This window comes from Bifidobacterium porcinum (assembly GCF_055378475.1).
In genome coordinates this window covers 1-57671 of record NZ_AP029603.1, presented here as the reverse complement: position 1 = coordinate 57671, position 57671 = coordinate 1, and the positions used below count along the sequence as shown (strand labels likewise).

Annotated in this window: 39 protein-coding genes, 2 tRNA genes and 1 pseudogene (1 of these 42 running past the window's edge); 14 read left to right on the top strand and 28 right to left on the bottom strand. The window is 59.8% G+C overall.

Annotated elements, in window-relative coordinates:
• Both ACZ41G_RS00210 and ACZ41G_RS00205 read right to left on the bottom strand, forming a co-directional pair.
• Window positions 1-1460, bottom strand: partial view of a glycogen/starch/alpha-glucan phosphorylase gene (locus tag ACZ41G_RS00210; RefSeq protein ID WP_464145288.1) — the 5' portion only. The gene continues 1006 nt to the left of window position 1, outside the view; 1460 of the gene's 2466 nt are visible here — the first part of the coding sequence; the start codon lies at window positions 1458-1460; its stop codon lies beyond the left edge, outside the window.
• A gap of 728 nt (window positions 1461-2188) precedes the next feature.
• Window positions 2189-2413 (bottom strand): hypothetical protein, encoded by a 225-nt coding sequence (locus ACZ41G_RS00205; RefSeq protein ID WP_033506996.1) that lies wholly within the window; start codon window positions 2411-2413, stop codon window positions 2189-2191.
• 160 nt (window positions 2414-2573) lie between these two features.
• Here ACZ41G_RS00205 and ACZ41G_RS00200 point away from each other — a divergent pair, with 160 nt between their 5' ends.
• Window positions 2574-3305: a rhomboid family intramembrane serine protease gene (locus ACZ41G_RS00200; protein WP_464145286.1), complete on the top strand. Its 732-nt coding sequence runs from the start codon at window positions 2574-2576 to the stop codon at window positions 3303-3305.
• Window positions 3306-3967: 662 nt separating this feature from the next.
• Window positions 3968-5221, top strand: a complete 1254-nt coding sequence (locus ACZ41G_RS00195) for a THUMP-like domain-containing protein (RefSeq protein WP_464145284.1) — start codon at window positions 3968-3970, stop codon at window positions 5219-5221.
• A gap of 189 nt (window positions 5222-5410) precedes the next feature.
• Here ACZ41G_RS00195 and crgA read toward each other — a convergent pair whose 3' ends face one another.
• Window positions 5411-5836: a cell division protein CrgA gene (crgA, locus tag ACZ41G_RS00190; protein WP_081966567.1), complete on the bottom strand. Its 426-nt coding sequence runs from the start codon at window positions 5834-5836 to the stop codon at window positions 5411-5413.
• Window positions 5837-5900: 64 nt separating this feature from the next.
• Between crgA and ACZ41G_RS00185 the strand changes: the two are divergent.
• The 3 genes and pseudogenes from ACZ41G_RS00185 to ACZ41G_RS00175 all read left to right on the top strand — a co-directional run.
• Window positions 5901-6632: pseudogene (locus tag ACZ41G_RS00185) on the top strand (DUF881 domain-containing protein); the annotation flags it as partial.
• A gap of 276 nt (window positions 6633-6908) precedes the next feature.
• Entirely contained in the window at window positions 6909-8180 is a 1272-nt protein-coding gene (locus ACZ41G_RS00180; protein ID WP_464145282.1) for a class E sortase, read from the top strand.
• Between the two features lie 114 nt (window positions 8181-8294).
• Complete coding sequence (locus ACZ41G_RS00175; RefSeq protein ID WP_412171265.1) at window positions 8295-8945, top strand: anthranilate synthase component II; 651 nt, start codon at window positions 8295-8297, stop codon at window positions 8943-8945.
• A 1212-nt stretch (window positions 8946-10157) separates the two neighbouring features.
• On the opposite strand, the gene pknB is transcribed toward ACZ41G_RS00175, so the two are convergent.
• The 7 genes from pknB to ACZ41G_RS00140 are packed head-to-tail and all read right to left on the bottom strand — an operon-like array spanning window position 10158 to window position 19423.
• Window positions 10158-12206, bottom strand: coding sequence for a Stk1 family PASTA domain-containing Ser/Thr kinase (gene pknB / locus ACZ41G_RS00170; protein WP_464145280.1), 2049 nt, complete (start codon window positions 12204-12206; stop codon window positions 10158-10160).
• Complete coding sequence (locus tag ACZ41G_RS00165) at window positions 12203-13234, bottom strand: serine/threonine-protein kinase (RefSeq protein WP_033506982.1); 1032 nt, start codon at window positions 13232-13234, stop codon at window positions 12203-12205. The genes pknB and ACZ41G_RS00165 overlap by 4 nt, the downstream gene beginning before the upstream one ends.
• Window positions 13231-14703, bottom strand: a complete 1473-nt coding sequence (locus ACZ41G_RS00160) for a peptidoglycan D,D-transpeptidase FtsI family protein (RefSeq protein WP_412171262.1) — start codon at window positions 14701-14703, stop codon at window positions 13231-13233. Before ACZ41G_RS00160 ends, ACZ41G_RS00165 begins: the two co-directional genes overlap by 4 nt.
• Window positions 14700-16484, bottom strand: coding sequence for an FtsW/RodA/SpoVE family cell cycle protein (locus ACZ41G_RS00155; protein ID WP_464146279.1), 1785 nt, complete (start codon window positions 16482-16484; stop codon window positions 14700-14702). The genes ACZ41G_RS00160 and ACZ41G_RS00155 overlap by 4 nt, the downstream gene beginning before the upstream one ends.
• A complete protein-coding gene (locus ACZ41G_RS00150; protein WP_464145278.1) occupies window positions 16481-18166 on the bottom strand; it encodes a BofC C-terminal domain-containing protein in 1686 nt (561 codons plus the stop codon). Before ACZ41G_RS00150 ends, ACZ41G_RS00155 begins: the two co-directional genes overlap by 4 nt.
• 6 nt (window positions 18167-18172) lie before the next feature.
• Complete coding sequence (locus ACZ41G_RS00145; protein ID WP_029576234.1) at window positions 18173-18697, bottom strand: FHA domain-containing protein FhaB/FipA; 525 nt, start codon at window positions 18695-18697, stop codon at window positions 18173-18175.
• A 24-nt stretch (window positions 18698-18721) separates the two neighbouring features.
• On the bottom strand, window positions 18722-19423 hold the full coding sequence (locus ACZ41G_RS00140; protein ID WP_015449566.1) for an FhaA domain-containing protein: 702 nt from the start codon (window positions 19421-19423) through the stop codon (window positions 18722-18724).
• A gap of 823 nt (window positions 19424-20246) precedes the next feature.
• Here ACZ41G_RS00140 and ACZ41G_RS00135 point away from each other — a divergent pair.
• The 3 genes from ACZ41G_RS00135 (at window position 20247) to ACZ41G_RS00125 (ending at window position 24340) form a co-directional block, all read left to right on the top strand.
• A complete protein-coding gene (locus ACZ41G_RS00135; RefSeq protein ID WP_033506976.1) occupies window positions 20247-20537 on the top strand; it encodes a hypothetical protein in 291 nt (96 codons plus the stop codon).
• Window positions 20534-23167 (top strand): S9 family peptidase, encoded by a 2634-nt coding sequence (locus ACZ41G_RS00130; RefSeq protein ID WP_464145275.1) that lies wholly within the window; start codon window positions 20534-20536, stop codon window positions 23165-23167. Before ACZ41G_RS00135 ends, ACZ41G_RS00130 begins: the two co-directional genes overlap by 4 nt.
• Window positions 23168-23284: 117 nt before the next feature.
• Window positions 23285-24340, top strand: a complete 1056-nt coding sequence (locus ACZ41G_RS00125; RefSeq protein WP_321046432.1) for an alpha/beta hydrolase — start codon at window positions 23285-23287, stop codon at window positions 24338-24340.
• Between the two features lie 213 nt (window positions 24341-24553).
• On the opposite strand, the gene ACZ41G_RS00120 is transcribed toward ACZ41G_RS00125, so the two are convergent.
• The 4 genes from ACZ41G_RS00120 to ACZ41G_RS00105 all read right to left on the bottom strand — a co-directional run bounded on the left by ACZ41G_RS00120 (window position 24554) and on the right by ACZ41G_RS00105 (window position 29505).
• Entirely contained in the window at window positions 24554-24724 is a 171-nt protein-coding gene (locus ACZ41G_RS00120) for a hypothetical protein (protein ID WP_239646933.1), read from the bottom strand.
• Window positions 24725-24789: 65 nt separating this feature from the next.
• On the bottom strand, window positions 24790-25992 hold the full coding sequence (locus ACZ41G_RS00115) for a MalY/PatB family protein (RefSeq protein WP_033506970.1): 1203 nt from the start codon (window positions 25990-25992) through the stop codon (window positions 24790-24792).
• Window positions 25993-26362: 370 nt separating this feature from the next.
• Window positions 26363-26944, bottom strand: coding sequence for a dCTP deaminase (gene dcd / locus ACZ41G_RS00110; RefSeq protein ID WP_015449560.1), 582 nt, complete (start codon window positions 26942-26944; stop codon window positions 26363-26365).
• Between the two features lie 761 nt (window positions 26945-27705).
• The gene (locus ACZ41G_RS00105; protein WP_412171182.1) at window positions 27706-29505 is read right to left on the bottom strand and encodes a threonine/serine exporter family protein; all 1800 of its coding nucleotides are present in this window, start codon (window positions 29503-29505) and stop codon (window positions 27706-27708) included.
• Between the two features lie 411 nt (window positions 29506-29916).
• Between ACZ41G_RS00105 and ACZ41G_RS00100 the strand changes: the two genes are divergently transcribed.
• Window positions 29917-32673, top strand: a complete 2757-nt coding sequence (locus ACZ41G_RS00100; protein ID WP_464145273.1) for a phosphoenolpyruvate carboxylase — start codon at window positions 29917-29919, stop codon at window positions 32671-32673.
• A gap of 789 nt (window positions 32674-33462) precedes the next feature.
• Here the strand turns inward: ACZ41G_RS00100 and ACZ41G_RS00095 are convergent.
• Entirely contained in the window at window positions 33463-35244 is a 1782-nt protein-coding gene (locus tag ACZ41G_RS00095; protein WP_033506964.1) for an FAD-dependent oxidoreductase, read from the bottom strand.
• A gap of 151 nt (window positions 35245-35395) precedes the next feature.
• Window positions 35396-35959, bottom strand: a complete 564-nt coding sequence (gene ahpC, locus ACZ41G_RS00090; RefSeq protein WP_029576242.1) for an alkyl hydroperoxide reductase subunit C — start codon at window positions 35957-35959, stop codon at window positions 35396-35398.
• Window positions 35960-36250: 291 nt separating this feature from the next.
• On the opposite strand from ahpC, the gene ACZ41G_RS00085 reads away from it, so the two are divergent.
• Window positions 36251-37018 carry a carbonic anhydrase gene (locus ACZ41G_RS00085; RefSeq protein WP_321046429.1) on the top strand — a complete coding sequence of 256 codons (768 nt, stop codon included), beginning with the start codon at window positions 36251-36253 and terminating at the stop codon, window positions 37016-37018.
• A gap of 91 nt (window positions 37019-37109) precedes the next feature.
• Window positions 37110-38489, top strand: a complete 1380-nt coding sequence (locus tag ACZ41G_RS00080; RefSeq protein ID WP_464145272.1) for a hemolysin family protein — start codon at window positions 37110-37112, stop codon at window positions 38487-38489.
• 52 nt (window positions 38490-38541) lie between these two features.
• Here ACZ41G_RS00080 and ACZ41G_RS00075 read toward each other — a convergent pair whose 3' ends face one another.
• Both ACZ41G_RS00075 and ACZ41G_RS00070 read right to left on the bottom strand, forming a co-directional pair.
• The gene (locus ACZ41G_RS00075; RefSeq protein ID WP_338121014.1) at window positions 38542-39297 is read right to left on the bottom strand and encodes a M48 family metallopeptidase; all 756 of its coding nucleotides are present in this window, start codon (window positions 39295-39297) and stop codon (window positions 38542-38544) included.
• 62 nt (window positions 39298-39359) lie between these two features.
• On the bottom strand, window positions 39360-40046 hold the full coding sequence (locus tag ACZ41G_RS00070; protein ID WP_464145270.1) for an SOS response-associated peptidase: 687 nt from the start codon (window positions 40044-40046) through the stop codon (window positions 39360-39362).
• 137 nt (window positions 40047-40183) lie between these two features.
• Here ACZ41G_RS00070 and ACZ41G_RS00065 point away from each other — a divergent pair.
• Together ACZ41G_RS00065 and ACZ41G_RS00060 are read left to right on the top strand one after the other, a co-directional pair.
• Window positions 40184-40257: transfer RNA gene (locus ACZ41G_RS00065), tRNA-Ile, on the top strand.
• A 44-nt stretch (window positions 40258-40301) separates the two neighbouring features.
• Window positions 40302-40374 (top strand) — tRNA-Ala (locus ACZ41G_RS00060).
• Between the two features lie 250 nt (window positions 40375-40624).
• Here the strand turns inward: ACZ41G_RS00060 and mscL are convergent.
• Window positions 40625-41092 carry a large conductance mechanosensitive channel protein MscL gene (gene mscL, locus ACZ41G_RS00055; RefSeq protein WP_321046419.1) on the bottom strand — a complete coding sequence of 156 codons (468 nt, stop codon included), beginning with the start codon at window positions 41090-41092 and terminating at the stop codon, window positions 40625-40627.
• A 371-nt stretch (window positions 41093-41463) separates the two neighbouring features.
• Between mscL and gdhA the strand changes: the two genes are divergently transcribed.
• Window positions 41464-42810: an NADP-specific glutamate dehydrogenase gene (gene gdhA / locus ACZ41G_RS00050; protein WP_464145268.1), complete on the top strand. Its 1347-nt coding sequence runs from the start codon at window positions 41464-41466 to the stop codon at window positions 42808-42810.
• 53 nt (window positions 42811-42863) lie between these two features.
• On the opposite strand, the gene ACZ41G_RS00045 is transcribed toward gdhA, so the two are convergent.
• The 9 genes from ACZ41G_RS00045 to dnaA all read right to left on the bottom strand — a co-directional run bounded on the left by ACZ41G_RS00045 (window position 42864) and on the right by dnaA (window position 57671).
• Entirely contained in the window at window positions 42864-44078 is a 1215-nt protein-coding gene (locus tag ACZ41G_RS00045) for a VanZ family protein (protein WP_464145267.1), read from the bottom strand.
• Between the two features lie 93 nt (window positions 44079-44171).
• On the bottom strand, window positions 44172-45386 hold the full coding sequence (locus ACZ41G_RS00040) for an alpha/beta hydrolase (protein ID WP_464145265.1): 1215 nt from the start codon (window positions 45384-45386) through the stop codon (window positions 44172-44174).
• Window positions 45387-46010: 624 nt separating this feature from the next.
• Window positions 46011-46520 carry a DUF3566 domain-containing protein gene (locus tag ACZ41G_RS00035; protein WP_015449541.1) on the bottom strand — a complete coding sequence of 170 codons (510 nt, stop codon included), beginning with the start codon at window positions 46518-46520 and terminating at the stop codon, window positions 46011-46013.
• Between the two features lie 141 nt (window positions 46521-46661).
• Window positions 46662-49349 carry a DNA gyrase subunit A gene (gyrA, locus tag ACZ41G_RS00030; RefSeq protein WP_464145263.1) on the bottom strand — a complete coding sequence of 896 codons (2688 nt, stop codon included), beginning with the start codon at window positions 49347-49349 and terminating at the stop codon, window positions 46662-46664.
• Between the two features lie 123 nt (window positions 49350-49472).
• Window positions 49473-51512 (bottom strand): DNA topoisomerase (ATP-hydrolyzing) subunit B, encoded by a 2040-nt coding sequence (gene gyrB, locus ACZ41G_RS00025; RefSeq protein ID WP_026650581.1) that lies wholly within the window; start codon window positions 51510-51512, stop codon window positions 49473-49475.
• 307 nt (window positions 51513-51819) lie between these two features.
• On the bottom strand, window positions 51820-52299 hold the full coding sequence (locus ACZ41G_RS00020) for a DciA family protein (protein WP_029576254.1): 480 nt from the start codon (window positions 52297-52299) through the stop codon (window positions 51820-51822).
• Window positions 52296-53789 carry a DNA replication/repair protein RecF gene (locus tag ACZ41G_RS00015; RefSeq protein ID WP_464145261.1) on the bottom strand — a complete coding sequence of 498 codons (1494 nt, stop codon included), beginning with the start codon at window positions 53787-53789 and terminating at the stop codon, window positions 52296-52298. The genes ACZ41G_RS00020 and ACZ41G_RS00015 overlap by 4 nt, the downstream gene beginning before the upstream one ends.
• A 251-nt stretch (window positions 53790-54040) precedes the next feature.
• The gene (dnaN, locus tag ACZ41G_RS00010; protein ID WP_033506952.1) at window positions 54041-55165 is read right to left on the bottom strand and encodes a DNA polymerase III subunit beta; all 1125 of its coding nucleotides are present in this window, start codon (window positions 55163-55165) and stop codon (window positions 54041-54043) included.
• A gap of 583 nt (window positions 55166-55748) precedes the next feature.
• The gene (dnaA, locus tag ACZ41G_RS00005; protein ID WP_321046696.1) at window positions 55749-57671 is read right to left on the bottom strand and encodes a chromosomal replication initiator protein DnaA; all 1923 of its coding nucleotides are present in this window, start codon (window positions 57669-57671) and stop codon (window positions 55749-55751) included.

Here is a 57671-nt window from a genome sequence, read left to right as displayed (position 1 = left end):
GTGATGAGGTCGGACATGCGCGGGTTGGCGAGCTTGATGAAGCGGCGAGGAGTGACGCCGTTGGTGACGTTGGTGAACTTGTCCGGGTACACGGAGGAGAAGTCCTTGAGGGTGACGTCCTTGAGCAGCTCGGAGTGCAGCTCGGCCACACCGTTGACGTAGGAGCCGCCGTAGGTGGCGAGGTACGCCATGCGGACGGAAGCATCCTTGCCGTCGGTGTAGATGCGCATGCGCTCGATTTGGTCGTCGGCAACGCCCTTGGCCTTCAGCTCGGCCATGAACTGCTCGTTGATCTTCTTGATGATCTCAAGGTGACGCGGCAGCAGCTCACCGATCAGGGAGGCCGGCCACACTTCCAGAGCTTCCGGAAGCAGGGTGTGGCAGGTGTAGTTGAAGGTCTTGTTGGTGATGGACCAAGCGGTATCCCAGTCGTAGCCGTACTCGTCGATCAGGACGCGCATGAGCTCCGGGATGCCGATCACCGGGTGGGTGTCGTTGAGCTGGAACACGATCTTGTTCGGCAGCGTGGTCAGGTCAGGGTTCTTCTCGCCCGGGTAGAACACGCGAATCGCGTCGTGGATGGACGCGGAGACGAAGAAGTACTGCTGCTCGAGGCGCAGCTTCTTGCCCTGCGGGGTGGAATCCTCCGGGTAGAGGATCTTGGAGATGTTCTCAGCCTCGACCTTCGGGATCACGGCGTCGAGGTAATCGCTCTTGTTGAAGGTGAGCAGGTCGAACTCGTCGTAGGACTTCGCGGTCCACAGGCGCAGCGTGTTCACACGGCCGGACTTGTAACCCGGAACCATGTAGTCGCACGGGACGGCGCGGACAGCCCACGCCGGCTTCCACACGCGCTTGCCGTTCTCCTCGACGACTTCGCCGCCGAAGTTCACGCGCTGGTCGCGGTTGTAATCGACGTGGCCCCACGGCTCCTCGTTGACGAGCCAGTAGTCAGGGGTCTCAATCTGCTTGCCGTTCTCGTCGAACTCCTGCTTGAAGATGCCGTACTGGTAGCGGATGCCGTAGCCGAAGGCCGGCACGCCGATGGAGGCGAGAGAATCGATGTAGCAGGCGGCGAGACGGCCAAGACCGCCGTTGCCCAGGCCCGGCTCGTACTCGGCGTCGATGACGTCCTTGGTGTCGAAGCCCAGCTCCTTCATGGCGCCTTCGAACTGCTCGGTCAGGCCGGCGTTCAGCAGCGCGTTCTCCAGCTGCTTGCCCATGAGGAACTCAGCGCTCAGGTACCCAACGGCCTTGGTGTCGCCGTTGACCATGTCGTGCTGGGTCTTCATCCAGGAATCCACGAGGTGGCGGCGCACGGCAGCAGCGGTGGCCACATACACATCAGCGGCGGTCGCCTGCTCCGGCGTCACGCCCTGGGTGTACTTGAGCTGCTCGCGAATCTCGTCGGTGAACTCACCGGAAGTAAGCGAAGACTTCGGTGCAGTGATTTCGGTCATTATCTGACTCCCTTTGACGGAACCTATTCCAAGAACCATTATGCCTGAAAGTCTCGGCATTGGCACGGCCTGACAAGCGCGGTGCGCCCCTTTCTGCATACGTTCTCAGAGGTTGATATTAACATCACCCCCTCAACCACGTGCAATCGCCCCGCATCGGGGAGCCGAGCCGTCTTTGTCTTTACTGAATTAATCAATGCATGAAGCCCATGCTCGCGCGGTTCACGCGCAGGACGACAAGATGAAAGCAATCGTTTGCAGAAGCGACACGCCCATCATGTGACCGCCATCGTGCGACCGCGAAGAGCGCCGTTACCGGAGCGCTTTTCTTGATTTTGCCCTCATCGATATATGCAACGACGACAGACAACACGTCATTCTGAGAGGCAGAGATTACTAAGCAAACGATTAATCACCCCACGATACGACTACTCCCGCAATGGCTCAGTCACATCATTAGCACCACGATTTTTCCGATACGTCCTCTTTCTGAAGCCATCGGAAGCAAGTCGGAAGGAAAGTCCCCCAGGAAAGTCCACCGAAACAGTCCTCAATAACGCAAACAGGGGCGCCCCGAACGGGACGTCCCTGTACAGTGCGGCACGCTCAAAGCATGCGGAATCCTTGATGGATGACGGTGACGCTGAGGTTGGATACGTCAATCCGCCAAAATATAGAAGGCGACGAATGCGCCAGACGGATGCCCCGAATGAATGAGCGGCAGCCGATCAGGCCTGCTCAGGCTCGGCGGCGTCATCCGCCTCGCCTTCAGCCTCGTCGTCATCCTTGTTCAGGCCCAAATCAACCGGCGAGGAGCTGTTCTCCCACGGCTCCTCCCACGGATCGTAATCCGGGTTCTGCTGCTTGTAGATGTACATACCCGCAACAGCGGCGAGCAGCGCTCCGAAAAGCAGCGCAAGGAACTTCCAACCGTTAGAAGACTTCTGCTCCATGACGGCTCCTTTCAGGTACCAGGTGACCTGCCCATCCAAGTCAACTCTAGCTACCATAGTACGGCCTCGATTGTGACGATTGAGTGGAAGAGCGGCAAGAGTCCACCTGCCAGGGGCGTATTCCCGCCGACAGCGCGCCGGCGGGCGTTACAGTGGGACCATGCGAATTGGCAGCTTTACCCTCGATCGTCGGTCCGTGACAGCTCAGTGGCGTGGCGGAGGACCTGTCGTCACCGCGGCGATTTGTGTGGTCTGCGTCATCGTGTGGCTGCTGGAGGTCCTGCTTCAGCACGCGTCCCCCAGCTTGTTCACGGCGATGCTGGGACAGGGAATGTTCATGCCCATCGCGGCAGTGGAGCATCCGTGGACTTGGCTGACCTCGATGTTTCTGCATTCCCCATCCATCCTGCATGTTGCGTTCAACATGATGGCGCTGTGGTCAGTAGGGCCGGCATTGGAGCGGATGTTCGGCCATTGGCGGTATCTGGCGTTCTACTTGATCTGCGGATTGGGCGGCGCCACCGCACTCACCCTGTGGTGCCGGGTGACCGGGAATTGGCTGATGGCGGCATACGGGGCATCTGGCGCGATTTTCGGTCTGTTCGCAGCGCTGCTGGTGGTCTTTATGAAAAGTGGCGCCGATCTTCGATCGATGCTGGTGTGCATGGTCATCAACTTCGCGCTGCCGGTGATTATGCCGAATGTCGCATGGCAGGCGCATGTCGGCGGTTTCGTGGTCGGCGGGCTGCTGACGGGGCTGCTGGTGGACGGGGTGCCTGCGATGCGAGGGCAATCCGCCAGTCGTCGGATGTGGATATATGGCTCGGCTGTGACGGTTGTGCTTGTGGTTGCGTTGATCTTGTGCGTGCCGCCGATTGGGAGGGTCGCGTAAACGGTTGCTGGACAGCTGACGGATTCAGGCCGGCGTGATGGCTGGCAGCGGGTGGCAGCTGTCGCATCTCGCCGCAGTGCGTTTTCGCGGCCGCACGCCACGGGATACCACCAACCAGAAGCGTTCAGCGACCGGCACCAAACCGCGGTGCGACAGCTGTGCTGCATACGGGCAGTTGGGCCAATGAAGGAATCCCACCTCCGTCGATTGCTGATTCTCAGGCTTGTACCGCAGCGACGTAACAGTGCGCAATAGTCACAATACGGAATTACAACGGTGTAGTTTTCCACATCTGTGGACAAGGCGGTGGATAACTTGGGTATAAGTGGGGTATAAGTCGTGGAAAACTGTGCAAGTTATCCACATACATATCCACAAATTGTGCATTTCCAAGGATTTTCAGGTGTGGACGATGTGCACAAATAGTTATCCACAATTTCAAAATCTATCGATAGTCGATAGATTTCTCTAGTGGTCCCCCAACGCTAAGACCCCTAGATGTGGTGTTGCCCACAGATTATCCACCGAGTTGTCCACTTATCCACATTTGGTGGATAATCGCCAGCCTTCCCCGACTAATGCCAACCAGCCCACTCAACCAGCCCACCCAACCGTCACCGCCACAACAACCATCCGCCGTGTCACCCACGTATGATGGCGGCATGGATATCAACGAGCAGACACGACGCTTCATCGCCGCCCACCGCACAGAGCAGGTGCGTGATATCGCGCTTCACGCGCATCCCGAGGACGGAACCGACCTCGCCGTCGCGCTCGACTGCATCGAAGGCTGGCAACGTGCGCGCACCAAACTCCCACAATGGGCGGCATGCGAGGACATCATCTATCCCCCGCATCTGGCCATGGAACAATGCTCATCCCAGTCCACCGCGCGATACAAGGCAGACCTCGCGCAACGCCTCTCATCCGGAGCGCCACACCCCACCACGCTGATCGACATCACCGGCGGATTCGGCGTCGACTTCTCATACATGTCCCGCGTATTCGACCGCGCCGTCTACATCGAACGCCAACAGCACCTGTGTGAGCTCGCAGAACACAATATGCACGCGCTCGGCATCGGCAACGCCAAGATCGTGAACGCCGACGCGGCCGCAATCCTAGACGAACTGTCCCCGGCCACGCTCATCATGGCGGATCCCGCCCGCCGGGACGCCCACGGCTCCCGCACCTATGCAATCGCGGATTGCACACCCGACATGCTTGCGATACTGCCGAAACTGGCCGGCATCGCGCCCACCATCATCATCAAACTCTCCCCGATGCTGGATTGGCATCAAGCCGCTCAGGACTGCAATCGCGCGCTCGACGACGCGGCGACGCCAGCCGCGGTATCAGAAATCCACATCGTCTCCGTGCACAACGAGTGCAAGGAGCTGCTGCTCGTCATCACCCGCCACGACGCCGAAGACAGCGAAACCAACACCTTCCCGCTAGTCACCTGCGTCGACGACGACACCGTATTCAGCTTCCACGCCCAAGACACAGCCGGCACAAGGGCCCAGGAACGCAAACAGCTGCGACACAACGCCCAGCAGACGGCCCCGAACCAGCCTGCATACCTCTACGAGCCGAACGCATCGCTGATGAAAGCCGGTTGCTTTGACCTACTCGCGCAGCGTTTCGGCGTCACGCAAATCGACAGCAACAGCCACTTGTTCGTGTCGGACAAGCAGGTTGATGCGTTTCCGGGACGAGCATTCGCCATCAACGCATATGGACCGGTCAAGCACACGCTGCGAGGCATCAAGCAAGCGAATATCGCGGTACGGAATTATCCCGCGAGCGTGGCGCAGGTGCGCAAACGTTATCACATCGCCGATGGGGGAGATACCTTCGTATTTCTGACGACCATGTCAGGGAAGAAAACGGCATTCGTGTGCGTGAAAGCGTAGATAATCTGCCGTAACTGTTGTAGATGATCTCTGAGTTGGCGGTTGTCCCCCGACTGCCCCATCGCACCGCGCCGCCTGTCTACCCACACTCCGGCGCGGGAGGCGGGATTGCGGCGTTCGCCGACCACACATGTCTCTCGGCGGCCACCGCGTAACGCACGGCGGTGGCCGCCGAAAAACCAACAGCGGTCAGTGCCACCCCATGGTCATCAGGAAGCCGATCATAATCAGCGCGCCGCCGACAGCGAGATTCCACATGCCGATGGCGGGAATCGGATACTTGCCGGTCAGGTAGTACACCACCGCCCAAACCAAGCCGATAATCATCAGCGCGCAGAACAGCGGCACGAACCAACGCGGGTTCGACTTGGTGCTCTTGATGCTTTCCTCGACGCGCTTCGTGTTCTCAGCCTGACGCTTCATCATGCGCTGCATCTGCGGAGTCATCGATGATTTGTCGGCGGTGGCATTCAGCACGGCTTCGACTTCATCCATCGGGATGCCGTAATCGTCGTCATTCGCTCCATCATTGGACGCGGTGGCGTCCGACACGTTGTCGACCGACTGCTCGTCGGTTTCGTGCAGCTCTTCGTCAGCCATGTGCATAGTCTCCATTCGAATAGGCTAAAAAGTCATCATAGCGGCTACACTCGAAAGCAGCGAACACGGCGGAGGCGAAATGAGCAGACACACCGGAAAACATGGGGTCAAGCACTCCATGCTGGGCGGCATTGCCGTGTTCGTCGTCGTCGCCCTCACCGGGTTCCTGCTCGCCACCAACATCCGCGTGAACCGCACCGCAACCGTCACCTCCGATACGGCGCAGATGGTTGAACAGCGTGTCGAACAAGCCAACAAGCTGCGCAGTGAAGTCAGCAAACTCAACTCGCAGATCAACACGTTGAACAAACTCGCTGGCACGGGCAGCAGCGACTCCTCCAACAGCGAGGACGCCGGCTCAAGCACCGTCCTTCCCGCCGTTCAGGGGCCGGGCGTCACCGTCACGCTTGACGATTCGCCGTTGTGGAAAACGATGGTGAACAGCTCGGGTTCTGCTTCGAATATCAACGATTATGTGATTCATCAGCAGGATATCGAGGCGGTGGTCAACGCGCTCTGGGCCGGTGGGGCAGAGGCGATGATGATTCAGGATCAGCGCGTGTTGTTCAACTCCGCTGTGATTTGCGTCGGCAATGTCCTGATGTTGCAGGGCAAGCAGTATTCGCCGCCGTACACGATTTCCGCAATCGGGCCGACCGAGGACATGATCGACGCGCTGGCGGACTCCCAGGCCGTGCAGGTGTATCAAGAGTATGTGAGCGCTTTTGGCCTCGGCTGGAATGTCGAAACGAAGGATACGTTAAAATTCCCGGAAACGCCGCTGGTGATGCAGCCGCTGAAATACGCCACAGCGACCGGCAACGGGAATGCCGGGACTGAGAATTCCGGCGGTTCCAGCTCCGGTTCCGAAGGGGCCGGCACCGGCAGTTCCGAAGGCGCATCGGGCGATTCGTCCGATGCCGGAACAAGCGGCAACAACGCAACAGGCAACAATACAAGCAACTCCGGTAATACCGACGCCTCTGGTTCCGCCGGAACGACCACGTCAAACCCATCTTCGGCCAGCACACAAGGGGACTGACCGCATGACACCCAATTCCACCATCACCCATTAGGACAATCAATCATGAGCGACCCGACATCACCGTCATACGAATCCGCACAGCCGCGTCAGCACAACGCCGCGCCGGCGCAAGCCGATGCCGATTACACCGCACAATCAGTGCCTGACGCCGCGCAATCCGGGCAGGCTCTACGCTCCAGGCGTGCCGCGCAATCCGAATCTTCCTCACAATCCAATCGCACCGCTCATTCCGAGCCTGCCAAGCGCCTCGGCATCGGCTGGCAAATCATCGGTATCATCGCCGAACTCCTCATCACCGCGGCGGTTATTTGCGCGCTGTACATCGTATGGCTGTTCTGGTGGACCGGCGTGCAATCAGAACACACCCAGGCTGAAACCCGCGAATCGATCACCAGCACGTGGACACAGCCCGCAACAAACGGATCTGGCACGGCAATCGCCAAAGAACAGGCGGGCGACCCCCCAGTACAGCCGGCCAGCGCAAACGAGGGCGAGCTCGTCGCGGAAGTCTACATTCCGCGGTTCGGCAACCAATGGGTGCGCAACATTGTGCAGGGAACCAGTCTCGAACAGCTCAACAAGCATGGTATGGGGCATTACGACAACAGTCAGATGCCGGGCGCGATCGGCAATTTCGCGTTCGCGGGCCACCGCGCTGGCTACGGATCGCCGCTGGCAGACATCGATAAACTGCAGACGGGCGACGCCATCATCATCCGCACCCAGGATTACTGGTACGTGTACCGGTATACCAGGCATCTTGTCGTACTACCGACCGAAACGCAAGTGGTCGCCGCCAATCCGGACAACCCGGGCAGCGCACCCACCAAGCGCATGCTCACCATGACGACATGCACACCGCGGTATTCCACGCCGACACATCGCTGGATTGCCTACGCCGAATTCGTGTACTGGGCGAAAGTCTCCGACGGCGTCCCCGCAGAACTCGCTTCGGACGCTTCCGGGGCAGTCAGCTTCTCCAGCGCGCCGACACCATCAGCGGCTTCGAAGCTCGATTCCCTCACGCCGGTTGTACAGTGGGCGCTCATCATCTACGCCGTGCTGTTCATCGCAGCCGCCATCGTGTGGCGCTGGCCGGTGCTCAAAGCCATCCACGAGGGACGTCGGCAGCGCCCGGACGCAAGCATTTACGGCACGATTCTTCGGCTTCAGCCGGGCGTGCTGCCGATTCGCATCTTGCTGATGGCATTACTCGCCGTCGCCGCGGCCGCCGCCCTGCTCCAATGGGTGTACCCGTGGGCGGCGTCCACAATCCCGATACTCCAGCAGATGTCGAACTATGTCGCTGTGTAATATGGCTTGCAATACTGGCGGCTTGCTGCTGGCTGATGATACGGCTGATGACGTGCCTTCTGACACAACACAGTCGACACGACACAGTTGACACAGAACGGTAAAGGAGAGGCAATGACGGATTCAGCGCATATCCTGGTCATCGACAACTACGATTCCTTCGTCTACACGATTGTGGGGTATCTGCGCACCTTGGGCGCCACCGTGGATGTCGTGCGCAATGACGCCATCGACCCGTCGACGCCGGGTGTCATCGACGGATACGATGGCGTGCTCATCTCACCTGGGCCGGGGACCCCGTCGGAATCCGGGGCGAGCGAAGGCATGATTCGACTGTGCGCGACCACCAAGAAGCCGATGTTCGGGGTCTGCCTCGGATTGCAAGCACTTGCCGAGACTTTCGGGGCCACCGTAGACCATGCACCGACCATCATGCACGGCAAAACCAGCCAGGTCGAGCATATCGACGATGAAATCTTCGCCGGTGTCGCAAACCCGATGACCGCGACCCGCTACCACTCGCTCGCTATTGAGCCGGATTCGCTGCCGGACGAGCTGGTTGTCACTGCGCGTGCGCTCGACGATCACACGATTCAGGGCATCAAACACCGCGAACTGCCGATGTATGCCGTGCAATTCCATCCCGAATCAGTCATGACGCAGGACGGTTACCGGCTGCTGGCGAACTGGCTCGCCGTGTGCGGACAGACGAACGCCGTGGACAAGGCTCAGGGGCGTCAACCGAAAATCATGAAGACCCGCTGATTTCTTCGTGTACCTATTGGGTCGCGGCGGGCCGCTGCCGGCGCGGTGGGCGCGGTAGTCGCGGTGCATATAGGCGAGTGCGATTCGAGCGTACGTGCGATATGAGACACGCGCAGAAGGGCGAAACGGCAGTTATCAGCGGGCTCACCACAATCCCCACCTCCTCCTCAGCAGGAGACTCGTGAAAAGGGCGAAGTTCAGTTATCAGCCGCAGTCAAGGCAGGCACGCGCCGAGAGAGCCATGCTCCCGCAAACTGGTTACGCTGGTTAAGCTGAGGCGGCTGATCATGCCGGTTACGCTGAGCGCGGTGCCAGTGCGACCAGATTAAGTGGTTGAGAGCGGCGGGAACGACCGTTCCTCAGCGTGTTCTGTTCATTTGAGTTGTTCGGTGTCATCACTTTTTCTGGACAGTTTCGTCGTTCAATCTGGACGGGTTGAGTGGCGGGTTGCTCGAGTATCAATCCAGGGGAGTGGGATTTCGGCGGATGACCGGGCACTCCGGCACTGAATCCGAAAACGGCAGGCGGAATCGGAATCAGTCTCTGCATCCCATAGGGCCCAGCATCAGGGATTTGCCATGGCAACACCACAGAACCGCGAAATTCCAATGATTTGCCCGTACCATGCACGGGTGGATGACGCCAGACCATATGTACAAGTCGACCGGACCACGGACCGAATCAGAAAACGCTACTCGAAACCCAATCCAGTCCACAACATGCCCGACCGCAACATGCCCGCCAACCACGACACCACCACGAAACCGCAGAATACCAAGGAACACACCAACACCTCAAGACCAGCAACCGGCACACCGGACACGCAACCGCCCGAATCCACGGACCAAACTGTGAATCACACCACGACATCGGAACCAGTCCACGCCGACACCCACCGACACCGGACCACCAACCACGACACCACCACGAAACCGCGGAATACCAGTAATCCGCACACACCACGATAATTAATCATTGCCAAGCGAGCCGCTTGAACCACCCGAACCACGGACCGAATCGGACAACGACGCCTGAAACCCGATCCAGTCCGCACCGGCACCGGACTGTACCCGGCCGCCAGCATAACCGGCTGGGCACAGAAGCAGGAGACCCACAACGGTTAGCCGCAACACCCACAACAACGTGATGGCTCGGAACACCACCGATGCAGTGTTCCGGGCCATCACGCGTTGGCTGATGAGTCAGCCAGCATTACGGTTGCGAAGTGTTATCAGCTGCTGTTCCGCCCGTCGGACTCTGATCCGAAGACGCAGATGGGGACGACGGGGACGACGACGCAGACTTGGTGGTCAGCGTAATCGAGGCGCCCTTATCCGCCTGCGTTCCGGCAGTCGGGTTCTGCGCGGTCACCAGATCAGTGTCCTTCGCGCCCTGCGTGGAGTTGGACACCGTGAAGCCGAGGCCTTCGAGCGTGGACTTCGCCGACGCATACGTTGCCCCGACAACCGAGGGGACAGTCACCTGTTCCTTGCCCTTGGACACGTACACGTTAATCGTGGATCCCTGCTCGATCGAGGTGCCGGGCACCGGGTCGAGTCGCGTCACCGCGCCGGAAGGCACAGTATCGGAGTTCTCCTCCTCGACGGACGTGTTGAATCCGCGCTCCTGCAAGGTCTTGAGGACCGTATCCTTCGACTGGCCGACCAAGCCGTCAGGCACCTTGGTCATGCCCGAGGAGATGTACAGCAGAATCGTCGTACCCTTCGACTGCTTGGACCCGGCAGCCGGGCTAGTACGCGTCACATTGTCCTTGGCCACCGTGTCGCTGTCCTCGGTCTGCGTGCTCGCGGCCACCTTGAATCCAGCCGCCTCCAGCGCCGAACGCGCGTCATCCTGCGATTCGCCGCTCACATCAGGAACCGTTCCCGTTGACGGGCCGGCCGAGAACCACACTTTGACCGTCGAGCCGGCGGCCACCTTCTTGCCGCCCGCCGGGGACTGCTTGGTGAACGTGCCCTTCGGCTCGGTGGAATTCGTATCTGTTTCCACCTTGATCTTCAGCCCTGCCGCCTCAAGCTTCGCCTCGGCACCCGCTTCGGTGGTGGAGGAGGAGAAGGTCGGGACCGTGACCATCTGCGTTTTCTTGGAATGTGTAAGAGCGAACACGATACCGCAGATTGCGGCGATCGCGACGATGGCGCAAACCACAGCGATGATGATGCGCTTCTTCTTGCGCTGCTGTTCCGCCTCACGCTGCTGCGCACGCGTTTCACCATCTCCCGTCTCCACGAAAGGATTCGTGGTCACCGGCATCACCGGATTGGTCTGCGTGGTGACTTGCGGAGGGGGCATCACCTGGGTCGCAGTCTCACCGCCGCCGCGCGCTACGGGGCTCGCCAAATCGGTCAACTGGTTGAACGTCGCCGCAATCGGCACGCCGCCGTTCATGAAGGTCAGAATGTCGTTCTTGAACTCGGTTGCGGTCGCATACCGGTTCTGACGGTCCTTCGCCATGGCTTTCGCGCAGATGTTGTCCCACATCTTCGGCAGGCCTGGAATCACCGCGCTCGGGGGCGTCGCAGCCTCAGAGACGTGCTGGTAGGCGATGGCGACCGCGGAATCGCCGGTGAACGGCGGACGGCCGGTCAGCATCTCATATAGCACGCAACCGGCGGAATACAGGTCGGAGCGCATATCTACGGTCTCACCACGCGCCTGCTCGGGGGAGAGATACTGCGCGGTGCCGACCACACCCTGCGACTGGGTCATCGTGGCGGCGGAATCGTCCAAGGCACGCGCGATGCCGAAATCCATGACCTTGACGACACCCTGGTCGGAAATCATGATGTTGCCGGGCTTGATATCGCGGTGGATGATACCCATGCGGTGCGAGTATTCGAGCGCGTTGAGCACCCCAAGCATCACCTGCTCGGCGTCACGCTGGCTGAGCGGGCCGTTGGCTTTGATGATGTCGCGCAGGGTCTGCCCCTTGACGTATTCCATCACCAGATATGGCACCCGCTCGGTCTGCCCGCTGTCGTTGACGATGGTCTCCTCGCCCGAATCGTAGATGTTCACGATGTTCGGGTTGTTCATCTGCGCAACCGAATGGGCCTCACGGCGGAACCTCGTGAGGAAGATCTCGTCATTGGCGAGATCGGAGCGCATGATCTTGATGGCGACAGTACGCCCCAGACGCTTGTCGAGCGCCACACGCACCTCCGCCATGCCGCCCCGGCCAACGAGCTGACCGAGCTGATATCGGCCGTTCGCCAACGAAGTGGGTACACTGCTGCTCATTGCTGCTCCTTCCATTGCGGGCGGAATGTCGAACTCACTGTCCGCGGCTCCGCAGTCCCGCTAATGAATACTTGTTTCGGCTGCTGCCCGTCCGGCATACCTGCCGTGGCCGCTGCGCCGACATGCGGCGTACTGCTCACCCTTCGGGGCAGACGCCCGTGGGACGCCACGATGGCCGTGTCATCGCTCAGTTTGGTTTCCTGGTCCATCAGCCGCCGATCAATACGTGACAGCGTGCGCGACACCACGAGAGCGTCTTTCGGACGATCCCGCGGGTCCTTGGCCAGCATGGACATCACAAATTGCCGCAACTGCAAATCAACCGTGTCAGGCAACGGAGGAACAGCCTCATTCACATGGGCTGCCGCAATATCAACCGGGGTCGCTCCCGTAAACGGGCGATGCCCGCACAGCCCCTCGTACGCCACGACTCCCAGCGAATAAATGTCCGACTGGGCCGTCGCCTGCTTACCCTGTGCCTGCTCGGGAGAAATGTATTGTGCCGTACCGACCACCATGCCATCTTGGGTGATTTGTTCCTGATTTGTGGAGTACGACACGCCGAAATCCGTAATTTTCACTTCTCCATCATCGGAAACCATGATGTTCGCCGGTTTGACGTCGCGGTGAATCACGCCATGCGAATGCGCCACGAACAATCCGCGCGCCACCTGAATCAGGATCGGCAGCAACTCGGTGGGATCCATCGCACCTTTTTCGTGATAGATATCCGCCAAGGATTTGCTCGGCACGTATTCCATGATAAGGAAGCCGATGCCGTCATGCTCGTAGTATTCGAACAGCGCGGCGATATTGGGGTGGGCGAGGTTCGCGGAATTATGGGCCTCGGCACGCAAACGACGCAGCTTCGCCTCGCTGTTGGCCGCATCACTGCGCAGCGCCTTGATGGCGACAGGGCGCCCAAGCTGGATATCGTAGCCCTTCCAGACTTCGCCCATACCACCTTGCGCGAGTCTGCGGTCCAGGCGATAGCGGCGATGAATCAGCTGTCCTTCAATCAGTTTCACTGCTTCAACGCCTCCTCCATCACCTGCTTCATAATCGGCCCGGCAGCGGTAACACCGAATGTATTGACATTATGTACCACAACAGCGACCGCAATCTGCGGGTTGTCTGCGGGAGCGAAGCCCATCACCCACGCGTCAGTCGATTGGTTGTCTGCGCCAATCTGCGCGGTGCCGGTTTTCGCGGCCACTTTGACGCCGTCGATGGCGAGCGTCGGGCTTTCCTTGGTGACCACGTCCTCCATCATGCCGGTCAGAGCGGAAGCGGTGTTCGAGCTCATGGTTTGGGACATGACCGTAGGGCCGGTTTCCGAGATGGTCGACAAATCGCTGGCACGCACACGGTCGACCAACGTCGGCTGCATCAGGGTGCCGCCATTGGCGATGGCCGCCGCGATCATCGCATTCTGCAGCGGGGTTTCGAGCGTATCACCCTGGCCGATGGACGCGAGGGCGAGCTTGTCCGAAGGCAGATTCGATGGGAAGGTGGAGGCGACTGCCTTCATCGGACTGCCGGTGGAAGCGGAACCATCTACGGTGATTGACTGGCCGAATCCGAATTTCTTCGCCTGCTCGGCGATGGCGTCCCCACCGAGCGCGACACCAAGCTGGGCGAATGCGGTGTTGGACGAGTAGGCGAGGGCGTCGGACAGGGTCAACTGCCCATTGGTGCCGTTCGCCGCCGGGGTGGCGTTCGTCAGCTGGGTTGCCGTGTTCGGCAAGGTATACGCACTGCCGGCAGGAATCTGCGTGTCCGCCTGATATTTGCCGCTTTCCAACGCCGCCGCCGCGACGACCGTCTTGAACGTGGACCCGGGCGGATACAGTTCGGAAGTCGCGCGGTTGAGCATTGGATTGGTTGAGTTCGATGTCAGCTGGGCGTAAGCGTTGTTGACTTTCGTTGTATCATGCTGCGCGAGCACGTTCGGATCGTAACTGGGCGTGCTCACCATCGCGACGATTCTGCCAGTCTTCGGCACGATGGCGACGACCGCGCCGTCATAGCCTTGGCTGGAGAGCGCCTGATAGGCGACATCCTGAAGTTTTGTGCTGATGGATGTCTCGATGGATGCGCCCTTGTTCTCGGTTCCGGTGAGCAGCGCCTTGAATTTCTGTACCGCCAGCGCGTTTGACGTACCGCTAAGCAACGCGGCCCTCGACGCTTCGATGCCGCGGTCGGCGTTCTGGCTGATGGAGAAGAAGCCGGTGACGGGCGCGTATTCCTCACCGCTCGAGTAGGAACGCTGGTAGGAGAACGCGTCGTTCGACGGGTCGGACTTCGCGAGGACAGTGCCGTCGGACGCGAGAATCGACCCTCGCGGGGCACCGAACTGGTAGTACAGCGCACGACGATTACGCGGATCGGAATTCAGTTCGTTCGCGCGGAATGCGGTGAATATCGTGGTGGAGCACCCCAGAATCACGAACAATATGACGACGACAGTGAAAATCTGCCTGAGACTCTTGTTCATCGGGCTCCTCCTTTCACCGTTCGCGGCGTGGATTGCGGCGGCGCCGGGGGAGTCGGGGGAGTGCCGCCGTTCCCGTCTTGCGCGGCCTGGTTCTGCGCGTCTTCTACCTGTTCTGTCTGGGCCCCGCGCGTCGGCCAATGGCTGGTCGTCGTGGCTGGAGAATCATCATCATCGGCGAAATCACGCCAATCGGCCCAATCGCCTTGTTCATCGCGATTGTCTTGTTCTTCGGCATCATACAGCCCTTCCGGCTGCGATGCGTCGTCGACCATAATGGCCGGGGCATCCTCGATTTGGGTTGCCTGCACGGCGTCTTCTGTGTCGTCGGCGTGGGCCGCATGACTTGCATGGCTTGCGTGAGCGCCGTGCCGAGGCCGATTTTCATCGTCCTTGGCGGCCTGCGCGGCTGATTTTGCGCGTTCCTTGAGCTCATGGTCGCGCAGCACGGCCAAAGCCTCATACTGGAAGGTGTCAGAAGTCAGCTCGGGTTCGGGCTTGTTCGCAGCATTCGAAATGATCAGCAGCAAGGTGATCAGAATGTAATTCGCAATCAGCGAAGAACCGCCGGCAGCCATGAACGGCATGGTCAGACCGGTCAGCGGAATCACCAATGTAATACCGCCCACGACGGTGAACACCTGCACGGCCATCGTGAACACCAGTCCCGAGGCGAGCAGCTTGCCGAATCCATCCTTGATTTTCATCGCGGTAATCAAACCGGAGGCGATGATCACCAGATACAGGGCGAGCACGGCCAGCAAACCGGTCAAACCGAGTTCCTCGCCCACGGACGAGTAGATGAAATCAGAATTCGCCAATGGCGTCAGGCTCGGATGCCCCTGCCCGAGCCCGGTACCCATCAAACCGCCGGATGCAAGGCCGAACAGGCCGGTCACCAACTGCTCGGAGCCCCCCTGGCGGTTGTACACCTTCGCGTCGAAGGGGTGCAGCCAAGCATCGATACGGTTGTCCACATGCGCGAACATGCGGCTAGCGATGACCGCACCCGCAGCAAACGCGAGAATGCCGATGACGATCCAGCTCTTCCGGCCGGTCGCCACATACAGCATGCACACGAACATCGCGAAGAACATGAGCGACGTACCCAAATCACGCTGAATCACCAACACACCCATTGACATGGCCCAGACCACCATAATCGGACCCAAATCCTTGATGCGCGGCAACTGCAGACCCAGCACCTTCTTGCCGCCGACAGCGAGCTGGTCACGGTGGTCGAACAGGTACGCGGCGAAGAAGAACGCAATGAACAGCTTGGCGAATTCACCCGGTTGCAATGAATACGAGCCGATGCCGATCCAGATCCGCGCGCCGCCAATCGTCTTGCCCAGACCCGGAATCATCGGGGACAGCAACAGTACGATGCCAGCCACCATGCTCACATACGAGAACCGTCTGAGAACGCGATAATCACGCAGACAGATCACAAGAATGCAGCACAGCACCAACGCCAAGCACAGCCAAATCAACTGTCTCGTGCCGACATGCGTACCTTTCTGCTGGTCGATGCGAGAGATGAGCGTGATGCCGATGCCCGTCAGCAGCAGCACGCACGGCAGAATTGACTGGCTGGCGTAGGGCTGGAATTTGAGCAACAGCGACCACAAGATGATGAACAGCACCACGACAACGCCCAGCAGCATCATGTATTCGCTTGGGAACGACCCGGCGGTGCGTTCAAACATCTGGAAGAAGCCGATGAAGCTGACTGCCATCGCGAACAGCATCAACGACATCTGGCGCAGACGAGTGACGATCATCCAATCACCGCCCATGCATCGGCGAACCATGCGGCCACGCCTGATATGGGGACTAGGGGAACACGCAGCGCAGCCGGGCTGGATGCGGCGGACGGGCTTGCCGAGGGACTCGCGGAAGAGCTGGCCGACGGACTAGCCGAGGGACTCGCCGACTTGGAATCGCTGGAATCCGTAGACCCCTTGTTGTTTGCTCGTTCGGTCTCCTTGAAGTTCTTCATCTCCTGCTCAATCAGCTTGACATGGCTGCGCGCCTCGTCCAAACTGTCCACGGAGATTCCGTCATGCAGCTGGTCGCGCCAAGACTGCGGCAGGGACGACACCTTGATGTCGGTGTCCTGGATGGCGTGGGACAGCTCAACACCGAACACATTCGTCGGAACGCCCTGATAAATCGACACTACGCCGTCATGCTCGCCAACGTAATACTTGGTCTGGCTCCACCGGTAGCCGGCGAAAGCCATGCCGACCAACGCGGCGATGATCACAACGATGCCGACGATGATGCCAAGACGTGACAGATGGACGCGCTTGCGGTGCGCCCGCTTCTGCTGTGCCTGCTCGCGCTGGATGGCCTTCGCCACCTCCGGATCGTTGGGATCGGCGGATATACGGCCGTCACGCTTCTTGACGACAGGGATTTCACCGGTGTCGGTATTGGGAATCTCGCCGTTTTCCTCACGCACCTGCGAAGGCTGTGCGACACGGGATTTCGGGCCTTTCTCCTCCTCCTTGGCCGCTTTATCTTTTCCTGCGTGCACCGCGCCTTGGATCAGCGCGGCCGCACGCTGCGCAGGTGAGTTCTTGCCCGCTCGCAGAACCGGAGCTGAAGCAACCGGTTTATGCATGATATCGGCGATCGTTTCAAGGCTGGCGCTTGCCGCTCCACCAACCAACGGGGTCTGATGAGGCAAATCGAAGGCATCGGCGTCAAGAGCGAGCGTGGCATCGCCAATCACAGCAGTCACGTTATCCGTACTACCGGCCTTCAATGCCATGGATACCAAGCGCTGTGCGCATTCCTCCTGGTCGGAGACCGTGCTGAGCATTTCTTCGATAGTCGAATCCTCCAGCACGCCGCACAAGCCGTCCGAACACAAGAGCCAACGGTCGGCGGGATGCGCCTCACAGATGGCGATATCCGGGTGGGGGTCGATATCAAAATCGCCGAGCACACGCATCACGACGTTGCGCTGCGGATGATTGCGCGCCTCGGCTGGACTGATGCGGCCGGTGTCAATCAGATGCTGTACGTAGCTGTGATCGGTGGTCATACGCGACAGTTTCCCGTCACGAAGCAGATACGCGCGGGAATCGCCGATATGCGTCAGCACCCAGTACCCGGAGACCAGAGCGACCGCGACCACCGTCGTGCCCATGCCGGCGAGTTTGCGTTCATGTTTCGCTTTGCCGACAATCGCATCATGCGCAGCCATCACGGAGGTTTCCATCATCTGCGCCACAGCTTCCACACTGCTTTGCTTGTCATCCTGTTCAATATGAGCAAGCGAACGAATGGCGATGGTGGACGCGGTATCGCCGCCGGCATGACCTCCCATGCCGTCGCACATGGCGATCAGGCGTTCCCCGGCGAAGGAGGAATCCTGGTTATTGCTGCGAACCGTACCGACATCGGAAACGGTGGTCGAATAAAGGAACAACGTCTGCTTGGCTGCATTCGGCATCAGGCATCACCTCAGCTCGAACGTCGTGGCGCCGATACGGACAGGGACACGAGCGGGCAACACCGTCGGAGCGCTGATACGGCGCTGATTGACCACCGTACCGTTCGTGGAGCCAAGATCCTCAATCACCCACGAGCCGGCTGTGGGATCAAGATAGACACGGGCGTGATGCGAAGAGACGAATTCGTCATCAAGCACGACGGTATTGGACGCCGCACGGCCGAGGGTAATCGGCGCGTTCCCCAGAGGAACGGAACTTCCGGCGAGCGGGCCGTCGATGACGACCAGCAAGGTCGGCTGAGCGGATTGACGCGGCGTTGGCGCGGATGATCTGCCCGCAGACGGCGCTGCGGGTGTGGGACTCTTTGACGCCTTGCGCGCTTTACGATCACGGCGACGACGCGACAATGATTTGTGGGGACTGAACGTCTCGATATCACGACGCAAGGAACGCACGACAAGCCAGAGAAACACCCACAACAGGATGAGATACCCGTACTTGAGGATTGCGAAGGTAAGTTCGGTGGGCATAACGAAACTCGCTCTCAGGCTGGGTCAGTCCTGATCCTGCGACGAAGCCCAATACAGGATGCGGGTACGGCCGATGGTAATGGTGTTGCCGTCAAGCAACGTGGCCGCGGGAATCTGATGCCCTTCGACGAATGTGCCGTTCGTCGAGCCGAGATCGCGTGCGATCACGCCGTTATCGGTGATGTCGATTTCAAGATGCTTGCGGGAGATGCCCGGGTCGTCAATGACGATGTCGCAGCCGGAACCACGGCCGATTACCGTCTTCGGCTTGGTCAGCAGATACTGGCTGCCGTTGATTTCGAGCATCGGGCTGTCCTGCGACTGGTTGTCGGTTGTGACGGGTACTGCGTTGCCCTGCACGGATTCCGAACTCAGCTTGAAGTTGCCTTTGCTCAGGTCAAGATCCTCTTCGAAAATCACCACAACCGGACCGACAAAAGCGTAATTCTGGCTCTTGGCGTACTGGGTGAGATTATCCGCAAGCTCATTGGCAAGCGCCTCGCTGCCCCACTGCTCAATCCGATCGAAATCAGGGGTGCTCAGCTTAAAACGGTACTCATTCGGGGCCACCGTGCGATCGCGGCCGACCGGCATGGCTTCAGCGTCGATCTCACGCTCGAGAGCGCTTGACAGGTCGACGGGCTGCAGGTCCTTGGACCCGAACTTCGAAAACACACCGTTGACGGCGCCTTCCACGCTCTTTTCAAAACGGTCGAGAACGCTCATAGTGATCCCTTTCTATATCCTCGTCCATCCTACGCTGTGTCACCACCACGACCAAAATCAGACGCCAATACTTGCAATTTCTTCATTCAATGGTGCGCGGATGGTGATGCCGCCCAGAAAGAGGGCGGGAATTGCGTTTGTGGGAATCTGGGGGAAGGACGGGCGAGGTGGGGTGGGGATGTGGGGTTTGGGGGAGGGTTGAGAGAGGTGGGTTGAGGTGGGTTGGGATTGAGTTGAGGTGGGAGGGATTGGGATTGGGGGAGGCAGGGTTTGAGGAGGTGGGGATTGAGAGGCGGGGTTGAGAGGCGGGGTTGAGAGGTGGGTTGGGTTTAGAGAGGATTGGAAGAGATGGGTTGAGGTGGGAGGAGTGAGGTTCGGGGAGACGGGGTTGAGGTGAGGTGGGGTTGTGGTGGAAGAGATGGGTCGGGAGAGATGGATTGAGTTGAGGTGGGAGAGATGAAAGTGGTTCACCGGGCTCGCGCGGGCGGCGTTATCTTTGAGTACTTTGAGCTACTCAGGATCGGTAGTTCACCGGGCTCGCGCGGGCGGCATGTTCGGTTATTGCGTTTGCGGGCGGAGAGCAGGGCCGGGATTGCGAGAGGATTCTTCAGGTCATCAGGAGAAGGGCGGAATTGTTGAGGAAACCGGACACTCCGGCACCGAATCGGGAATCACACGCCGAAATCGGAGCCAGTCCGAGCAGGAGCAGGACCGCACCCGGCCACTGACCACGGCAACACCGCAAAACCTTGGAATTCCAACGTTTAGGCCACATCACAACAATCAACCATTGCTGGCCTCTACAGCCTGAATCCACCAGACCATGGACCAAATCAAAGAACAAGACCCCAATACCGATTCAGTCCACAATTGCACCGACCTTCATGCACACCACCAACCACAGCCGCATCACGAAACCGTGGAATATCAACAATCCATCCGCGCCGGTCATCAAACCGCAAGCCCGCAACCCGTCAACATGCCCGAATCCATGGACCAAATCGGAAAACACGGAACGAAATCGGAACCGGTCCTCAACAGCGACGGACTGCACTCGGCCTTCAATCGCGGTACCTTCCTCACAAGCCCGCACCAGAGTAGGCTGAAAGCATGAGTGAACTCCATACGCATACCATCGGTTCCGTCAGCGGCAAGCTGGAGCGGGCAGCCGGCGACAAGCCTTCCGCAGACACGTCAGCAATCACTGCATCGACGGTCACGACACCAGTGACGACATCTGCCGCCGCGGCAACCATCCAATCCGCCATCGAACAGTTCCCGGAACATAAAGCCCGCACCCTGCGGTTCACCTGCGGGGCACCGCGTTCGGCAACCGTAATCAGGGACGGTTCCCGGGCGTTGTTCCTGCGCTCCGACGGCCCAGAGGACAGCGTCACATCCCTGTGGCTGAGTACATTCGACACCGCCACCGGCACACACGAGGAAATCCTGCTCGCCGACCCGCGCGAATTGCTCCCCAACGCCGACGCCGAAGAAGTTCCCGCCGCCGAACGGGCCCGTCGCGAACGCGCACGCGAAGGCGGGCAAGGCATCGTGTCATATTCGGTCGATGCGGCAGGCGACCGCGTGGTCTTCACCATCAACGGTCAGCTGTTCCTCACGCAAATCGACGATAACGGCTGCGGTGCGCGCACACGACAGCTTGCAGTAGATGCTCTGTCTGCGACACCGGACGCTGACTACACCCCGCACATCGATGACGCGCACGTCCATCACACCTGCGCTGACGAGGATGATGCCTTCGACACCGTAGACAACACCGATCCGAACGACTTGCTGCCGGTGCTCAACCCCCGCATCAGCCCGGACGGCCGTCATGTGCTGTACACAACCGGCGAGCATCTGGTCATGGTGGATATCGCGGATTGGCCGCAATCCAACGAATCCAACGAATCCGGCGCGCCCAACACACCCGACAGCCCCAACGCCATCACACCGCTTCACGACGGCATCCGCGCAATCTGGGGCGTCCACAACGGTCCCGACCCCGCGGAACACACGTGGAGCATCGGCCTCGCAGAATTCGCCGCCGGCGAGGAAATGAACCGGTATGACGGATTCTGGTGGTCGCCCGACTCCAACGCCGTCATCTTCGAAACCTTCGACAGCTCCGCGGAACCGACTTGGTATATCAGCGATCCCACGAACCCCGACCGCAACGCGACCTCACGTCGTTATCCACAAGCTCTGACCCGCAACGCGGACGTCTTCCTCACCCTGGTTGACCTTGAATTCGACGGGCACGGCAAGTACAGCGGCATGGACGCCCGGCGCATCGCATGGGACCGCAAGGCGTACGAGTATCTCGCCGTCGTGCGGTGGACGGCAGGGCATCGTCCGCTGCTGCTCGTGCAGAACCGGCTGCAGAATCACGACCAGGTGCTCCAAGTCGAACACAACGGCACCACCACCGTGCTCGAAGAACACACGAACCCCCAGTGGCTCGATTTGATCGCCGGAACGCCGGCATTCACCCCGGATGGGCGCCTGGTGTGCGCGTTTAACGACATGGATACGGACACCAACCGTCTCACTGTCGGCGGCAAGGCGTTCACCCCGGTCGGCTGGCAGATGCGCACGGTTCTGGACGTCGGCGACACTGACGTGCTCGCCGTCGTGCAACGTACACCCGATAATCCGCAGGCCACCGATGTTCCGGACGCATGGGCCGACCAGGCGGACGAACACGACGCCCGCAGCTTCGACGTAGTGCGATTCGGCTATGACGGCTCGATCACGCCGGTCACCATGTCGCCAGGCGTGTGGACCGCATCGCGCACAGGACGCGGAATCGTCGTGTCCGGCAGGGATATGGATCATGCGAAATCACAGATGGTCCATCTTTTCGCGCTCGACGCCGACGGCGACCCCACGACCGCGAACCGGTTCCCCGCACTTGACAACCATCTGCGCGCCGACATCGCCAATCATGCTCAAACACCCGGATTCACGCCGAATACGCGGTTCGTCAGATTGGGCGAGCACCGGCTGTATACCGCCATCACCCGGCCGAGCATCGACAGCCCGTACGCAGGCGCACAACGACTGCCCGTCCTACTCAAACCATACGGCGGCCCGGGCCATCAGGAAGTCACCCTCAGCCAGGCAGCATACTGGGATGCGCAATGGTGGGCGGACCAAGGTTTCCTGGTCGTCACCGCCGACGGGCGCGGCACCACCGGCCGCGGACCGCGATGGGATCGCGAAATCTTCCACGACATGAAGCGTGTCACGCTCGCCGATCAAGTCGAAGCCGTACACGCCTTGCAGGAGGCGGCCCCGGAAGCGGACACCGACCGCGTCGCGATGATCGGCTGGTCATATGGCGGCTTCCTGTCCGCGCTCGCCGTGCTTGACGCGCCACAAACCGTGCAGGCCGCGTGCGCCGGCGCCCCTCCCACCGACTGGACCCTGTACGACACGCATTACACCGAACGGTATCTCGGCCTCGACCCGGAGACCTACCGGTCCAACAGCATCATCGAGGACGCGCCCGGGCTGAGCCGTCCGCTCATGCTGATCCACGGGTTCGCGGACGACAACGTGAGCATCGCCAACTCGCTGCGCCTGTCGCAAGCCCTGATGGCCGCCGGCAAGCCGCACACTTTCCTGCCGCTCACCGGCATCACCCACATGACCAACGACCCGACAGTCGCGCGTAACCTGCTCATTTTGCAGCGCGACTTCCTGATGCAGTCGCTGGGTATGGCACCGCGGGCATAGCGGGACAGCGGAAACAGCAGCAATCAACACCAACGCGCTGATGAAGCCGGGGTATTGGTCATTTGGGAGGCGAATGGCCAATACCCCGGCGACCCCGCTTCGACTACAGTAGGTGGCATGACCATTCCGCTCATTGACGAAAGCCATTACCAGGCGCAGATGGACACCGTCGTTATGCCCGCACTCAGGCAGTGCAGCACCGAAGGATGGATGGACCCTGCGCAGGCGCCCGGGCTGGGCAAAGCGGCGAAGGAAGGCAAACTCCATTACGTTTGCTACGACGCCAAGGAATTCGACAAGCTCAATATCGAAGGCGCCACGGCAATGTTCAACGGGGCGATTGTCATATCACACGGTTTCACTGAATTCGCGACGAAATACAGCGAAATGATCTGGTATTTCATGCTCGCCGGATATTCCGTGTGTTTCCTGGAACAACGCGGACACGGCCGTTCCGTACGCGATATCGACAATCCGTCCCTAGTGTGGATTGACGATTGGCATCGATACGTCGCCGACCTCAACAAATTCGCTTTCGAAGTAGGCCGGGAATGCGCGGGCGGACGGCCACTGTTCCTGTACAGCCATTCGATGGGCGGCGGCGTCGGCGCCGCGCTGCTGGAAACATATCCCGACACCTTCGACCGGGCTGTGCTGTCCAGCCCGATGATCGCCCCACAGACAGGAATGCCGAATTGGATCGCGTATCTGCTCTCAAGCCTAATGTGCATACTCGGAATGGACAAGCATATCGTGTTCGGACAGAGCGAGTTCACCCCCGAACTTGATATGAATGATTATCCGGGGGCGTGCGAGGCGCGGGTGCGCTGGTATCAGCAGCAGCGAATCGACGACCCACACAACCAGACGTATGCGGCGACCTTCGAATGGGTGCGGCAGTCGTTGAAACTGTCACATGCCGTGCAGAAACCGCAGGCGTGCGCGAATATCGATACCCCCCTGCTCCTGTTCCAAGCGGGACATGACCAGTGGGTGCTCAACGAAGCGCAGAACCGGTTCATCCATTGGGTGCGCAACGCCGGGGGGAACGCGAAACTCGTGCGCGTCCCCAGCGCGCTGCATGAAATCTTCAGCATGCCGAACGAAATCCTTGGGCCTTATCTTGAGCGGATTCTCGCGTTCTATGCGGATGCGGACGAGCTGGATCACTGACGTGGCACACTGCTGCGGCACCCGTCTGCTATGCGGCACGGTAGTCGCACAGCGGACAGATACCGACCAATCCTCACTCAGACCGACCCTTGTCTGCCCGTCATGCGACAGTCCGATCACACATCGGGCAAATACCAACCGCGTCAATCCCAAACCAAATCGAATCCGCCTGCCATGCGACGCAGCAGTCGCACCCAGATACCAGCCCGCCGCTCACTCGCCGTCGTCGCCGTCGAGAATCGACTTGAACGGCGTATCCGGAAGGAATCCGTCATAGGAGTGCCAACGACGTTCCAGCTCCTTATTCGCCTCGTCATGCTCACGTTGGCCGCGTTTCGCGTATTCGCGCAACTCGTTCGGCCCCATCATCTTCACGTCTGCCATGCCTCCCATGCTAGCCGCCGCAACACCGGCTTACCCGTCGCCGAGAGCGAACACCCCCTGGGATGTCAGAACACGTATTCCTTCAACCGGCGGATCGCTTCACGCACACGGCTTTCCGGCAGCGCCACGTTCATGCGGATCGAGTCCGGCATGCCGAACATCACACCGTCCTGCCAAGCGACGCCCACATCCCAGCCGCGCTTCTCAAGCTCCCCGATGGTCACGCCGTGCTCCCGACACCAGCGTGAGCAGTCCAGATACAGCATGTACGTACCTTCCGGTCGGGCGAGTTCCACGCCATCCACCGACGAGAGGTAATCGAACATGAGCCCCACGTTACGCGACAACACGGCAAGCAGCTCGTCCAGCCACTGGCGGCCTTCCTGCGTATAGGCGCCGACCAGCGTGTGCATGGCGAGCACATTGGCCTCGTTGTAATGGGACTTTGACGCCTGCGCCTCAACCCGGTCGCGCAGATAGCTGTCGTAGATGATGTGATACGCGCCGACCAAGCCGGACACGTTGAAGGTCTTGCACGGCGCGTACAAGGCGACCGTCCGACGCTTCGCATCCTCGCTCACCGTTTGCGTGGGGATGTGCCGGTGCCCGTCAAGCAAGATATCCGACCAGATTTCATCGGAGACGACCACACAATGGTTATGGCGGAACACTTCCATCGCTTCTTCGATTTCCCACCGCTCCCATACGCGACCGCAAGGATTGTGTGGGCTGCAAAATACCGCCACATGGATGTGATGCTCTTTGAGACGACGGTCCATATCGTCGAAATCCATGCGCCACACACCGTGCTCGTCAAGCTTGAGCGGACTGTGCTCAATGGCGTATCCTGCGTTCTCAAGTGCCATGGTGAATCCCACGTAAGTGGGGCTGTGCAGCAGAATCTTGTCTCCGGGAGCCGCAAACGCCGCGACGGCGGACATCAATCCGCCGAGCACGCCGTTCTCATAGCCGATCGCCTCCCGCGGAATATCGCTGACGCCGTTGCGGTCGCGCTGCCAGCCGGCGATCGCATCGAAATACTCGTCGCTCATCTGGAAATATCCGAAAGCCGGATGCTTCGCGCGCTTGATAATCGCCTGCGCAATGGTGGGAACCGTGGGGAAGTTCATGTCGGCGATCCACATGGGGATCACGTCGAAGCCGGGTTTTGGCGGATCCGGAGCGAATCCTGGATGGGAACCCAGACCATCGACGGCGAGCGCGTCCTTGCCGTGCCGTTCCATCAGCGACGTGAAATCGTAGGTCATTCCAAACTCTCCTTGGGTGTGGCTTGTGGCGGGGTCCCGGAATTCCAGACATTAGGGAATCCGAATACCCTTGCCGTAGTAGGCGAATCTCGTTTCGCACGCATTGCCGATATGTCACGAGATGACAAGTCATGTGACGACAAGGCACGGGCGGCGGGGCGCATGATGACACGCGTGACGACGATTGACGATGGGCGAGGATAAGTGACGACGACACGCGTGCGAGTGATTTCAAACGGCTTCAAGCATCTGGAAGCGATTACAGGCGGCTCAGTCACCGAAATCAGCTGGCTGCAGGCTTGCAAACCGCAGACACGCAAACGTGCCGTCGGAATACCAGCGGCACGTGAGAACCAGGGACTACCGAGGCTCAGTCGTCGACTTTCGCGCGGTAGAAGTTGATATACGAACGTGACGGGGTCGGCCCGCGCTGTCCTTGATAGTGCGAGCCGGTACCCTTCGACCCGTATGGATGTTCGGCAGGGGAACTCAGCTGGAAGAAGCACATCTGGCCGATTTTCATGCCCGGCCACAGTTTGACCGGCAAGGTGCTCACATTCGACAGCTCGAGCGTGATATGCCCTTCGAAACCGGGATCGATGAAACCGGCGGTGGAATGGGTGAGGATACCCAAGCGGCCAAGCGAACTCTTGCCTTCCAGGCGGGCGGCGATGGTTGGGTCGAGTTTCACATACTCCCATGTGGAGGCGAGCGCGAATTCGCCGGGGTGCAGGATCCACGGCTCGTCAGGCTGGACTTCGAACTGTTCGGTCAGTGCACCCTGGTTTTCAGCTGGGTCGACATAGGTGTAGGCGTGATTGTTGAACAGTCGGAAGAAACGATCCAAACGCACGTCGATGGAAGCGGGCTGCACCATCTCGGGCGTCCACGGGTCGAGCGAGATATGACCGTCGGCCTGTGCGGCGAGGATGTCACGGTCGGACAGCAGCATGAGATTCTCCTTGGCAAGTACGATGTGCTCTCATCGCGGCCGCCGGCTTGCGGGCACGGCCGCGGATTCACTGTATGCCAGTGTACGCGGCGGCGCGGCCATCGGATGCCGGATCCGCTCACGCGCTATCACGACTTCAGCACAGTCTTGGCAGAATACTTTCAGGAAAACATCGGGTTGCCCACAGCATCGTGAGTTCTCATAGAACATGTCAGCAAACAGCTGATCAGGAACACCAGTTCCCGATAATTCAACCCCTTTTTTCTTCTTCTCTCTCCTTTCTCTCCTCCCCGGTGGCATCCTCCACCGGGGTTTCTTTTTCGGATGCGGGGATTGTCCTTATCGGCCGCATTCCCCCATTGCCCACCCGCACGCCACTCACCCGCAGCCTATTGCCGACTTCCAATGCCGACATCTGAAAAACTCGCGTCCAAAGGCAAAACGTGCGAGATATTGAGAGAAAAGTCAGAAAAACTCGCATGAAACCGGCAATCGCGGGAGAAATGAAGATCCAGCGGGTCACACACCATACCAGCCGTGTCGCAGAAATCCTGGAATATCAACGATTCGTAGGTTTCCAACATCGACAGGACGAACCGCGAAGTCTGAAAATCTCGCGAATTCGACGCCCACATCGAGATATTGAGAGATTCTTCCCGATATCTCCGTTTTCAGGTCGTCATGTCTGAGAAATCACGACATCGAAATCACGAAATAAAAATCACAGCATCACGAGACTGAGAGCTCAACGCGAACACGCCTCACACGTCATACCGCCAGCTTTTATCGGTGAGCACACGCGCCATCACCAGCCCGATCGGCAGGCAGATGATCACCATGAACGCACGGAACGCCCAGTCCAACGCATGCAGCGTGTCGAAAGCCCCAAGGTAGAACATCGCGCGATACATATACATGCCGGGCACCATGATCACAATGGACGGCACGGTCAAACAGATGCGCGGATACCCCAAGTGTGGCGGCAGCAATCCGCGCCGGACCGACGACCGCCACGCGGAGGCGAGCAGCCCGGCAAGCAGCGCGCCGATGAACGCACCGGCTTCGGCCGGCACACCCATATCCACGATTTCCAGACGCAGTGTATCGGTGATCATGCCGATCACGGCTGCGACCAGGCACATACGTTGCGGGGAGTTGAACATCACGGAGAAGCCCCACACGCCAATGAACGCGAACACCATGCGCAGCAAGCACTCAATCACCGGGTTGAGCCCCAAGGGCTCGAATCCCTGCGGGTTGAGATGCACAATCGAGGCGACCATCCAGCCGGCGAGTGTGGCAATCAGCACGATGCACAGCACGTATGCCACTCGTTGGATGCCTGATGGGAAGTCGATCTTCGCCATATCCAGTCCGCCCGTGATCATCGGGAAGCCCGGAATGACGAACAGCATCGCCCCGATATACGCGGTGTCATGTTGTAAAGCAACGGGGTCGAACAAGCCGATCAGACGCAGCATACCCGTGCAGGCCAGCGCCGCCACGCTCACGCATATGAAGGTCACGAAGAACTGGTTGAGATGGTGGACGAACATCCGCCGACGAAGCCAATGGCCAAGCCCTGCGCCTACGAAAGCGCCGATCATGTCATACGGGCCGCCGCCAAGCAGGAACACGAAGGCCGCGCATGCGCACGCCGAGGCAAGACCTGCAAACGCCGGGGAATACAAGGGTTTGCGGTGTTCAATCATGTCAAGCCGTTCATGTGCCTGCCGTACGGTGACTTCGCGCCGATGCTCGGGACGTTGGCCGACATGGTCGAAATGACTTGCGTACTCGCCTTTCGGGGGGCGCTGTGTACGTTCGAGCCGCCGCGCAATTCGGCGCTCCCGGGCATCATCGTAACGCTCACCGCGGGACTGCGCGTTCTGTCCGCGTTCGGCGCGGTATTCGGCCTCGCGCCCCGCCTGGCCACCCTGTTCACGTTCCGCACGGTCGATACCCCGCATATCCAGCGGCGTCGCCGTCTGGGCATCCTGAGTGCCGGGACGGGCCTGCTCGGCGTGTTCGAGCGCGTCGAGCACCGGGTCGTCATCGGCTTCGGTCGCCTGATCCCACAGCTCGCGCTGGGCCTCGCTGCCTATGTTTTCCTTGATTCCCTTGCGTTCTTTGCGCAGCTGCTTGGACAGGTCGGCGGACACCTGGGAGGCATCGCGCTGGTCGAGATGCTGCATCAGGCCTTCGGACACTTCGGTGCGGCTGTGATACATCGATCCAGTGCCGAGATTGACGTTAAACCAGTCAGCGAAATGCTCAAGTAGCCAGATCCGCTCGGTATTGACACCGGTGGTAGGCAGGTCCACCACTTCGGTGATCCGGTCGTGTCCGTCCGTGCAGGCCGCTTCGATATCGGTCAGATTCACGTCGGCGCGCACATGCACACCCAACGGGTACGCGATGCGGTGCATCATTTCGCGCACACGGAAGCTGCCGGTGCCCGCCCCCAAATCCAGCATGCCGACGCGCACAATCACACTGGCTTTCGCCGCGATCCCAGCCTCGGTGATCGGCTTGTCCCAGTCACGCTCGATATCCTCCATGTCGAGTGGAATGGAATGCGTATGGTATTTCCTCACCGCAGCCGCGGCATTTTTGACGCCGCCTGTCTGCGCGTTGTCCCGCAGTCCGGTTCCCTGATGTTCTTGTTGTGAAAGATGCTGTGAAGGCTGTTGTGAAGTCACGGTTCCATTACTATCGCAAGCCGTACCCCGTACGGTCCGCAACACCGGCAGAATGCCCGGAAAACAGCCGATTCACCATCCTGTCCATCATTCGGTCAATCTGCGGACAGATTTCGGACATGTTACACGCCCGTCGAAAACACGGTCGTATAATGCCACTGCAACCGCTGAACCGACGGCTTTGGGTTCGCAACGGCCGGCACCACAACCGTGGAGGAGCCACGGAAGACCGGCAGACCGAACAACCGAAGGTTTGGAAAAGGAGGTTCAATGACAACAGAAAATCAGCAAATCACGCCAGCCGACGCCGGTATCGTGACGTCCGGCACGGGCACCAAAGGCCCGGAAGAGCGTGCTCTCCCTGATTCGCTGAAGCACGACATGGATCTGTGTCTGCAGATCGTGCGCGAAGTGCTTGGCGAATTCGATCCCAAACTGCTCGAAACATTCGATACCGTCCGCCAATATGTGGCCGACGCCAGCGCCGAGCATTTCACCAGTGTTCACACCGACCCGAGTGAGGGGCAACGCGAGCTGGACAAGGCAGTTGAAACCATCGATGCGATGAATCTGCATGATGCGCAGCTGCTCGCGCGCGCGTTCACCACCTACTTCCATCTGGCGAACCTGTGCGAAGAGAACTACCGCGTATCCGTGCTGCATCAGCGCGAAGCGGCAGTCAGCGATGACGAGGTGGTCGACCCGGTCAATGAGATGACCAACGCCTATCACAAGCTCATTGTTGAAATGGGCCCGGCGAAGGCGAAGGAGCTGCTCAACAAGCTTGAGTTCCACCCCGTGTTCACCGCGCATCCGACCGAAGCCCGCCGTAAGGCTGTCGAAGGCAAGATCCGCCGTATCGCCCAGCTGCTGGAAAGCAGCAAGATGCTCGGCGGCTCCGACAAGAAGGAAAGCTACCGTCGCCTCTACAACGAGATCGACGCACTGTTCCGCACTTCGCCGATTGCACTGAAGAAGCCGACGCCTGTCGAAGAAGCCGACACCATCCTCGATATCTTCGACAACACGCTGTTCCACACGATTCCGCTCGTCTACCGTCGTTTCGACGATTGGATCCTCGGCGACAAGGCGGGTCTCGTCCCACCGGTGTGCCCCGCGTTCTTCCATCCGGGCAGCTGGATCGGCTCCGACCGTGATGGCAACCCGAACGTCACTGCGAAGGTCAGCCGCCAGGTCGCCCGCAAGTTCAGCGACCATGTAATTGCCGCTCTTGAAGAGGCCTGCCGCACCGTCGGCCGCAACCTCACCATGGAAGCGGGAACCACGCCGCCGAGCGCCGAGCTGAAGAACCTGTGGAATCACCAGAAGGAAATGAGCGAACGGCTCACTTCCAAGGCCGCGTTAATCTCCACCAAGGAGATGCACCGCGCTGTCATGCTGGTGATGGCAGACCGTCTGCATTACACGATCGAGCGTGACGCCGACCTGATGTACAAGTCTTGCGACGATTTCATCGCAGATCTGCAGGTCGTGCAACGTTCCCTCGCCGCCGCAGGCGACCCGCGCGCCGCGTATGGCCCGCTGCAGGATCTTATCTGGCAGGCGCAGACCTTCGGATTCCACATGGTGGAGATGGAGTTCCGCCAGCATTCAGTCGTGCATTCGCGCGCGCTCGAGGACATCCGCGAGCATGGTTTGCACGGCGAACGCGGCGAACTGCAGCCGATGACCCATGAGGTGCTCGACACCTTCCGCGCTCTGGGTGCCATCCAGAAGCGCAATGGCATCAAGGCCGCCCGCCGTTACATCATCTCCTTCACGAAGTCCGCTCAGAACGTGCGCGACGTGTACGAACTCAACCGTCTCGCCTTCGCCCATCCGGAGGATGTGCCGACCATCGATGTGATCCCGCTGTTCGAACAGCTTGAGGATCTCGAGAACTCGGTGGATGTGCTCGACGAAATCATTAAGATCCCGGAGGTGCAGGCCCGTCTGAAGGCTACCGGCGGCAAGATGGAGGTCATGCTCGGCTACTCGGATTCCTCCAAGGACGCCGGCCCGACCACATCCATCCTCGCGCTGCATGAGACTGAAGGCCGTATCGCCAAGTGGGCCAAGGAACACGATATCGATCTGACGCTGTTCCACGGTCGTGGCGGCGCTGTCGGTCGTGGCGGCGGTCCGGCGAACCGCGCGGTGCTCGCGCAACCTGCCGGCTCGGTCAATTGCCGTTTCAAGCTCACCGAGCAGGGCGAGGTCATCTTCGCCCGGTACGGCAACCCGGTGCTTGGCATCCGTCATATCGAGTCTGTCGCCGCGGCAACGCTTCTGCAGTCCGCTCCGAGCATTGACAAGATCAACACGGAGATGACCGCGAAATACAAGTCGATGGCTGATGAGCTCAACGAGACCTCGCACGAGCGCTTCCTCGACCTGCTGCACACGCCGGACTTCGCCGAATGGTTCTCGACCGTTACCCCGCTCGCCGAGGTGGGTCTGCTGCCTATCGGCTCCCGTCCTGCCAAGCGTGGTCTGGGCGCGAAGTCCCTTGACGATCTGCGCACCATCCCGTGGGTGTTCGCTTGGTCGCAGGCGCGCATCAATCTGGCCGCATGGTATGGTCTGGGCACGGCGTGCGAGAAGTTCGGCGACTTGGATACGCTGCGTAAGGCGTATGAGGAGTGGCCGCTGTTCTCCACGTTCATCGACAACATCGAAATGTCGATTGCGAAGACCGACGAGCGTATCGCCAAGATGTATCTGGCACTCGGCGACCGTGACGACCTGCGTGACAAGGTGCTCGACGAGATGCGTCTGACCCGCAAGTGGGTGCTGCGCATCGTCGGCGACGCGTGGCCGCTGCAGCATCGTCACGTGCTCGGCCAGGCCATCAGGGTGCGTTCCCCGTACGTGGACGCCCTGTCCGTCACCCAGGTGCTGGCGCTGCGTTCGCTGCGCCGCAAGGTGGACAAGGAAGAACTCAGCCAAAGCCAACAGGCAGAGTTCATCTACCTTATCCTGTGCACCGTTTCGGGTGTCGCTGCAGGCCTGCAGAACACGGGCTGATTTCAATTTCCGACCAGTGCAAACGCGGAAGGCCTCGTATCCTATGGGTGCGGGGTCTTCTCGCGTTTTCGGGCGGTTTGTACGTGATTGGCGTGCGACATACGACAGGGTTGGGATTTGTCTTTGGATTACGACTGCATGCGATGGCATACTCAACTCGCCAACTCCACTGACGATTCAGTAACGACGACAAGGAAACCACCCGCAGCGTATGCATCGGCATGCGCAATTCATCAGATGCCATGACGATCCGCGGACAATGATCGAATAGTGCCCATCGTGTATGTCAAAACATCCGCTACCCGTAGGTTATGTCAACGATCCGATTCCGGAACGCGCAATCCGCCTCGTCGCGCATGCGATGACATACTCAACTCATCACATGCCACGACGACATGACTTCACTCGTCAGCATTGGACTACCCGGGAATGTCATCGTTCACCCCACCTGCCGGGAGTTTGCATGAATTCGTCGACGGCAGCGCGTTCTCCCGCATATGCGCGGGACTTCTCGCAACAAGTGCGATTCGGGCCATAATCTCCCATCGGCTTGATTCGGGTCGTGTTGGTATTTCAACGTTTTCCTTGGCGCATTATCGCCGAATCACGTTCTTGCGAGTAATCTCCCGGGAGATTATCTACCGTCTCGTGAATCTGCTAAGAACTCCCGCACTCCCGCCCCCATCAGCAACTGCCGAAAAAGCAAGCGCCCGTCGTATGGGATGATACCCACACGACGGGCGCGATTCAGATGGGTGCGATGCCGACCCCACAGCTGCACGAAAGAAATCAGGCTCCCAGCAGATCAAGCATCTGCGGCACCGATTTCTTGCCGAATTCGATGGTCTGCTGCGCTTCGGATGCGGCATCAGCACCGGGTCGGGTGATGACCATGCACGGCACGCTCATCACGTTGAACTTGTCCTTGAGCTCGGGGAAGTGCGCAATATCGTAAGCTTCCGCCCGCACCTTCGGGTTCGCCGCGGCGATGCGCTGGGTCGCGAGCACGGTTTCCGGGCACATCGTGCACGTGAGGGAGACGAGCAGCATGACATCGACCGGTTGGCCAATCGAGGCGATCCGTTCGGCGGTGTCCTGGTCGAGCGCCTGCCCCGGACCGGCCACGTTGTACAGGGCGAGTACGAAGGAGTTGAACTCGTGCCCGCTCGGAACGCCATGGAAGGCAATGCCGGTTTCCTGCGGTTCACCGTTAGCTCCAATCGTGCACAACCGCACATTCGGCCGCGCATCCGGCAGCGGATCATCTAGCGAGACATCGCCGCCGGTCGCCGGAGCCGTATCGACCACCGTGCTCAACTTGCCGTCGCTCAGCGAGGTCATCTCGCCGATGAACGCCTGCAATTCCTTGGACAGCGGGGAATCGTCAAGCTCAAGCTTCAATACCAGCGGACGCGCCATCCGCGAGAACACGACCGCAAGCTGCTGGCGAATCGCGTCATCGAAAAATGCATGATTGCCAGCGGTCGGCGCGGCAGAAGCAACACCGGGACGCTGCGGCGCCGGTGCCGGGGACGTGCCCGATGCACTGGCGGCCTTCGCGGCCTTGGCTTCCTGCTGCTCATAGGTGGATGTGGTCGGGCGCGGCGGCAGCAACCCGGTTTTCTCACTGAGCTGCTTGGCATACCGTTCCAGTTCAACGGCGGCGATGGCGCCATCCGCGGTCGCCGTGACCACCTGGCGCAGATTCTTGACGCGCAAATCGCCGGCCGCATACACTCCGGGGACCGAAGTCTCCAGATAACCGTGCGTGACCACATATCCGTGGTCGTCAAGTTCCACCACGCCACGGACCAGTTCGGTCTGCGGCACATAGCCAGCGAACACGAACACGCCGAAGGTACCGCCATCAGCCGGCTTCCACACGCTCGTCTCACCGGTGCGCGTATCGCGCAACGTCGCTTCGGTCAGCCCGCCGGAACCGGCTGCGACCCCGTCGAGCTGCGTATGGTACCGCACCTCGATCTTCGGGTGGTTCTTGGCTTCGGCGGCAACGGCGGCATCGCAGGTGAAATCGCCTTCGCGCACAAGAATGGTGACTTTGCTGGCATATTTCGTCAGGAACACCGATTCCTCGGCCGCCGCGAATCCACCGCCGACCACGATGACTTCACGTCCGTTGAAGAATTCACCATCACAGGTGGCGCAGTAGGCCACGCCTCGGCCTGCATACTCCTGTTCGCCGGTGAAGCCGATTTTGCGTGGGGAGGCTCCGGTGGCGATGAGAATGCCGAAGCAGCGGATATCACCGCGATTGGTGTGCACGACCTTGATATCGCCATCCACGTCCAGTCCTGTCGCCTCGGCGACTTTGAATTCCGCCCCGAAATTCTGCGCCTGCTTGCGCATGGTCGCGGTGAGTTTGCGGCCATCGGTGCGTTCGACACCCGGATAGTTGACTACTTCGGACGTGATGGTGATCTGTCCACCGAAATCCGCCTTTTCCAAGATCAATACGCGGTATCGCGCACGCGCCAGATATAGTCCTGCGGTCAGGCCCGCCGGGCCGCCGCCGATCACCACGACATCATACAAATCATCTTGCTGTTGCATTGTCAGCTCCTCGTCATCGCAACGATTACGGGTTCACATGACGGATGCCGCCACCCGACGCGGCCACAACCTTCACTGATTGCGGTGTGCTGCGACCGGTGACGGCATCCGTGATAGGGAATGAAAACCGTTTCAGCCAATCAGCCGAAGGTCACAGCTCGCCGACGAGATCCAGCGACGGCGCGATGGTCGCCTCACCGGGCTCCCACTTGGCCGGGCAGACCTGGTCGCCGTGCTCGTAGACGAACTGGGACGCCTGCACGCGACGCAGCAGCTCTTCGGCGTTGCGGCCGACGTTGGAGGAAATCACCTCGTAGGCCACAACCTTGCCTTCCGGGTTGATGATGAAGTCGCCGCGTTCGGCCTGGCCCAGCTCCTCGTTGTAGGTGTCGAGGTCGCGGGCGAGCAGCGCCGTCGGATCAGCGAGCATCGGATACTGGATCTTCGCGATCTTCTCGTTCGCGTCATGCCATGCCTTGTGCACAAAGTGCGTGTCATGGGAGACGGAGTAGATTTCGCAGCCGATCTTCTTGAACTCCTCGTAATGGTCCGCGAGGTCTTCAAGCTCGGTCGGGCACACGAAGGTGAAATCAGCCGGATAGAAGAAGAACAGCGACCAGTGACCGAGCACATCAGCCTTGGTCACTTCATGGAAATCGTTGTTCTGGAACGCCTGAACAGTGAAGTCGGTGAGTTCGTGTTGCAGTAGTGTCATGGTGCACCTCGTCGTCTCGTTGTTCGATTCCGGCGGGCTTCGCGCACGGCCCGCCTTATGTACGGGCCCGGAGGCTCCGACCCCGCGTGGCTCTCATGCTAGACCATGACGGATGGAAAAACTCGGATTTCCGCTGTGGTAATCATCACAGTGTGTTGTCCGTCACATTGGGTTGCGCGGCACCCGTGTTGTGCCGGCATCCGCCCGGCTGTACCGCGCCGAAACCGCTCAGCCCACGGCATAGCGCAATCCGCGATACGATGGCAACGCACATCACAGGCAGGAGGCCACATGGCAGACCAGACATTCAATGACGACGACGCCCAACACGAACCGACCGCAACCTCCACGTGGAGCCGTCTGCTGGCCGGCAACCGGCGTTTCGCCCAAGGCAAGATGACACACACCTGGCAGGACCGTGAAACCCGCGAATCCCTCATCGATTCTCAGCGTCCCGACGCGGCCGTACTGTCCTGCTCGGATTCCCGGGTGCCGCCGGAAATCATCTTTGACGCCGGTCTCGGCGACATGTTCACCGTTCGCACCGCAGGGCAAATCATTGACGACAGCGTGCTCGCATCGCTGGAATACGCCGTGGACAAGCTGCATGTCAGTCTGCTGGTCATTCTTGGGCACCAGAACTGCGGTGCCGTCCAAGCCGCGGAAAAACAGCTTGGAGTACTGGCATCACGCGTGAGGCACGGCGATGATTCGTCTGAAACCGCGCAATCGCTGGCTTCCGTCATCGATGACATCGAAGCGATGGATGATGCCCAAGCGGCACAGGACGCACAAAACCAGCTTGAAGAATCCTTGGAAAATCTGCTTCCCGAGGCGCAATCCCCGATTGTGCGGTCAGTCGGTCCGTCGGTATTGCAGGCGTATGAGGCGCAATTGCGCGACCCTGCCGATATTGAGCGCGTGCATATCGCCCACACCATCGAGGAATTGGTGGACCGCTCGCAACCGATTCAGCAGGCGTTGGCGGATGAGCGACTGATAATCGTCGGCGCACGCTACTGCATGGATACCGGCCTCGTGGAAGTCCTGAGCTTCTGAATAGCGTGGGCCGCCACGCTCGCCAATCCCCACTCTGGCGTCACCCCCAGGCGGCCCGCACCTTGACCGGCGCATCTTCTACAGTGGAAGTATGTCGTCATTGTGGTTGAACGTCCTGCTGATTTTCATCTTCCTCGTGCTCGGGGCGGTGTTCTCGGGCACTGAGCTGGCCTTGGTGAGCCTACGCGGTTCACAGCTCGACCAGATGGAGCAGGAGGACGCGCGAGGGGCACGTGTCGCACGCATCGCACGCGACCCGAACACCTTCCTGTCCACTGTGCAGCTCGGCGTCACCCTATCCGGATTTCTGTCGGCATCGTTCGGCGAATCGGCGATTTCCCCGATGATCGTGCCTGTTGTGGTCAGCTGGGGCATTCCGCAACATATCGCCGCTCCGGTGACCACTATCGTGTTGACGCTGATTATTTCGTACTGCTCGATTGTCATCTCTGAAATGGTGCCGAAACGCATCGCCATGCAACGCACTGAGCAGATCGCCCGCGCGGTGGTGCCGGCGATTGACGTGTTCGCGAAGGTCTGTAAGCCGATCATCTGGTTGATTGGCAAGAACACGAACGGCCTGGTCCGTCTGCTCGGCTTCGACCCGAACGAGACGGAAAGCGAGGTTTCCGATGAGGAGCTGCGCGTGTTGGTCAACACCAATACGCGGCTTGGCAAGGACGAGCGCACCATCCTGGACGATGTGTTCGACGCCTCCGAAACGATTGTGGCCGAGGTGATGCGGCCACGTGCCGATGTCGTCTTCCTCGAGGGCGATATGACCATCGAGGATGCCGCCGCCTACGTGCGCGAAATGCCATATTCGCGTTACCCGGTCACCGGCAAGGATTTCGACGACGTGCTTGGCTTCGTGCACGTGCGCGACCTGCTGGATGTACGCAACCCGCATGCGAAAACCGTGGCGGATATCACCCGTGAAGGCATCTCGCTGCCGGGTACGTCGAAGCTGCTGCCCAGCCTTGAGCTGCTGCGCAAGAGCGGTATCCACCTCGCTGTGGTCATTGATGAATACGGCGGTACGGACGGCATCGTGACCCTTGAGGATATGACCGAGGAGCTGGTCGGCGATATCCACGATGAATATGATCTGCCGGAAACCAAGGACGGCAAGACCGCGCCGGACACCGCGTTCGTCAACGGCGTGGCGACGATCGACGGCGGAATGACCATTGAGGATTTCGCCGATCTGACCGGTATCGAACTTGAAGACGGCCCGTATGAGACGGTCGCCGGGTATTTCCTCGCGCACACCGGGAAAATGGGCGCTGTGGGTGATGTTCTGCACTCTGATGATGGCTACGACATGATCGTCACAAAAGTCGACGGGCGGCGGATTGAGACCATCGCCGTACGCAAAAGCGGCTCGCCCAACCATGTGGATATTGCCGATAGTGGAAAGGCCGCGACGGATACCGGCGAATCGCACGACAGCGATACGGCGGCCCACTGACCATTTCGAGAACGATCGGTCCGGAGAACACCACCTCAGGCAATCGTCGACATCACAGCACGGCGTAACGGTTGAGTTCACGGCGCAGATCGCGCCAGCCAGGCAGGAACCGGTCCATCAACTGCTGGAACCGTGGCCCGTGGCCGCCCGCCCACAGGTGGGTCATCTCATGAACCAGCACATACTCAAGGAACCGCGGTTCCATGAGTCCCAACTGAAGATTGAGCCGAATTCGCCCTGTCGCCGGGGTGCATGACCCCCATCGCGACCGCATGATGCGGAAGGTGATCCGTGTCGGCGAGCGCCCAATCACACGCGTCCAATGGTCCAGCAGCGCCGGGAGCTGCCATTCGAGCGATTGGCGGGCACGTCGCTGTACATCGGCAGTCCACACGGTCACGGAGTCACGACTACCGATGTTGCGGTTGCCGGTATCACGACTACCGATTCCGGATGAATCCGGCTCACCCACGCTTGGTTGTCTTCCCGCCTGGTCGTTCAAGTGCTGCAGCTGGCTTTCCGGATGTTCCTCGCCCGTCGCCCCACCGACAAGCCGCATCGTATCGCGTTGCATCCGCTGGATTTTGCGTTGCTGGGCGCGAATCCACGTCTTGCGCGTGCTGACGAATGTCTCGATGGCCTCCGTGGATATCCGCGTGGGCGCCGTCACCCGAATGTCGCCGTTCGGCGGCTGGACGCGCAGATACATGTTGCGAATCGGCTTGCGGATCACCGTGACCGTCATCCCGCCGATATCGATGATGTCCGTCGAAGTAACGCGTCTTGATGTGCGGCGTCGGTAGGTCACGGCATGGTCCTTTCTGTTCCCTGTATGCGGCCACAGAGCCGGCGGACGCTATGGCCCGGCAATCAGAAGCGCAGCATCATCTCATCATACGGCTCGGTGAGTTCCGGCCCATCACCATGCAATGGCGCAACCTCGTGACTTGCGAGCAATGACTGCGACAGCCGCGCCCCATACGCGGACGCCTCGGGGAGAATCTTGTCTCCGGAAACGCTGCGATTGAGCCATTCCTGTGCGTGTTGTGGATCGCAGAGCACCGGCATCCGGTCGTGGACTTGGGCGGCGATACCGACCGAGTCACGCGTCAAAATGGTTGCGGTGAGCAGCCAGGTGGCGTTCGCCCGTTCCCGCGACAGCCACCAGGAGTATAGCCCCAGCAGTAGCAACGGTCGATTGTCTTTGGCGTGGAAGTAGTAGGGTTTGCGTTCCGCCGTCCACTCGTAGTAGCCGGATACGGGGATGATCGCACGATTATGCCGCGCGGCCTGCGCGAAGGTCGGCCTGTCGAGCGCTGATTCAATGCGGGCGTTGAACGTGGGGTAGGGGAGTTTCTTCGATTCGGCGGTGGGTGGAATGAGCGACCAGTAGGCGGATGCGAGATGATTGACCCCACGCGCGTCCTGCCCGATGACGGCGATGGTCTGCGTGGGGCTGACATTCCATGATTTCCCGGGCAATCCGGCGGATGGTTGCGCGTGCAGCATCTGCGCAATCTCTGGGTAATCAAGCTCCGCGGCGAATCGTCCACACATGCCCATCAGCGTAGTCGACACCGAAGAAGTGCGAGCGGTACCGCATTCCGCATACAACGACACGCCGGATACCCATGGGTTGACGGAAGTCTCAAATATGGTACTATATCTGCTTGTGCGCTTTTAGCGTACGGATCGGGCCCGTAGCTCAGGTGGTTAGAGCGCATCCCTGATAAGGATGAGGTCGGAGGTTCAAGTCCTCCCGGGCCCACGTCGAAAAATCAAGCGGCTCGTGAGCCGCTCTTTTTTTCACATGGGGCTATAGCGCAGCTGGTAGCGCATCTGCTTTGCAAGCAGAGGGTCGCCGGTTCGAACCCGGCTAGCTCCACAGCAAATCCCCGGAACCCTGAATTCGGCAGAGTTCCGGGGTTTATCATATTTCCCGCGTCTTCCCTCCCAGAAACTAGCTACGCACAACCGCCGCCTATCGAGCCCCCAACCTTCTGCCGACGCTGACAAGGCTTTCAGCGTCGGCAGAAACAGGTGGGGGCGACAGTTCCAGTACACCTGCCGTCTACCCCCACAAACCAGCTACGCAAACGGGTACACAGGCGTAACCAGTTTGGGAAGGTCGGGTGTCAGCGCACGCCAGATGGCATGTCAGAGGTGTTGTCGCCACTCTGCTTGGCAAGCTGGTCGCGGATTTCGCGCAGCAACAGCACGGTTTCTTCCTCGCTGCTCAGCTTCTTTTCCTGCTCTTCCTTGACCTTGGCGTCTTCCTCGCCCTTGGCCTTGGCAATCAATGCCTCGGACATATCCCGCAGCTTATTGATCGGCACCAAAATGCAGAAGTACACAGCCGCCGCCACAATCAGGAAGTTCAGCACCGCGCTGAGAATCGCGCCGAAGGACACGGTCGCGCCATTGAAGGTGAACGCGAGCAGCCCGTCCATATTCGGCTTTCCGAAGATCATGGCGATGAGCGGGTTGATCAGGTTGTTCACAATGGAATTCACCACAGCGGTGACCGCGGCACCCATTACCACGCCGACAGCCATGTCGATCATGTTGCCGCGTGCGATGAATTTCTTGAATCCGTCTATCATTCTTGTTCTCGATTCATATGATTGCTGATTGTGATTGTCGATTGATGGCCATACTGACCAACTATTGGTGATTGTCCGTCGGCAGGCGTTGAACATGCCGATTCGACAGGTGGCACGCCGTCGGCGTCCGCCAAGGAAGATGCAGTCGACGTGGGGCTAAAACAGCTCTGCTTGGTATCGTACTGTCCGGTATCCATGAATCGACATCGCGACACGCCTGAGAAATCCCAATTTACCTTGTAGCCACGCCGGAATCGTCGTCTGTCGCCTGTCCAAGGGGCGGAAAACAGCATCCACGGTCTTGCCGGCCCATGCACCCGCGCTTAAAATAAAACCGTCTTATCAATAACCCGACCAATGAGGGGAGAGCTATGCTCACTGAAGAGTATGTCAAGCGCGTATATGCGCAAGTGGAACGCCGCGACGGCGACCAGCCTGAGTTCCTGCAGGCCGTTCGAGAGGTGTTCGAAAGCCTGGAGCCGGTTGTCGCCAAGCATCCGGAATATGAGCGCAACGGTGTACTGGAACGGTTCGTCGAGCCGGAGCGTGTGGTGAAGTTCCGCATCGCATGGACGGATGATGAAGGCCGTGTCCAGGTGAACCGCGGCTACCGCGTGCAGTTCAACTCCGCAATCGGCCCGTACAAGGGCGGTCTGCGCTTCCACCCGACGGTCAACGAATCCGTCATCAAGTTCCTCGGCTTCGAACAGATTCTTAAGAACTCCCTGACCGGTCTGCCGATGGGCGGCGGCAAAGGCGGTTCCGATTTCGATCCGAAGGGCCGTTCCGATGGCGAGGTGATGCGCTTCTGCCAGGCGTTCATGACCGAGCTGCAGCGTCATATCGGCCAGTTCACTGATGTTCCGGCAGGCGATATCAATGTCGGTGCCCGCGAAATCGGCTATCTGTTCGGACAGTACAAGCGCATCCGCGACGAATATTCCGGCGTGCTCACCGGCAAGGGCTTGGAATTCGGCGGTTCGCTGGCACGCACCGAAGCGACCGGCTACGGCCTGTGCTACTACACGCAGGAGGCGCTGCGCGTGCTGCGCAACGATTCCTTCCAGGGCAAGACCGTGGTCATCTCTGGTTCCGGCAATGTCGCGATCTTCGCGATCGAGAAGGCGCAGCGTCTGGGCGCGAAGGTCGTCACCTGCTCCGATTCCAACGGCTATGTCTACGATCCCAAGGGCATTGACCTCGATGTGGTCAAGGATATCAAACTCGGTCACCGCGGCCGTATCAAGGAATATGCCGAGCGCGTGCCCGGTTCCGAATACCATGAGGGCTGCCGTGACGTGTGGACCGTCCCGTGCGATATCGCGCTGCCGTGCGCCACGCAGAACGAGATTGACGGTGAATCTGCCCGCACGTTGGTAGGCAACGGCTGCACGGTTGTGTGCGAAGGCGCGAACATGCCCAGCACGCCGGAGGCGATCGCCGTGTATCAGGGCGCAAAGCTGCTGTACGGCCCCGCAAAGGCCGCCAATGCGGGTGGTGTGGCCGTTTCCGGCTTGGAGATGAGTCAGAACTCGTATCGGCTGAGCTGGACCTTCGACGAGGTCGATGCCAAGCTCAAGCAGATTATGGAGGATATCGTGGCGAACTCCCTGGATGCCGCGAAGGAATATGGCCGTGAGGGCGACCTGATGCTGGGCGCGAACGCCGCCGGCTTCGTCAAAGTCGCGAACGCCATGGTCGCACAGGGCATCTTCTGATATCCCTTCCCCTGTTGTCTCCACTGAGATTTCCCAGTGGAGACAACAGGGGATTACTGCTTGAAGAATGTTGATGTATCGCCGATTTGTCCGCCATTCTGGCGATTGTGGACCGCGGGGAGTGTCTGCGCACCATCAGCATCATTGACCCGTCCGGCATTGTCAGCATCATCGCCATCAGTACCCACACGCCCCGATTCGGCGTTACCCGGCACGTAATCCCAAGGCATCTGCTTGAATATCAGCGCGAACACCACGACCGCGATGATCAGCAACCCACTGTGTGTGTCCTTCTGCAGCAGCGTGAGCAGGAACCATCCGCCGATAATCGTCGTGCGGATCGCATAGAACAATACCCGTTGCCATCCATGGCGTTCACGGGTTTCCATACTCATGTGGGTGAACATGCCTCCGAGTGTCTGCCCGCGGTGCGTCGCCGGAATCCACAATTCGAATATCAGGAATGATGCCATGCCGAGCACGGTGACTATGGTGTTCAACGATTCGACGTGGATGACGACACTTGCCAGCTGGAACGTCCCGTCGGGCAGCGGCTTGGCGATGGCGTGGAACAGCCAGACGACAATAATGCCCAACGGGTAGTATCCCAAGATCACCATGATCATATCGATTGCGAAGGTCACCCCGCGGTGCACAATGCCGGGCCGGTGGTTGATTTCCGCTCGGTCAACCGGTTTTGGCGGCCACCGCCGGTCGCACAGCTTCGCGATGCCGTATCCGACGAGAGCGCCCAAGGTATTGGTCAGCAGGTCATCGACATCGAATTGCCGATACGAGCACGGGTAGATACCCCAAAATCCACTCAGCTGCGTCAATTCGATTGCCAGTGACAGCAGAAAACCGACGATGACGGTATGGCCGATATTGCGCCGCAGGAACCGCATAAGCAGGAATCCGAGCGGCATAAACAGCACGATGTTGAGCAGCAGCTGCATCACCGCCGATACTCCGCCGGTGGCGACGTCCTGTATGAATTCAAGCGGGTTGAGCTGCGGCGAAAGATGGTGCGTGGCGCAATAACGGTCAGGTTCGTCCGGCATCGGGTACTGCGTGAAGGTGAGCAGACCGACCACGTACAGCACGCTCAGATACGAGCCGATGGTCGAGGCGAGCCGCAGACGGTGCTCGTGATGATAGAGCAGCGCCAGAATCGGCAGGGTCAGGAACGCTGAAATGAACGGCCAGAGCAGCAGCGCAATCAGCAGCGGTGTGCCGAAGGTCTTGGCGTACAGGGTTACGATACTCATCGTGCAACAACACTAGCGCAAGGGCTGGGGGATATCTTTCAAGCGGCACGGCGATTCCTGAGAGCATGCCGACGAGCGAGGCTGGCGAAAAAATCAGAGTTTCGCCAAGGCTTCATCCACCCATTTGGTGGGAATGACACGCCGCCACGCTGTCATCGACGCCCACATGGTGACGATGCGGAAATACTTGCGCCGCGCATCCGGCTTGGACATGCTCAAATCATGCAAACCGCCACGAATCGTCGCCAACGCGACCACATCTCCCAGATGCAGCGCTGCCTGACGGATCGCAGTAATGTCCAGCACACTGTCGGCTTCGCGCATGCCTTCATCCCATGTGGATTGCAGCATCATCGACTTATCCGAAGTACATACAAGGACCGGGATCTGGATGTCAAGATTCTTCGCAATCTCGTCCTGCCCGTTGTAGATTGCCTGCATCCAGCCTGCCCGCGTGAGAAATTCAACACCAGGATTGAGTGGATGGTCAAGATAGTCCCATTCGCCTCCGGTCGACCGTTTGATACACCGGGCATAGAATCCCGGGTCGCGCATCGGCATCACGGTTTTGCCGCCGCGCAGCCGGTACATCTGCACGACCGGTGTGGACAGCAGGCGGAACATGCGGTTGCCTTGCAATTCAAGCCAAGGGGAATTCAGCGCGAGTGCCTCGACATGGTGAGGATGTTCGGTATTGACCCACAACGAAGCGCTCAGTCCGCCTTGGGAGTGGGCGATCATCAGAATGCGGACGTCTTTGCCTTGTTCTTTGACGATCTGGTCACGCAAGGCGTTGAATTCCAGACGATATTCGTGCAGATCCTCGATATACCCGGGGGTCTGGTAGGGACGGTAGGATCGCCCGAATTTGCGCAAATCCACGGCGTAGAAGGGGATTCCCAGCGATTCCCAGTATTCGGATGCGTGCCGGCGGTAGAAATAGTCGTTCCACCCGTGCACGTACATGATGGCCAGACGATGGCCGCGCACGCTGAAATGCCAGCGCCGCCACCGTTCTTGCAAGGTGAGTTTCGACGGGTCCTTGCGCACGAAGGTTGCTACAATCTCACCCTCGGCGTCCTCACCGAGGTGGACGGTGGCCTGTTGGTACCCTTCGAGCACGGAATCGGGCTTCCACGGGTCCACGTAGGAATAGGAGGCCTGCGGGTCTTTCGAGGATGATCCCATCGAAGATGATGCCGTCCGAGTGGCCAATGCACTGTCCGGCAACACCGCCGCGGAGGTGTTGCCCGTTGCGGCCGCATCATCCGGGATGCTGGACACTGGGGGCTGTCCGGTATTCGACATGGTAGCCTCCTTGTTCATATGACCTGCTCTTCGGTCATCTTACGCAGGGCACGATGACGTTCGCCGTCGGCATGTCCCGCCAGCCGTTTGAGCAATCACGTGTTCCGAGAAACGTTGCGGCCGTAGGCGTGTCAGGCATTGAACCTGCGTTCCGTGTTTTCCCGCCATCGCGAACGCGAACTGGGCCGTCATGGCACCAAGGTGGTGTCAGTTGCGTATGCCAGGACATACGCCGAGCGTCAGAAACAGGCACCCCACAGACCATACGCGCCGCCGACACGATGCTGCGCATGCCCAGACATACGCAAACCAGTAAATACCGGGGAATTCCGCCATTCCTCTGCGCCCTCCATCAGGTCGCGCATGCCCAGACATACGCAAATCAACAGATGCCAAAGGATTCCGCCATTCCCCCACACCTTCCACCCGGTCACGCATGCCAGCGCATACATCACTTGACGGAACGTTTCCGGCAATACCTTTGGCTCGGAAATGCCCGACAAACCGACAAAACCATTACCCCCAAGACCGCATTACCCTAGGCCGCATATACGATCAAGGGCGGCCCGGAGTACCGGAACCGCCCCTGATCGGCTGAAAAGACCATGGATATGGGAATGGCTGTCAGTCATCACCCAAAGTCACGTGGACGCCGCCGACAAGCGAGCTGACCACGTTATACAGCAGCGCGAAAATCGTCGCCAGCAGAGTGAACAGCACCACGCCGATGATGGCGAGGATAGTCACCGTGCTCAACACCGTGCTCAGCGAGAGCACGTCGGCGAGGTTGAATCCGCTGGAATCAAGGCCTGTCGAAGAGACAATCTGCGTGACCTGGTCGAACACGCCCGCCATGTTCAGCACCAGCCACAACAGCGCCGCCGCCACAATCTGAATGATGCCCCCGGCTACACTGAGCAGGAAAGTGACCTTGGCCACCGACCAAGCGTCCACTCGTGTCAGGGACAGGCTCATACGCCGTGCGCGCGGCGTATGGTGCCGACGCTTGTTCGCAGCCGCGGCACGCGCCGCAGACGGCATCGGTGCCTCGTTGCCGGTACTGATCGGCTGGTTCGAGACGGTCCTGCCTACGCGTGGTTCGCGGCGCCCCTCGTCGTCGACGTATTCGCTCATTGTTTCTCCTTGGACGTTTCGACTGCCTTCGCCTGATTAGTGAACCTACCAGTGTTCGGGGACGATTGCCGCTCTGATGGCAAGGTCTGCACACTATCCGACGGGCCGCGCCATGGTATTTCGACGCGGCCCGCCGCCAGTTCACTGCTGCGCGCCTTGTGCGGCCGTAGCCTCATCCGCGTGCTGATTATGCTGATCATGCTGTTCGACATCGGTCTGGTCGTTCTCGTCGTCGTCATCCTTCTCGGCGTTGCGCGCGATGGCGAGAATCTCATCACCCTTGTCGGGCTTGGCGAAGGTCACGCCCTGCGTGGTTCGGCCGGTCCGCTTGACTTCGGACACATCCGAACGGATGACCTTGCCAGACTTCATGATGGCCATGACCTGGTCGTCTTCGCTGACCACGAGCGCACCGACAAGCGAACCGCGGCCTTCCGCCAGTTGCAAGGCCTTGACACCGAAGCCGTTACGGCCTTGCAGACGATATTCGCTGATGGCCGTGCGCTTGGCGAAGCCCTCGTTGGTGACCACGAACAGATCCTTGTCGCTGTCACCCCAGATGACGTCCATGGACAGCAGTTCATCGCCGTCACGGAACTTCATGCCCTGTACGCCGGCGGTCTGGCGACCCATCGGACGCAGCTGCTCGTCGTCCGCACGGAACTTGAGACTCATACCGTGCTTGGAGACGAGGATAATGTCGTCCTCCGGGTTGCACAGCGCGGCGCCAATCAGCTCATCGGTCGGCTCCCCGGTCTCGGGGTCAGCTGCCAATCGCACTGCAATCAGGCCGCCCTGGCGAGGCGAATCATATTCGGCGAGGCTGGTCTTCTTGACCTTGCCGGACCGCGTGGCAAGCACCAGATACTTGGCGACCTCGTAATTCGGAATCGACAGCACCGCCTGAATGGTCTCGTCGGGGGCGAACTGCAACAGGTTGGCCACATGCTGGCCCTTGGAATCCCTCGACCCTTCGGGCAACTCGTAGGCCTTGAGCCGGTAGACGCGACCCTTGTTGGTGAAGAACAGCAGCCAGTTGTGCGTGCTGGTGAGGAAGAAGTGGTCGACCACGTCGTCCTCGCGCAGCTTGGTGCCCTTGATGCCCTTACCGCCGCGGTGCTGGGCGCGGTATTCGTCGGCCTTGGTGCGCTTGATGAAGCCGGAATGGGTGACCGTTACGACCACGTTTTCCTCGGCGATCAGGTCTTCGACGTTCATCTCGCCCGAATACGGCAGAATGCGGGTGCGGCGTTCGTTACCGTACTTCTCGACGATTTCGTCAAGCTCGTCGCCCACAATCTGACGCTGGCGCTCCGGCTTGGCGAGAATGTCGTTGTAATCGGCGATCTTGCGCTGCAATTCCTCGTGTTCGTCGAGGATCTTCTGCCGTTCGAGCGCGGCGAGACGGCGCAGCTGCATCGCGAGGATCGCGTCCGCCTGCACATCATCGACGTCCAACAGGTCTTTAAGGCCTTCACGGGCGGTGTCCACGTCCTTAGAGGAACGGATGAGGGCGATGACCTCGTCGATCATGTCGAGGGCCTTGAGATAGCCCTGCAAGATGTGGTCGCGCTCTTCGGCCTCACGCTTCAAATACCGGGTACGGCGTTCGACGACGTCGAGCTGATGGGAGACCCAGTGACGGATGAACGCATCCAGGCTGAGCGTGCGCGGCACGCCGTCAACCAGGGCGAGCATATTGGCGCCGAAGGTCTGTTGCAGCTGGGAATGCTTGTACAGGTTGTTGAGCACGACCTTGGGGACAGCATCGCGCTTGAGCACGAGCACCAGACGCTGGCCGGTACGGCCCGAAGTCTCGTCTCGCATGTCGGCGATGCCTTGGATCTTGCCGTCGCGCACCGCCTCACGGATGGAGACGACCAGACGGTCCGGGTTGACCTGATATGGCAGTTCGGTGACCACCAGGCACATACGCCCGTTGATTTCCTCAGTGTTGACCACGGCACGCATGGTGATCAGGCCTCGGCCGGTGCGGTATGCCTGCTCAATGCCCTTGTGGCCGAGAATAGTCGCGCCGGTCGGGAAGTCCGGCCCCTTGATCCGTTCAATCAGCGCGTTGAGCAGCTCCTCACGGCTCGCTTCCGGGTGATCGAGCGCCCAGTGCACGCCGTCCGCCACCTCGCGCAGGTTGTGCGGCGGGATGTTGGTGGCCATGCCGACGGCGATGCCGGCGGAACCGTTGACCAACAGGTTCGGGAAACGGCTCGGGAGCACGGTCGGCTCTTGAGTCTTGCCGTCGTAGTTGGGCACGAAATCGACGGTGTCCTTGTCGATGTCGCGCACCATTTCCATGGCGAGCGGGGCCATACGGCATTCGGTGTAACGCATGGCGGCCGCCGGGTCGTCGCCCGGGGAGCCGAAGTTGCCCTGACCGTCCACAAGCGGATAGCGCATGGACCACGGCTGGGCCATACGCACGAGCGTGTCGTAGATGGCGGCATCGCCGTGCGGGTGGTATTTACCCATAACGTCGCCGACGACGCGGGAGCACTTGTTGTAGCCGCGATCCGGGCGGTATCCGCCGTCGTACATCGCGTAGATGACGCGACGGTGGACCGGCTTCATACCGTCACGCACGTCCGGCAACGCGCGTTCCACGATGACGGACAGTGCGTAGGCGAGGTAGGATTCGCGCATTTCCTGCTGCAAATCAATCGGTTGGACGCGCTGGCCTTTCATCAGGCCGTAATCGGTGTTGTCGGCTTCCTGCGGGCTCAACGGCTCGCGGTTGTTGTCCAGCCCGTTGAGCTGGTCGTCATTGCTCGACCCGCCGTCTTCCGGGGTGTTGGTGTTGTTTTCGTCTGCCACGGTAGATCCTTCGTGTTCTTGTCCATCCTCTTCGGATGGCTAGCCTGATGCACGGCTAGTGATGAAGTGTGCTGGTTTCCGTGCCGAAATCCTTGGAAAACCGCGGATTCCGGCGTTGTACGGTCACGCGTCGATGAATCGTGCGTCGTGCGCGTTGCGCTGGATGAACAGGCGCCGGGGCTCGACCTCGTCACCCATCAGCATGGAGAAGGTCTCGTCCGCCTGTGCCGCGTCCTCGATGTGGATTTGCTTGAGAATGCGGTGGTCGGGGTCCATGGTGGTTTCCCACAGCTCCTGATAGGTCATCTCGCCCAGACCCTTGTAGCGCTGAATACCTTCGCCCTTCGGCAGCTGGCGACCGGACTCCTTGCCCTCGCGCAGCACGCGGTCGCGTTCGGCGTCCGTATACACGAAGGAGTGCGGCCCCTTGGTCCACTTGATGCGGTACAGCGGCGGCATGGCCACATAGACATACCCTGCGGTGATCATCGGCCGCATGTAGCGGAAGAACAGCGTCAGGTTCAGCGTGGCGATATGCGCGCCGTCGACATCGGCATCTGCCATGATGATGATTTTGTGGTAGCGCACCTTGCTCACGTCGAAGTCTTCGCCGTAGCCACCGCCGATCGCGGTGATCAGCGACTCGATGGTGTCGGACTTGAGCATGCGATCGATGGAGGCGCGCTCGGTGTTGAGGATCTTGCCTCGAAGCGGCAGGATCGCCTGGGTAATCGGGTTGCGCCCTTGGATGGCGGAGCCACCTGCGGAATCACCCTCGACGATGAACAGCTCGCATTCCTCCGGATTGTTGGACTGGCAGTCCTTGAGCTTGTCCGGCATACCGGCGGATTCGAAGATCGACTTGCGCCGGGTCGATTCGCGGGCCTTCTTCGCGGCGATACGGGCGCGGGAGGCCTCGATCGCCTTCTGGATGATGCTTTTGGCCTCGGCAGGGTGTGCGTCGAACCAGTCGCCGAGCTTGTCGGTCATCACACGCTGTACGAAGGTCTTCGCTTCGGAGTTGCCGAGCTTGGTCTTGGTCTGGCCTTCGAACTGCGGGTTGGTGAGCTTGACGGACACGACGGCGGTCAGGCCTTCGCGCACGTCATCGCCGGAGAGGTTGTCGTCCTTCTCCTTGAGGATGTTCTTCTCGCGCGCATACCGATTGACAAGCGTGGTGAGCGCCGCACGGAAGCCTTCCTCATGGGTACCGCCTTCGGTTGTGGAGATGGTGTTGGCGAAGGTGTGCACGGATTCGGAGTAGGCGGTCGTCCATTGCATGGCGATTTCCGCGGAGATGCCGATTTTGAGGTCTTCGGCCTCGAAATCGATGACCTCCTCCTCGATCGGGTTGGTCTTGCGGGTTTTGACCAGATAGGCCACGTAATCCTTGATGCCGTGCTCGTAGCAGTATGTCACGGAGCGATGGAGTTCCTCGACCGGGTTGTCGCCGTCGCCGGTCACCTCGTCGCCCGCCTGGTCGATTTCGCGCAGGTCGGTCAGGGAGATGCGCAGGCCGCGGTTGAGGAAGGCCATCTGCTGGAAGCGCGAACGCAGGGTCTCAAAATCGTAGACCGTGGTTTCGAAGATCTTCGGGTCGGCCCAGAAGGTCACGGAGGTGCCTGTCGATTCGCCGTCCTCCATGGGCTTGCCTTGGGCGAGCGGCGCCGTCGGATGCTGGTCGATGTACGTCTGGGTCCAATGGAAGCCCTGACGACGCACCTCGATCTCCATACGCGTGGACAGCGCGTTGACCACGGAGATGCCCACGCCATGCAGACCGCCGGAGACCGCGTAGCCGCCGCCGCCGAACTTGCCGCCCGCGTGCAGCTTGGTCATAACCGTCTCAACGCCGGAAACACCTTCGCCCGGCACAATGTCAACCGGGATGCCTCGTCCGTCGTCCACCACGCGGATGCCGTTGTCCGGCAGAATGGTCACTTCGATATGGGTGGCGAAACCGGCCAAGGCCTCGTCCACTGAGTTGTCGACGATTTCGTAGACCAGATGGTGCAGGCCTCGCGGACCGGTCGAGCCGATGTACATGCCCGGGCGGATACGCACCGCCTCAAGCCCTTCCAGCACGCGCAAATCACTGGCGTCGTAATGGTCCGGCGACAGCGAATCGTCAAGCTGGGCATTCTCGAGCTTGTCGTTGGCGATGGCGTCGTTGACCTTGTCGTTGAGTTCGGCCTTGGATTCATTACCTGTCTGTGATGGTATCTCGCCCTGCCCGGGCGCAGCATTGTTCAGCGAATCAGCTTCAGCGTCTGCCACACAAATTCCTTCCAGCACACCGCGCGGCGCCCCTGCCGACACGGTCGATATACCCTAGAACGAAAATAACGGGGCCTTCTAGGCGTTTTACAGTACTGTACGTGATTCTACACATCAAGGGGGACTTTGCGGCTCTGAGGGCAATACAAGGCATTCCGCGATATTTCACGGTTTTTAAGCCCTCCATCCCATACTATCGCCGGTATCTGCCGTAGCGGCCACGGGTGAATGGATGCGCCTGCGGACCGGTCACGCGAATCTGGGAGATATCAAGCCCGTCAAGACGTTCCTTGATCGTATCGGTCAGCTGCGGGATCATATACGTCAGCGTCGTGGTCCATGCCGGGGATTCCGCCCGAATCACAAGAATTCCATCATTGAACGAGGCGACCACCGAGTGCTGTGCGATTTGCGGGCCGACCACTTGATCCCAATGGTTGCGCAGCTGGGCGAGCTTGAGATGCGGGGTCCAGTTGCCGTTTTTCGCCAGCAGGGTGACCAACGACCCGAGGGTGTTGGGGTCTCTGCCCGGTTTGCCGAAGCTCTCCCAGGCCTTCGCTTCGCGCTCTTGCCTGTCGCGGATGATGCCCGCCCGCGCGGCATAGCGTTGAAACACCTGTGCCGGCAGCTTTCTCGGATCAAGCTTGAGCATGCGTGCGACCGGCTTGTTCATGCCGATGCCTCGCCTTGCGCGTCGGCCTGTCGCCGGGCGGCCTTGATTCGTGCGACAGTCTCGTCCGTCAGCAGCTGCCCGGCTTGCTCATCGTCGCTTTGACGCCGGAGAGCGGCGATATCGACGATCCGCGCATGCGTGCCATACGGCGACAAATCAGGCACGTCTGCGGCCGCGGCGGCGGTTATCAGCACTTGGTCCCGTCGGACGGCGAATTCGAGGATCTGCCGCCGACGTGTCTCATCAAGCTGGGCGAACACATCGTCAAGAATCACCATAGGAGCGTTGCCTGTAGCCCGCTCAACCAAGGCGGCAAGCGCCATTTTGAGCGCCAACGCCATCGTCCACATCTCGCCGTTGGACGCGAATTCCTTAGCCGGCACGCCGTCCAACGTCATGGCTATGTCGTCGCGATGAGGACCGATCAGATTCTGGCCGCGCGCCACTTCGCCCGGATAGATTCGTTGGAAATGCCGGCTGATCAGCTGATGCGGCTCGCCGTCTTCCAGCACCTCGTCGAATGAGGGGAGATAGGCGAGCGAGGCGTGCTGTTCGCTTCCCGACAAGGCATCGTAGTTCTGGGAGAACAAGGGAGCGAGCTGATCGATGAGGCGCTTGCGCATACGCGTGAGTTCAACGCCTGACTCAATGAACTGCCCGGTCCAGATCTCCAGTCCGCTGAGCGCGGGTTGCATCGCGGCAGCCTGTCCGGCATCAGCATCGCTTGGGGCGCTCTGCCCGTACCGATTGTCGTATCGCCCGTCCTGAACGGAGGGTTTTCCCAGCTGTTTGAGCAGCGCGGCCCGTTGTCTGGCGATTTTGGCGCATGTCTGGTGGACTTCGTCGTATCCGGGGATAAGCAGAGTCCCTGCCTGGTTGATGAATCCACGTCGGGTCGCAGGGTCGCCCGATACCAGGCGCTGGTCTTCCGGCGTGAACGAGACGCTGGGAATCCGGCCGAGAATGTCGCGCATGTACATCGAGGCGCCGCCGTCTATGCGTGCCCGGTTCGCCCCGTGGGCGCGAATGGTCAGTTCGATGGTGGTGTAGGGGGCGCGATCTTGGGTGTTGTGGTCTGGTTGCGCCGCATCGTCATGGTCGGAGGGTGAATTCTGAAGTGAATCCTGATTCGAATTCAGTTTTCCATTTTGCTCTTCAGAATTCGATTCAGAGGATTCTGGTGCCGATTCAGTATTGGCCGATTCCGCGATATTCCGCGGTTGCAACCCGGCCGCTTCGCCGTCTGTGGCGTTGGTATCCACGATATTAGCCCGGACCGTAGCCGAGTCGTATCCTCGTTGGACGAGTGGAAGCGAGCTTGAAGTTCTGTGGCTCGACCCGGTGGACAACACCTCGATTGCTTCGACCAGATTGGTTTTGCCCATGCCGTTGGCACCCTGGATTACCGTGACTCCCTCAGACAGGTCGATGATGCAATGGTCCCACGACCGGAAATGGTCGAGCGCCAGTCGTGAGACGATTACGCTCATCGCTGCCTGTCCTTTCTAGGTCTTTTGGCTGGCCACCAAAGCCTGTGGATAACTGTCGAATTGTCATATTCTGTGTTTGAGAGGGTTTCTCGTGGCCGACCGCCACATACGGCACGGCAGCGGAAGAATTCCGCAGTACCTCACCGTTCAGTACGATCGCGCCCAGACAAGGATTTCTCCGTCGGCAGGGTTATCCACACCACCTTGCCGACGGCGATTGCCTGATTCGGGCTCAGATACCCAGTCCAGACTCAGTTGCTGAAGCGCATCGGAACCAGCAGATACCGGTAATCCATCGATTCGTCGGAATCCTGCTCCTGCTGGCCGTTGAATTCAACCGGCTTCACCGCTGTCGTCATCTTCATGCGCACGAATGGTTCGGCGATTGCGCTCAATCCCTCAATCAGGTAGGACGGATTGAACGCAACGGTGATGTCATCGCCGTCAAAATCGACATCGAGCACATCGCTCGCCTGATTTTCGTCGGCGACACCGGCACTCAGCGTCAACTCGCTACCGGAGAACGCCATGCGGATCGGTGCGTTGCGCTCTGCTACCAGCGACACACGCTTGATCGAGTTGATCAGCTGCTGTTTGTCGATGACCGCCTGAATCGGATATTCGTCGGCGAACAACCGGTCGATTGCAGGGAACTCACCGTCGATCAGCTGGGAAGTGGACACCCGGCCGGCGTTTTCAAAGCCGATGAGTGAGGGGTTGTCCTGGCTGAAGTTGATGGTGACATTTTGGCTTTCGTTCAACGTTTTGGCGATGTCGCGCAACAGCGAACCGCGCAGCAAGGTGTTGGTCGAGACATCCGGATTCTCCGGCGACCAAGTGAACGTCGCACGGGACAGACGGAACCGGTCGGTCGAGGTCATGACGACCTTGTCGCCTTCGAACTGCATAAATACGCCGGTCAGTACCGGCCGAGTTTCTTCGCGTGAAACGGCCACGCACGCCTGATCCACCGCCTGATGGAAGGTTTCCCCGTCAACTTTGCCCAAAATCGGTGGAACGACCGGTAGATCGGGATATTCGCTTTCCGGCATGAGCTGCATGGTGAACTTGCTTTTGCCCGAAGTGATAATCAGCGTTGAGTTTTCGGTGGCTAGATATGTCTTCTCGGAAGGCAACGACCTGGTAATGTCCGCGAGAATCTTGCCCTGGACCACGGTACTGCCTGATTCATCGACGCCAGCTTCGATGTGATCGCGCGCCGAAATCTCAAAGTTGAATGCAGACAGTTGGAGCGTTCCGTCAATGGCCTCCAGCTTGATGCCTGCAAGGATAGGGCTTGCTGGACGTGCATCGATGACCCGCGTGGTCCATGCGACAGCGTCCGCAAGCGAGGTCGTGTTCACTTCGACTTTCATGCTTCCTCGTTTCGATTGGTGTTCTGTGGCTATTCTAGCCGGACTTTCCGGCCAGATTCGTTCGTGCGAAGCATGCGCCATAATGATGCCGATGATGATACGTAAGAGAACAATAGCCTTCGTAATAATTCCGGTGGATAGTGTGGATAAGTGTATGTAGGCCTACAGCGGCAAGACTTCGCAATCACCTGCCGAATGTGGATAACTCCTGAATACTCTGTGCATAACCCTGAGAGTTATCCACAGCGAGAAGGTCGCCGAAAAGTTATCCACATCGGAAGCTGAATCATCCACGAGTTATCCACAGCTTTTCCGGGGTTGCCCACGAGTTATTCGCACGGTTTACCCACAATTGTGAATAACGTGGTGGATAACTTTTTTCTGATTTCTCCACAGTCCCGGTGTGTCGTATCCACCACGGTGGATGATTTGGACAAGAGGAAAATCCTGCTGTGAGCGTCGTTGTCTCGCATGGAACGTGAGATCGGACGCAAGACGTCACCCTGATAGGACTGCCCGTAAGGCGCATTTCAAACCGGCACGCGTCCCGGGCACAGCTTGGTTGACCGGGCGGGGGCAGGGCTTATTGTTCGGCGGAATGATGCTTGAGACGAACAGTCAACTCCATGACGTAGTTGTACGTCTCCTGCTTTTCTTTCATCTCGTCGCTGATACGCGTGTAGGCGTGCATCACCGTCGTATGGTCGCGCCCTCCGAATACCTCGCCGATATCGACCAGGCTCATGCTGGTCATCTCACGGGCGAGATACATGGCGATCTGCCGCGCCAGCGCGATGTTCTTCGTGCGTGCACGCCCCACGAGATCGTCAAAGGTCAGGTGGAAGTACTTCGCTACTTGGGTGATGATATCGGTGGGTTTGATCTCCACATCCGTTGAGAAGAAGTCCTGCAGGGTCTGCTCGGCAAGTGCACGAGTCACCGGCTGGTTATTCAGTGACGCCACTGCGGAGACTCGTGTCAGCGCGCCTTCCAGCTCGCGGATGTTCTCAGTGAACCGTTCGGCGATGAGATCGAGCACATCGTTCGGTATTTTCATATGGTTCATCGAGGCGATCATGCGCAGAATCGCGATGCGGGTCTCCAGATCCGGCGGTTTGACATCCACGGTCAGGCCGGATTCGAATCGTGAAATCAGGCGGGCCTCGAAGCCTTTGAGGTTCTTCGGCGCCACATCGGATGCAATTACGATGCGCTTGTTCGCCTGATACAACGTGTTGAAGGTGTGGAAGAAGCTGTCGAGTGTAGCTTCCTTGCCGCCGAGGAACTGGATATCGTCGATGAGCAGGACGTCGACTTCACGGTAACGTCGGTTGAAATCGGCGATTTGGCCTTGGGACTGATTCGGGTTCTGCAGTGCTTCGATGAATTCGTTGGTGAATTCCTCGCTGGTGACGTACCGCACTTTGAGCGTGGGGTCCTTGATCAGCGCGTAATTGCCGATGGCGTTGAGCAAATGGGTTTTGCCCAATCCGGAGCCGCCATAGATACACAACGGGTTGAAATCCTTGCCAGATCCCTCTGCCACCGCCATGGCGACGGTACGCGCGAAACGGTTGGAATCGCCTGGAACGAAGGTTTCGAAGGTCGCGTTCTTGTTGAGATGGGTTTCCGGATCGAGGGCGGGTCGATGCTGATCGATGTTGAAATTCTCCCGATTCGGTACGCCGGAGGGCACGGTTGCCGGGATTTCGGGCTGATTCGGGCTGGGCGCCGGTGCTTGGTGCTGGGCGGCAGTAGACGGCATGGCCGCTGCAGAACCCGGTTGGTCTGCGCCATAGTGCACTGGTTGTTGCTCGTATATCGCGGCGCCGGTCGGCTGCCCCATTTGTTGCGGCTGGGCTGCCGGCTGCTGATATCCGGGGGCATACGGGCCATATGCATCGGCGCCGTGTTGTTCGTTGAATCCGGATGATTGCTGATATTGGCCGGGCATCTGGCCGCGGTCCTGATGCATCGTCGTCTCGGACTGCACCGGATGCGTGGCCTGGTGAGGCATCATCGCGGGTTGCTGGAACTCGGCGAATTGGGGTTGCGAAGCCTGTCCCGATCCCCATGCCGGGGTCTGCTGGACGGAAGGTTGTTGCGCGGCCGACTGCTGCTGCCCGGTTGGGACATTGGTGTGGCCGGCGTAAGAGATTTCCCCTTGGGCGTCGGGCCTCGGCGTGGCGTCGGGCATGGTGATGTCCGGCTGCGGGGCGAGCGGCTCGGGGTGCGGCTCAATCTTGAACGCCGGGAACATGTCCATTCCGGTGCACAATTTGAGCGCTTTGAGCAGAGGCTGGTTGAGGTCGGTCTGCAACGCCTTCTGCGTCGCGGCGTTGGTGACCGTGAGCACGATGGTGGTACCGAACACGGCTTCGGGAATGACACCTTCGAACCATCCCTTGTCCCGTGCGGTCAATGATGCATCATGCTTGAGCACGGCGAGCACATCCGACCAGATATGCACGGCCTGGGTCGCCGGATCTTGCGAGCTGTTCGCCAT

Excerpts from the sequence above, each read along its gene's own strand:
- ACZ41G_RS00205 (WP_033506996.1), bottom strand. The coding sequence starts at position 2,413 with ATGGAGCAGAAGTCTTCTAACGGTTGGAAGTTCCTTGCGCTGCTTTTC.
- ACZ41G_RS00200 (WP_464145286.1), top strand. The coding sequence starts at position 2,574 with ATGCGAATTGGCAGCTTTACCCTCGATCGTCGGTCCGTGACAGCTCAG.
- ACZ41G_RS00195 (WP_464145284.1), top strand. The coding sequence starts at position 3,968 with ATGGATATCAACGAGCAGACACGACGCTTCATCGCCGCCCACCGCACA.
- crgA (WP_081966567.1), bottom strand. The coding sequence starts at position 5,836 with ATGGAGACTATGCACATGGCTGACGAAGAGCTGCACGAAACCGACGAG.
- ACZ41G_RS00180 (WP_464145282.1), top strand. The coding sequence starts at position 6,909 with ATGAGCGACCCGACATCACCGTCATACGAATCCGCACAGCCGCGTCAG.
- ACZ41G_RS00175 (WP_412171265.1), top strand. The coding sequence starts at position 8,295 with ATGACGGATTCAGCGCATATCCTGGTCATCGACAACTACGATTCCTTC.
- pknB (WP_464145280.1), bottom strand. The coding sequence starts at position 12,206 with ATGAGCAGCAGTGTACCCACTTCGTTGGCGAACGGCCGATATCAGCTC.
- ACZ41G_RS00160 (WP_412171262.1), bottom strand. The coding sequence starts at position 14,703 with ATGAACAAGAGTCTCAGGCAGATTTTCACTGTCGTCGTCATATTGTTC.
- ACZ41G_RS00155 (WP_464146279.1), bottom strand. The coding sequence starts at position 16,484 with ATGATCGTCACTCGTCTGCGCCAGATGTCGTTGATGCTGTTCGCGATG.
- ACZ41G_RS00150 (WP_464145278.1), bottom strand. The coding sequence starts at position 18,166 with ATGCCGAATGCAGCCAAGCAGACGTTGTTCCTTTATTCGACCACCGTT.
- ACZ41G_RS00145 (WP_029576234.1), bottom strand. The coding sequence starts at position 18,697 with ATGCCCACCGAACTTACCTTCGCAATCCTCAAGTACGGGTATCTCATC.
- ACZ41G_RS00140 (WP_015449566.1), bottom strand. The coding sequence starts at position 19,423 with ATGAGCGTTCTCGACCGTTTTGAAAAGAGCGTGGAAGGCGCCGTCAAC.
- ACZ41G_RS00135 (WP_033506976.1), top strand. The coding sequence starts at position 20,247 with ATGGACCAAATCAAAGAACAAGACCCCAATACCGATTCAGTCCACAAT.
- ACZ41G_RS00130 (WP_464145275.1), top strand. The coding sequence starts at position 20,534 with ATGAGTGAACTCCATACGCATACCATCGGTTCCGTCAGCGGCAAGCTG.
- ACZ41G_RS00125 (WP_321046432.1), top strand. The coding sequence starts at position 23,285 with ATGACCATTCCGCTCATTGACGAAAGCCATTACCAGGCGCAGATGGAC.
- ACZ41G_RS00120 (WP_239646933.1), bottom strand. The coding sequence starts at position 24,724 with ATGGCAGACGTGAAGATGATGGGGCCGAACGAGTTGCGCGAATACGCG.
- ACZ41G_RS00115 (WP_033506970.1), bottom strand. The coding sequence starts at position 25,992 with ATGACCTACGATTTCACGTCGCTGATGGAACGGCACGGCAAGGACGCG.
- dcd (WP_015449560.1), bottom strand. The coding sequence starts at position 26,944 with ATGCTGCTGTCCGACCGTGACATCCTCGCCGCACAGGCCGACGGTCAT.
- ACZ41G_RS00105 (WP_412171182.1), bottom strand. The coding sequence starts at position 29,505 with ATGGAGGATATCGAGCGTGACTGGGACAAGCCGATCACCGAGGCTGGG.
- ACZ41G_RS00100 (WP_464145273.1), top strand. The coding sequence starts at position 29,917 with ATGACAACAGAAAATCAGCAAATCACGCCAGCCGACGCCGGTATCGTG.
- ACZ41G_RS00095 (WP_033506964.1), bottom strand. The coding sequence starts at position 35,244 with ATGCAACAGCAAGATGATTTGTATGATGTCGTGGTGATCGGCGGCGGC.
- ahpC (WP_029576242.1), bottom strand. The coding sequence starts at position 35,959 with ATGACACTACTGCAACACGAACTCACCGACTTCACTGTTCAGGCGTTC.
- ACZ41G_RS00085 (WP_321046429.1), top strand. The coding sequence starts at position 36,251 with ATGGCAGACCAGACATTCAATGACGACGACGCCCAACACGAACCGACC.
- ACZ41G_RS00080 (WP_464145272.1), top strand. The coding sequence starts at position 37,110 with ATGTCGTCATTGTGGTTGAACGTCCTGCTGATTTTCATCTTCCTCGTG.
- ACZ41G_RS00070 (WP_464145270.1), bottom strand. The coding sequence starts at position 40,046 with ATGTGTGGACGATTCGCCGCGGAGCTTGATTACCCAGAGATTGCGCAG.
- mscL (WP_321046419.1), bottom strand. The coding sequence starts at position 41,092 with ATGATAGACGGATTCAAGAAATTCATCGCACGCGGCAACATGATCGAC.
- gdhA (WP_464145268.1), top strand. The coding sequence starts at position 41,464 with ATGCTCACTGAAGAGTATGTCAAGCGCGTATATGCGCAAGTGGAACGC.
- ACZ41G_RS00045 (WP_464145267.1), bottom strand. The coding sequence starts at position 44,078 with ATGAGTATCGTAACCCTGTACGCCAAGACCTTCGGCACACCGCTGCTG.
- ACZ41G_RS00040 (WP_464145265.1), bottom strand. The coding sequence starts at position 45,386 with ATGTCGAATACCGGACAGCCCCCAGTGTCCAGCATCCCGGATGATGCG.
- ACZ41G_RS00035 (WP_015449541.1), bottom strand. The coding sequence starts at position 46,520 with ATGAGCGAATACGTCGACGACGAGGGGCGCCGCGAACCACGCGTAGGC.
- ACZ41G_RS00020 (WP_029576254.1), bottom strand. The coding sequence starts at position 52,299 with ATGAACAAGCCGGTCGCACGCATGCTCAAGCTTGATCCGAGAAAGCTG.
- ACZ41G_RS00015 (WP_464145261.1), bottom strand. The coding sequence starts at position 53,789 with ATGAGCGTAATCGTCTCACGACTGGCGCTCGACCATTTCCGGTCGTGG.
- dnaN (WP_033506952.1), bottom strand. The coding sequence starts at position 55,165 with ATGAAAGTCGAAGTGAACACGACCTCGCTTGCGGACGCTGTCGCATGG.
- dnaA (WP_321046696.1), bottom strand. The coding sequence starts at position 57,671 with ATGGCGAACAGCTCGCAAGATCCGGCGACCCAGGCCGTGCATATCTGG.